Source organism: Roseovarius sp. MMSF_3350 (genome assembly GCF_030733425.1).
GTDB lineage: Bacteria > Pseudomonadota > Alphaproteobacteria > Rhodobacterales > Rhodobacteraceae > Roseovarius.
This window is the reverse complement of sequence record NZ_JASHIZ010000004.1, coordinates 115,344-173,014: the sequence shown is the minus strand read 5'-3', so window position 1 is coordinate 173,014 and position 57,671 is coordinate 115,344. Positions and strand designations below refer to the sequence as shown.

The window sequence follows — 57,671 nt, the reverse complement described above, 5'->3', positions numbered from 1 at the left end:
GCGACATTCACATCCTGCAGATCGACGCCCATCTGGATTTCGTCGACGAACGCCACGGCGTGCGCTACGGCCACGGCAACCCGATGCGCCGCGCCGCCGAGAAACCCTACGTCACCGGGCTCACCCAGCTTGGCATCCGCAACGTCAGCTCGACGGCCAAGGAAGGCTATGACGATGCCCGTGCGCGCGGCTCGGACATCCTGTCGGTCCGGCAGGTCCGGAAGCTGGGGCCGCAGGCGACGGCCGACCGCATTCCCGACGGGGCCCGCATCTACATTACCATCGACATCGACGCATTCTGCCCCTCCATTGCGCCCGGCACCGGCACGCCCAGCCACGGCGGGTTTCTGTATTACGACGTGCTGGAGATCCTGCAGCAGGTCGCGCGAAGACACGAGGTCGTGGGCATCGACCTTGTCGAGGTCGCCCCGGATTACGACCCCACCGGCTCCACCTCGATCCTTGCGGCGCAGGTGCTTCTGAACCTTCTGGGCTTCATCTTCCACGCCCTCGCCTGAGCGCAATTGGCGCAGGTCCACTATTGGTCCACTTCTGGCGCTCATTTCGGCGCACATCTCCTTCATTTCAATCTGTCTCGCCAGAATTTCCTTCACTTGCGCCCGATTCTGCGCAATCCTTAATCAAAATAAAAAGACAGGCGCAGGCCGAAATGATGTTTGGTTCATTTTTGGGTCACTCTTCATTCAGCCATCCCCGCCGCAGAAACGCAAACAACAGTGGAGGACACACCCAAAATGGATCTCGCAGCCATTCAGGCCGACCAGGTCACGCTCAATTCCCTGGTCCAGAACCTCGTCTACCTTTCCGGCACCGTCGGCGCGATCACCGTCGTCGTCGGCTTGCTGATGATCGATGCCGGCACCACCCGGCGCAAAAGCCTGTTCAATTCGACCATCGAAAAGGTCATGGGCTTCTTCATCGGCTTCGCCACCTATTTCGCCATCGGCTTCGGCTTCTGGGCGGCGCAGTACTACATCATGGAAGGCGCCACCATGGGCGACAGCTTGCGCGACTGGTGGCTCTTCGGCGGCATGCTGAACGCCAACGCCTCCACCACCGATCCGGCCACGTTCCCGGGTCTGAACACCTTCCAGATATTCGTGTTCTTCCTCGCGGTCTTTGCCGGGATCGTGAACATCCTGTTCCATTTCGCGGTGTCGGAACGGATCCGGGCCTCGGCCTATTACGTGCTCTGCGTCGTGGCCGCGATCGGCTCGTCGATCCTCAGCTTCTACACCTGGGGCTCGGTCGGCCCGCTCACCAACGCGGGTTTCCACGACTTCTTCGGCGTGGGCTTCGTCTATCTCTTCCCCACCGGCATGGCGTTGGCGCTGGTGCCCATGTTGGGCAAGCGCCCCGGCATGTTCGCGCCGCACCCGCTTGTCTCGGGCTACCATGCGCCCAGCATCGGGCTGGCGGCGGTGGGCCTGCTGACCATCTTCGCGGGCCTGCCCATGGTCATCGTCTCCTGCCTCTTCTTCTTCGACCCCGAGGCGCTGGCGGTCAGCGTCACCATGGCCGAGACCAGCGTGGGCCTTGCCGTGAACAACTACGCCATGTCCTGGGCTGGCGGCGCGGTGACCGGCGGGATCCTCGCCTATGCCACCCGCAAATACGCCTACCTGCTGCTTGGACCACTGGCGGGCTACGTGGCGGGGGCCAGCGGCTTCGACGTCTACCAGCCGGGCCAGATGTTCCTGGTCGCGCTGGGCGCGCCGGTCATCTCCTACATCGTCTATGAATTCACGCTGAAGCGCGAATTCGACGAGCACAAGCTGCTGCCGCTCTTTCTCGGCGCCGGCAGCTATGGCCTGATCATGGTCGGTATCCTCGAGGCCGGCACGCCGCGCGGCGGCTACTTCGGGTTCGAGGAAGGGGAGTACGCCTTCCAGCACGGCCAGATCAGCCTGGTGATGCAGCTCATTGGTATCGTGGTCTGCCTTGCCGCAGGTCTGGTGACCGGCCTCGTGACCGCGCTGATCCTCAAGGTGACCATCGGCCTGCGCAACACCGACGACGAGATGGCCGCCGGTCTCGACGGTCTGCGCTGGGGGCTGGAGCCTGACGTGCCCACGCGCGAGGACACGCCCATCGCCAAGGGCTGACACGGGACACCACTCACCGGGTCGCGGCGGCGGGGACCACCCCGTCGCCGCGATGCGTTTACGGCCCGCGCCCCGTAGGGTGGGTTTCAAACCCACCCTGCCACCTCCGCGGTTAAAACGCGTTTACGCCGAACGACCTGGTCATCCGCCGAACCGTGAAACCGGGCACCGTCGCAATACCGCACGAATACCGACGTGATACCGACATGCCGATTTTTGCCGAATCGGGTTGGTTAACCGCCCCGTTTCCGCGCCCGGTGCTTCAATGCCCCGTTAACCCTTCACCGCCGTCTGCAGGTCGTCGTAGCTCTCAAGACCATGCGCCGCGCCCATCGTCTCGCGCCATTTCCCGGCATAGGCCTCGCGTATCGCATCGCTGACCTGCGCCCGCCCGGCCCCGGCCTGCCCGCTGTCCACCTTGCTCGCTTCGCCGCCCGGTGGCAGGCCACAGGCCGCATCGCGGGCCTGCCGCACAAGGTGATCGTCGAACTGCCGGCCATGCGCCTTCATGAAATCCATCGTCGCCTGCGCCTGCGCCACGGCGCGCCTGCGTTCATCGGATATTCCCATGAAATCCGCCACTTGCGCGACACTCTTCACCAAGTCTCGCTTCATGTGCTCATAGGCCAGCAGCAGCACGTCGTCGCGGTCGCGCACGTCCCACCAGGACGACGCATGGCTCCAGTAATCCTCGCGCCCCATCCGGTGCAGGTAATACTCCGCGAAATCCTCCAGAGAGATCGCGCCGCGCTCGAACATCCAGCCGTCGAAGAACCGATAGAGCGAGACCATCGCATCCACCGGGTCGCGCAGCACCACGATGTAGCGCCCGCCCTCGGGAATCACCCCCCACGGCAGGTGACTCTTGAAGAGCCGCGGACGGTAGCGTTGCGAGGCGTTAACGTCCCTGCCCATATCGTGCGCCAGTTCCAGCCACGGCACCACGTCGGTAATCTCGTCGAAATCCATGTCGCCGCCCGAGCGCAGGCCGTGGGCGATCTGGCTGACCCAGGTGGTACCGCACTTGCTGTAGGGAGAAATGAAGATGTCGGTGGAATCGGCGCGATAGGCCAGCCCCGTCTCGACGCCATGCTCCGTGGCGAACCGTGCCAGCGCCGCGTTCATCTGCGCCAGTGTCTCAGGACGCTTCATCGCGCGCGCCCTCACTGCCCGGCACCGGGTCATAGCCACAGCCGCCCCAGGGGTTGCACCGCGCAATCCGACGCGCGGCCAGCCACCCGCCCTTGAGACCGCCATGCATGCGCAAGGCGTCCAAGGCATATTGGCTGCACGTCGGCTGGTAACGACAGTTGAACCCCACCCAGGGGCTGAAGATCAGCCGGTAACCCTTCACCGGCAAGGCCAGAATATGAGCGAGCAGGCTCATTTATGGACCGAGACCAGCGCCCGCCGCAGATCCTCGCACAGCCCTTGGAAATCGCGCTCCACCGTGGTCCCGGCGCGCCCGATCAGCACATAGTCATGCCCGGGTTTTCCGTTTTTCGTCAGCACCTTGCGGGCCACTTCGCGCAGGCGCCGCTTGGCCCGGTTCCGGGTGACGGCATTGCCCACCTTCTTGGAACAGGTATACCCGACGCGGATTTTGTCGCTATCATCCCGCCGGTCCCGCATTTGCAGCACGAGACCCTTCATTGCCTGCCTGCGCCCCTTGGCGGCGGCCAGGAAATCGGGGCGTTTCCTGAGGACCTCCAGACAAACGGAAACCGCCGGGGGCGTGTTCCCCGTGTCATCCACGAGGGCCTCCGGCGGTGTCATGTCCGTCTTGTCCTGGCTGGCGCTTACGCGCTCAGCGACTTGCGGCCACGCGCACGACGCGCGTTCAGGATCTTGCGGCCGGCCTTGGTGGCCATGCGCGCGCGGAAACCGTGGCGCCGCTTGCGGACCAGGTTCGAAGGTTGATACGTGCGTTTCATCGCTCGGCTCTCCGGTGTTCTTGGCCTCGCTCAGGAATCGCGAAAGCCGGAATTCGTATTGAAGCCCGGTCTATAGGGGCGCGCGCGCCCCAAGTCAAACATCCGATTGGCTTTTGCAACAAAAACCCCGCCCGGACGGTTGGCTTTGTTACAAACCCCGTCGAAATCAGACGTAAAGGCCCCGAACCCATCACCCCGCATCACCCCGGCGTGAAGTGTCTGGCGCGGTGCCTGCGGATGGCGCATCTAGGAAGGACACGCAATCACACCGGACCCGGATTCCGACATGGACACAGCCGAGAACACCAAGCGCCCCGCCTATATCCGCCACGCGCCCCTCGCCGTGATCCTGGTGGCCGCAGTGGTGGGCTATTTCACTCTGGGCGACTACCTGACCTTCGATACGCTGGCCGACAATCGCGAGGCGTTGCTGGCATTCCGGGACGAAAACTATCTGCTGCTCGCGGGCCTTTTCATGACGGTCTACGTGGCCATCGTCGCCTTCTCGCTGCCCGGCGCGGCCGTTGCCTCGGTCACGGGTGGGTTCCTCTTCGGTCTGGCGCTTGGCACGGTTTTCAACGTGACCGCCGCCGTGATCGGCGCCTCGGCCATCTTCCTCGCTGCGCGCTGGGGTCTGGGGCGGACGCTGGCCGCGAGAATGGACGCCTCGGAGGGTACGCTCAAGAAATTCAAGAACGGATTGCACGAGCATGAAATCAATGTGCTTTTGCTGATGCGCCTCGTGCCGGTGGTCCCGTTTTTCGTCGCCAACCTGCTGCCCGCGCTCGTGGGCGTGCGCTTCTTCAATTTCCTCTGGACGACCGCGGTTGGCATCATCCCCGGCGCCGTCGTCTTCACCTGGATCGGCGTCGGCCTGGGCGAGGTGTTCGACCGGGGCGAACGCCCGGACCTGTCCCTGCTCTGGGAGCCGCAGGTGATCGGCCCCATTCTCGGGCTTTGCGTGCTGGCCGCCCTACCTATCCTCATCAAGACCGTGCGCGGCAGGAAAGGCATCTGACACATGGCCGATATCAAGACTGACATCCTCGTCATCGGGGCCGGCTCGGGCGGGCTCTCCGTCGCTTCGGGAGCGGCGCAGATGGGCGCCGAGGTGGTCCTGCTGGAAGCAAACGAGATGGGTGGTGACTGTCTCAACTTCGGCTGCGTGCCGTCCAAGGCGCTGATTGCCTCGGCCGAGGCCGCGCACGGCCAGGCACATGCCGCGCCATACGGTGTGGCCAATGTGGCGCCGGCGGTGGATTACGCCGCCGCCAAGGACCACGTGAAAAACGCGATCGCCACCATCGCACCGCATGACAGCCAGGAGCGTTTCGAAGGGCTCGGCGTCAAGGTCATCCGGGAGTACGGCCAGTTCATTTCGCCCACCGAGGTGAAGGCCGGCGACACGGTGATCCGCGCCCGGCGGATCGTCATCGCCACCGGCTCCTCTCCCTTCGTGCCGCCGATCCCGGGGCTGGAAAACGTCCCTTACGAGACCAATGAAACCCTGTTCGATCTGCGTGAAAAGCCCGATCACCTTCTGGTAATCGGCGGCGGCCCCATCGGCATGGAAATGGCGCAGGCGCATCTGCGGCTGGGCTGCAAGGTCACGCTGATCCAAGGCGGCAACGCGCTTGGCAAGGACGACCCCGAGGCCGCCGCCCTGGTGAAGGATCACCTGCGCGACGAGGGGCTTGAGATCATAGAGGGCGCACATGCGGCGAAGGTCCGCGGCCAGGCCGGTGCGATCGAGGTCGAACTCGACGACGGACAGGTTCTCAAGGGCTCGCACCTTCTGGTGGCCGTGGGCCGCACACCCAATATCGAGAGGCTGAACCTCGACGCGGCCGGTATCAAGTCCACCAAGGCCGGCATCAAGGTCGATGCGGCGCTGAAGACCAGCAATTCCAGGGTCTATGCCATCGGCGACGTGGCCGGGGGCCTGCAATTCACCCATGTCGCGAATTATCACGCGGGTATCGTGATCCGCTCCGCCGTACTGGGCCTGCCGGCCAAGGCGCACACCAGCCACCTGCCTTGGACCACATATACCGACCCGGAACTGGCGCAGGTCGGCCTGACCGAGGCACAGGCCCGCAAGGCGCATGGGACCAAGCTGGAAGTTGTCCGTGTCGAGTACGATGGCAACGATCGCGCCATAGCTACCCGCAAGACGGCCGGGTTCATCAAGGTCATGGTCGTGCGCGGCCGCCCTGTCGGCGCCACCATCGTCGGTGCGCAGGCGGGCGAGCTTATCCACACGTGGGCATTGGCCCTCGCCAACAACTTGAAAATGAAGCATATCAGCGCCATGGTTGCGCCTTATCCCACGCTGGGCGAAATCAACAAGCGAGCGGCGGGAGCGTATTTCACGCCGCGGCTGTTCGAAAGCGACTGGGTCAAGCGGATCGTGCGGCTGGTGCAGCGCTGGCTGCCGTAAACGACAAGGCGACGGAACGGGAAAAATGGGGTTTCTGAAATCACTCTCGGGACGGTTTCTGATCCTGACCGTGGTATTCGTCATGCTGGCCGAGGTCCTGATCTTTTTCCCCTCCATCGCCCGGTTCCGCGAAGACTTTCTGATGGACCGGCTGCAGCGGGCTCAGATCGCCTCCCTCGCGCTCTTGGCGAATGATCAAATCTCGAATGAGCTTCAGGAAGAGTTGCTGCAGAACGCGGGCGTCTTCAACGTCGTGTTGCGCCGCGACGAGGCGCGACAGTTGATGTTGTCCGCGCCCATGCCCTCGCCCATCGTCGACACGTACGATCTGCGCGATGTGACGCCGCTCGAACTGATCGGAGATGCCGTGAACCGGCTGGCCACGCCCCAGCCCGAGATGATCCGGGTGATTGGCGATCCTTCGCAGATGGGCGGGCTGCTGATCGAGGTCACGTTGCTGACGGACGATCTGCGCGCCGCGATGCTGGATTACGGCCTGCGGATCCTGTTCCTGTCCGCGATGATCTCGGTCGTCACCGCCGCCCTGCTTTATTTCGCGGTGCGCGGCTTTCTGGTCCGACCCATCGCCAGCGTGGCGCGCCACATGACCCGCTATGCCGAGGCGCCCGAGGATGCCAACCGGGTGATCACGCCCCGCTCCACCACCACCGAGATCCGCCAGGCCGAGGAGGCGTTGCTGTCGCTTCAGACCCAGCTGACTTCGTCCCTGCGCCAGCGCGAGCGGCTGGCGCAACTCGGCGGTGCTGTGGCCAAGGTCAGCCATGACCTGCGCAACATCCTGACGTCGGCTCAGCTGTTCACCGACCGAATCGAGATGAGCGAGGACCCGGCGGTCAAGCGCATGGCGCCCAAGCTTGTCAGCTCCATTGCCCGCGCAGTGCACTTGTGCGAATCCACGCTGGCCTATGGCAAGGCAGAGGAACAGCCACCGACCCTGGGCCGGTTCGCGCTGATCGACGTGGTCTCGGACGTGATCGAAAGCGAGCGTCTGGCCGTAGGCGACGCCGATGTGAGTTTTGCCGAGGACATTCCCAACGGCCTGATCGTACGCGCCGACCACGAACAGCTCTACCGCGTCATCGCCAACCTGGTACGCAACGCGCGGCAGGCCATCGTCAATAGTGGGAACCCCGGCGAGATCGCCATTGCCGGGAAGGAGACTGCCGATGCGTGGTTCATCCGTGTCTCAGATACCGGGCCGGGGTTGCCGGCCAAGGCCCGCGACCATCTGTTCCAGCCGTTCCAGGGCGGAGCGACGAAGGGCGGAACGGGCCTCGGCCTGTCGATTGCCGCCGAGCTGATCCGAGGCCATGGTGGCACGCTCGAACTTGAAAGCACGGGCGAGACCGGAACGGTATTCTGCGTTACCCTGCCCCGCGGCGAGCTGAGCAAGGGCTGAGGGAATTTCCTCGGAAAATCCCGTGTGACCCCCTTGCATTGGCCGGCGCATGGGTCTAGATGCTCGACCTCACGGACCGATAGCTCAGCTGGATAGAGTACCTGACTACGAATCAGGGGGTCGGGGGTTCGAATCCTCCTCGGTCCGCCACTTCCCCTAATAGACCGTGATTGACGATTTGGCTGCGCGACCTTGCGCAGGCGCATATCAGTACGCCGATCACGTGGCGTTCTTCTCGACAATTGAACCGTGCAGTTTATCCTTGCGGCAAACGCGGAATGCGCCGGGAGGCACCATGCAGCTGACAATCGACGGCACGGCCCACGAGATCGAGGTCGAGGATGACATGCCCCTTCTGTGGGTACTGCGCGACATCCTGGGCAAGACGGGGGTCAAATACGGCTGCGGGATCGCGCAATGCGGCGCCTGCACGGTACATATCGACGGCGAGGCGACGCGGTCCTGCCAGGTTGCCGCCGGCGACGTGTGGGGGCCGGTGACCACCATTCACGGCCTGGGCACCCCCGAGGCGCGCCATGCCGTGCAGCAGGCATGGATCGAAACGCAGGTCGCGCAATGCGGCTATTGCCAGTCGGGGCAGATCATGCAGGCCGCGGCGCTGTTGTCGGAAATGCCCGATCCTTCGGACGAGGATATCGACGACGCCATGTCGGGCAACCTGTGCCGGTGCGGCACATATCCACGCATCCGCGCCGCCGTGAAGGCCGCCGCCGCCAAGTTGAAGGAGGCGTGACATGAGCCGGGTCGGAAAGATCGCGCGGCGCAGTTTCCTTGTGGGGGCGGTTGCGGCAGCGGGCGGTGTGGCCTTCGGCGTGTGGCGTTACAAGACGCCGTATCGCAATCCGCTTCTGAGCGAGCTGAACGAAGGCGAGGCGGCGCTGACCCCCTATGTGCTGATCCGTCCCGACGGGATCACCCTCATCACGCCCCGCGCCGACAAGGGCCAGGGCGCCTACCAGGTGCAGGCGATGCTGCTGGCCGAGGAACTGGACGTGACGCTCGATCAGATCACGGTCGATCCCGGCCCGCCGGATGTCGCCTATTGGAACCGGGCGCTCGCGGATGAGGCGGCGGCCTTTCTCGCACCCGGTGGCGGCGTCGCAGAAGAGTTGGCGGGCTCGGTCGTGTCTGCCGGGGCGAAGTTCCTGGGGCTACAGATCACCGGCGGCTCGACCACCACGCCCGACGGGTTCGACAAGCTGCGCGCGGCGGGGGCATCGGCCCGCGAGACACTGAAAGCTGCCGCCGCCGCGCAGGCAGGTATCGCCGCAAGCGAGCTGACCACACGCGACGGGGCGGTGATCCTGCCGGGCGGCACCACCCTGCCCTATACCGAGCTGGCCACTGTGGCAGCTGATTTGGATCCGGTGACGGACGTCGCCCTGCGGCCCGCGTCGGAATGGCGGCTGATCGGCAAGCCCACGCCGCGACTGGACATGGTTCCCAAGTCCACTGGCACGCAGGACTACGGAATCGACGTGAACCTGCCCGGTATGGTTTACGCGACCGTACTTCTGAACCCTGCGCTTGGCGGGGCGCTTGGCAGCTATGACACCGCCGAGGCGTTTAAGATTCGCGGCGTGCAGTCGGTGGTCGAGATCACCGGCGGCCTGGGCATCGTGGCCGATAACACCTGGCGGGCGATGGAAGGGGCCAAGGCCATCGTGGCAAGCTGGCCGGAGGGGCCGTTGCCGCGAACGATGGAGGCGCATTGGCAGGCGCTATCGGACAGTTTCACCGAAGACGCGCAGGACAGCCGCAAACGCGACGACGGCGACGTGGACGCGGCCCTTGGCGCGGGTGATGTCATAGAGGCCGAGTATCGCGCACCCTACCTGGCCCATGCCCCGCTGGAGCCGGTCAACGCCACCGTGCGCGTCGACAATGATGCCGTCGAGATATGGACCGGCACGCAGATCCCGCGCAATGTCCTGACCAACGTGTCGGGCATGACCGGCGTACCGGAGGACAACATCACCCTGCACGTACAGATGATCGGCGGCAGTTTCGGGCACCGGCTGGAGGACATGGTGGTGCGCCACGCCGCCGAGATCGCCATGCAGATGAAAGGCACGCCGGTCAAGCTGACCTATTCCCGCGAAGAGGACATGACTCACGAATTTCCCCGCCAGATCGCCATGGCGCGGATGCGCGGCACCGTGCGCGAGGGTCGGGTCGAGGCCTATGACCTTGGCATCGCCATGCCGTCGGTCATCGTCTCGCAAATGGGGCGCCAGGGGCTGAGCGTGCCCGGCCCCGACAGCCAGATCGTGGCCGGCGCCTTCGAGCAGCCTTTTGCCGTGCCGCACCACCGGGTGACAGGTTACCGCGCGCCGCCGCTGGCGCCAATTTCGTCCTGGCGCTCGGTGGGCGCGTCGACGAACGGGTTTTTCTACAATGCCGGGCTGGACGAGTTGATCCACGCCGCCGGGGCCGACCCGATGGAAGAGCGTCTGCGGCTGTGCGATGACGCGCTGGCCCGGGCCGTGCTGGACGCCGTGGCCGAGATGAGCGACTGGTCCGGGCCGAACCCGGACGATGGCGTGGGGCGCGGTGTCGCCTTCACCAAGTCCTTTGGCGTGCCGTGCGCCGAGGTGATCGAGGTCGAGACCACCCAAGCCGGACTGAAGCTGACGCGGGCCTGGGCCGCGGCAGAGGTCGGCACCGTGGTCGATCCCCTGAACTTCGAGAACCAGGTGGCGGGCGGTGTCATTTTTGGCTTGGGTCATGCGATTAACTGCGAACTGACTTATGCCGACGGCCGCGCCGAGCAGACCAATTTCGACGCGTTCCAAGGGCTTCGGTTGTACCAGGCCCCGACGATTGAAGTGCGCGGGTTGGAGAATGGCGACAAGGTGCTTGGCGTTGGCGAGCCGCCGGTGCCGCCTGCCGCCCCTGCCCTAGCGGCAGCCATTTTCGCGGCCACGGGGACGCGGCTGCGCGAGATGCCGTTCTCGAAATTCGTGGAGTTTGCGTAGGTCAAGGCGCGCCGGGCGCGGCGCCGCCTTGCCGTTCCCCGCGCGGGGTGGTTGAAGGGGCGCATGGGATCCATTCTGACCACACTTGCGCTGCTGGGCCTGGCTTGCGCCGCGGCCTTCGGTGCACAAGCGGCTTCGATACCGCTTCCGTTCCTGATCGGACCTCTGGTCGCATCCGGTATCGTGGCGACAACCGCGTCGGCCCGTTTACCGGATGGTTACCGTTTCCCCCCCATGCTGCGTCTGGTATTCATTTCGGTCATCGGCCTGATGATCGGCGCGCAGGTCACGCCCGAACTTTTCGGACAATCCTCGCGCCTGGCGGTCAGTTTCACTGCGCTGACACTGTTCGTCGTCGTCGCCCATGCCTATGGCTACACCGTCTTGCGGTTCATCGGCGGGTATGACCGGCCTACCGCGTTCTACGGCGCTGCGCCCGGCGGGTTGTTCGAATCGATAGCGCTCGGCGAAGAGGCCGGTGCGGACCCGGCCCGCCTGACGCTGCAACAGTTCCTGCGGATCATCGCGGTGGTCACGCTCCTGCCCATCGGCCTGTCGCTCTGGGTCGGTCACCCGGTCGGCAGTTCGGCGGGTGTCACGCTGGCTCGGGGCGACGTGCCGTGGTCGGCCTTTCCGGTGATCGCCTGTGCGGGCGCGGCGGGACTTGGCCTCGGGCATCTGCTGCGCTTGCCGGCAAAGCAATTGACCGGGCCCCTTTCAGTGGCGGCGATCCTGTCGCTGACCGGCATTTACCACGTCGATGTGCCGCAATGGCTGATCAACGTGGCGCAGATCGTCGTCGGTACGGCGCTTGGCATGCGATTCTCGGGGCTGTCCGGCGGACTGGTCCTGCGCGGCTTCGGGCTGACCTTGCTCTGTGTCGGTGGGATGCTGGGACTGTCCATCGTGTTCGCCCTGGCGCTGATGCAGATCCTGGAGCAACCGTTCGACGTTCTGCTGATCAGTTTCGCGCCCGGCGGCGTGACCGAGATGTCGCTGGTAGCACTCAGCCTCTCCGCGAACCCGGCCTTCGTGACGCTGCACCACGTCTTTCGCATCCTGCTCACCGTTGTGGGCCTTGGCCTCACTTCCAAGCTGGTCCGGCGCAGGCTTTGACAGGGCGCTCCTTCTGGAATATCTGAACACTTGTTCATTTCAAACCTCCGGAGGCTTCATGCAAATCTCAGACACCGCCGCAATCATCACCGGGGGCGCCTCGGGGCTGGGAGAAGCGACGGCACGGCACTTTCGCGCGCATGGGGCCAAGGTTACTCTGCTAGACCGCGACGCGGAGCGCGGTGCCGCCGTGGCCGCCGAGATCGGGGCCGGTTTCGCCGAAACGGACGTCACCGACGAGGACTCGGTCCTCGCTGCTATAGCTGCTGCGAAGGACGCCATGGGTAAGATCACCGCTGCCGTCAATTGCGCGGGCATCGCGACCGGAGAGAAGACGCTTGGGCGCGACGGCCCCCACAGCCTTGACGGGTTCCGCCGCACCATCGACATCAACCTCATCGGGAGCTTCAACGTCGCCCGGATTGCCGCCGAAGAAATCGCGCAGAACGCCGCCGCCCCGGATGGCACGCGCGGGGTGATCATCAACACCGCGTCCATCGCCGCCTTCGAAGGACAAAAGGGCCAGACCGCCTATGCCGCCTCCAAGGGCGGTATCGTGGGCCTCTCGGTGCCCATGGCGCGGGACCTGAGCCGCGACGGCATCCGGGTCATGGCGATTGCGCCGGGCATCTTTGCAACGCCGATGCTGAAGGGCCTGCCGCAGGAGGTGCAGGAGGGTCTGGCGCAGGACGTTACCTTTCCCAAGCGGCTGGGCGACCCGGACGAATACGCCGCGCTGGCGCGGTTCATCGTCGAATGCGATTACCTGAACGGCGAGGTCATCCGCCTCGACGGCGCGCTGCGCATGCAGTGAGGCTTCAGCCGCCGCTGAGCACGCCGAACTTGGTTTCGAGGTAGGCCATGAGCGGCGCAGCGGTGGGCGCGGTGCCACAGGCCAGGGTGATGACCTCTTTCGGCTCGTGACGCCCGCCATGGCGTTGCACGCGCTCGCGCAGCCAGCCCGTCGCGGCAGAGAGGTCGCCCTGGGCCAACTGGTCATCAAGATCGGGCAAATCCTGACGCATTGCTTCGTGCAGGCAACCGGCATAGACATTGCCAAGGCTGTAGGTCGGGAAATACCCGAATAGACCCACGGACCAGTGTACATCCTGAAGCACGCCGTTCGCCGGGCGGTTGACGTCATAGCCGAAATCCGCCCGAAACCGGTCGTTCCAGGCCGCTTCGAGATCACCTACCTGAAGATCGTTGGCGAACAGCGCGCGTTCCAGATCGAACCGCAGCATGATGTGCAGGTTGTACTGCACTTCGTCGGCTTCGGTGCGGATATAGCCCCGGTGCACACGGTTCACGAGCGCATAGAACGCGCCCTCGTCCGGCACGCCGAAATCGCCGAACAGGTCGCGCATCCGCCCGTATAGATAGCCACAGAAGGCGCGGCTGCGGCCAAGCTGGTTCTCGTAGATCCGGCTTTGGCTTTCATGCACGCCCATGGATACCCCCTGCCCTGCCGGCGTCAGAAGGAATTTGGGGTCGATGCCCTGTTCATAGCAGGCGTGGCCGACCTCGTGGATCGTCGAGTAGAGGCAGTTGAACGGATCATCCTCGGCCGTGCGGGTGGTAATGCGGACGTCCTCGCCCGAGCCGCTGGAGAACGGATGCACCGCGCGGTCGATCCGGCCCCGGGTCAGGTCATAACCGAAGGTTTCGGCCAGTTCGCGGCCAAGCGCCATCTGGGTCTCCACGTCGAATCGGGCCGAGAGCGGCGTCACCGGCGGCGCCCTCAGCGCACGTTCGCGCAGTGACACGAGGCCCGGGCGCATTTCTTCGAAGATCGCGGCGAATTCGGCGGCCTTGCCGTTCGGCTCGAAATCGTCGACCAGCGCATCGTAGAGGTCGCCCCCGTCCGCCAGCGCCGCGGCTTCTTCGCGCTTGAGCTTGACCACCTCGGCCAGCGTGGGAAGAAAGGCGCCCACGTCGTCATTGGCGCGTGCGGCGGCCCAGATGCCCTGCGACCGGCTGGTCAAACGGGCCAGGGCGGCGGCAAGATCGGCCGGCACCTTGACCGATCGGTCATAGCTGCGGCGGATCAGGCGCAGTTGCGCGGCACCGTCGGCATCCGGCGGCTCGGCCTGCTCCAGCCAGTCTCCGATCCGCGGGTTGGTACGCCTGCCGTGCAGCACGCTTTCCATCGCACCGCTTTCCTCGGCACGCTGCCCGGCAGAGCCGCGGGGCATCACGGTTTCCTGGTCCCAGCTCAGCCGCCCGGCGATGCGGGCCAGCGCCTGGGTTTCCCGCTCATAGGCCATGAGCGCGTCGAATGCGGTAAGCAGGGTCATCCGCGCACCGACCGTACGATGGGATACTGGCTGAGAAACCGCGCCCTGAGGATCAGGACCCAGAGGATCACGGCCAGCAACTGGTGCGCGATGGCAAGTTGCCAGGGCGCGATATACAGCACCGTCATGATCCCCAGCACGACCTGCAGGCAAAGCGCGAGGAAGGCGAAATTGAACGCGCCCCGGGTCAGCGGATGAGCAGACCGGCGCCCACGTAGCCATACGACGATGCCGAAGATCAGCAGAAGATAGCCAGTCATGCGGTGGATGAACTGAACCATTCCGGGGTTCTCAAAGAAATTTCTGATGCCAAGCTCCGGCATCCAGAAATCGACGGGCAGGAACCCTCCTGCCATGAGTGGCCAGTCGGTAAAGGTGCGTCCGGCATCGATGCCCGCGACAAGCGCGCCGATCAGGATTTGCAGAAAGGCAAAATGCAGCCAGCCGGTGGACAGGCCGAAAAGCTTGCCCTCGCGGCTGCGCCTGGCCTGCATCAGCTCGCGCTCTTCCCGTCCAAGGCACATCACGTACCACGCGATGAAGCCCAGGATCACGAAAGCCAGACCAAGATGCACGGCCAGTCTGTAGCTTGCCACGTCCAGCATCTGCCCCGTTAGCCCCGAACTGACCATCCACCAGCCGATCGCGCCCTGCAGACCGCCAAGACCCCCCAGTAAGAGAAGGCGGCCCGTCCAGCCGGGCGGGATCTTGCGCAGCAAAAGAAAGCCCAGAAAGCCCAGGGCCCAGACCAGGCCGATCACGCGGCCAAGCTGGCGGTGGCCCCATTCCCACCAGTAGATCACCTTGAACTCGGCAAGGGTCATCCCCTTGTTCTGCAACTGGTATTCGGGAATGGCGCGGTATTTCTCGAACTCGGAATCCCATGCGGCGGCGTCCATCGGAGGCAGCGCGCCGGTCACCGGCTTCCACTCGGTAATCGAAAGGCCGCTGTCGGTCAGGCGTGTGAGGCCGCCCACGGCGATCATCACGACCACGAGCGCGAAGAGCAGCATCAGCCACAGACGCACGGCGCCGCGTGCGCCGCGGCGGCCCGCGTCGATCATCCCGCCCTGCGGCGTCTGCCGCGGTGTGTCGGTGTCGGACACTTCCTGGAAAATGCTGCGTTTTTCGCTCATGTTCCGCCCTCTGACTTTGGCGTGACGTTAATCCGCTCCGCGCGGCGCTTCAACCGCGCTCCTTCCAGCGCACCATTTGCCGCAGTACGCCATGCAGCGTCTGCACGTCGGCCCGCGTCAGGGGCATCCGACTCCACATGTTGCGCAGGTTGATCTTCATGCCAGGGGCCTTGGCCTCGGGAAAGAAAAAGCCGGCGTCTTCAAGGCGTTCCTCGTAATGCAAGGACAGCGCCTCGATCTCTTTCTGGTTGGCCCATTCGGTGCCGGCCATATCGACGCGGGCGTCCTCGACCGCCTGCGAGGCGCGGCGCCACTCGTAGCCGCACAAGAGCACGCATTGCGCAAGGTTCAGGCTTGGGAATTCGGGATTCACCGGCACGCTGATGATTGCGTTGGCGCGGGCCACATCCTCATTTTCCAGCCCGGCTCGTTCCGGACCGAACAGCACCGAGACACGCTCGCCGCGCGCAAGGCGCCTGGCGGCCTCTGCCATGGCCTCCTCGGGGCTGAAGATGGGCTTGGTGAGGCCCCGAACGCGGGCGGTTGTGGCCATCACGAAACTGTCCTCCTCGACCGCCGCCGGCAGGTCGGGGACCAGGCGCGCGTCGTCCAGCAGCCGACCCGCGCCGCTGGCCATGGCCACCGCCTTGGGGTTGGGCCAACCATCGCGCGGGGCCACGACGACCATGCGGTCAAGGCCGAAGTTCCACATCGCGCGCGCGGCGGCGCCGATGTTTTCGCCCATCTGCGGGCGCACAAGCACAATGCGCGGCTGTGAGTTTTCGCTTGCCATGCTGTTCCTCCAACGCGCCCGCCATAATCCAGCTTTGCCGCGCGGGAAAGCGCAAAAGACCGCGTTTGCGTCCCATGGACGCGTTCGCAAATCCCGGTTATAGGGGCAAAAACAGGACGACAAGACCATGGCAGACCCCGAGCAGCCGCAAATCTACCTGATCACCCCGCCCGAGATCGAACTGGCGCGTTTTCCCGCCATGTTGGACCGTGTTCTGCGGGACCACGAGATTGCCTGCGTGCGGCTGGCGCTATCGACCCATGACGAGGCCGCGTTATGCCGCGCCGCCGACACCTGCCGCGAGGTCGCACACGGGCAGGACGTCGCCATCGTGATCGATACGCATTTCGTTCTGGCGGAACGGCTGGGGCTGGATGGCGTGCACCTTACCGACGGGTCCCGTACCGTTCGCAAGGCGCGCAAGGAGTTGGGGCCGGACGCCATCGTCGGCGCGTTCTGCGGCACCTCGCGCCATGACGGGATGAGCGCGGGCGAGGCCGGCGCCGATTACGTCAGCTTCGGCCCCGCTGGCGTCTCAGCCCTTGGCGACGGGTCGCAGGCCGAGGCGGAACTGTTCGACTGGTGGTCACAGGTGATCGAGGTGCCGGTTGTCGCCGAGGGTGCGCTTGATGCTGCCACGGTGTCGCAGCTTTGCTCCATGACCGATTTTTTCGGGATCGGTGACGAAATCTGGCGCCAAGATGACCCGAGCGCCGCCTTGGGTGAATTGATCGCGGCCATGCGCTGAGGCGGGACTGCGCGGCAGTCTCAGCCCGGCAAAGCGACTTCGGGCGGCATCGCGCTGCGCACTTTAGCCTCGAGCGCACGCGACAGCGCCTTACGATCGGGATAGTCGCTGACACTGATCGGTTCGTGATAGATCACGCGCACGCCGCCCTGCGGAAACCGCGACAGAACCTGTAACATGTGGGGCCCGAGATCCATGTCGCCCCACCAACCGTAGAAACGCGGCTCTTCCGTCCCGTCTGGCGCGATGTAGACAACCGTGACCGGCTGAATCCGCAGCCCCGCTTCCAGTTCGGAGAACGCGGCAAAGAGGCTCGACTTGAACGGCAGCACGCGCATACCGTCGGTCGAGGTGCCTTCTGGAAAAAACAAAAGCTTTCGACCGGCATCAAGCTCTGCTTTCAGCTGGTTGCGCTGCAGGCCGGCCTGCCGAGGGTCGCGACTGATGAAGACCGTACCGACGATCCGCGCGAGAAAACCGATGCCGGGCCAGCCGGCCACCTCGGCCTTGGACACGAAGGTAATCGCCTGCCCTGCCCCGAGAGCGAAGATATCCAGCCACGAGGCGTGGTTCGCCACCACCGCGCCGTGGGTCCGCATCGGCGACCCCTCGCGCCGGTAGCGCAACCCGATCACGTGCAGCCCGGTCCAGATGGCCCAGCGTTGAAGTCGCGCGGTGAGCGGGCGATCGCGACCGAAGAAGATCGGTTCGGCAAGCCGCAGGACAAACACCACGAGGACACCCGGCACGATGATCGCCAGCAGCACGACAAGGCGCAGGACCAGCACCAGACAGCCCACGCCCGTGACGCGGGCCAGTCTGGCGGGACGCTCTGAGTGCCAGGTGCCGCTCACAGGTCGGCGCCCCTGGAATAAATCGCCTTTTGCCGCGCGTTCAGCTGCTCGGTGTCCATCACGAGGCAGACATCGGTCGTGTTGAACGTATGATCAATAAAGGCACCGTCCCCGACGAAGCCGCCAAGCCGCAGGTAGGCCTTGATCAACGCAGGCACCTGCAACATTGCCGCACGCCGGTCGATGCGGTCTTCGGGCACAAGGTTCATCGTTTGGTATCGGGTGTGTACCGTCCGGACCCGCAGGGGTTCTGGCGCCAAGTGGCGGTGGTGGAGCAGCGAAAGTGGCTGGGCCAGTGTGCCGGGGTCGGTTCCGTGAAAGCTTGCGACGCCGAAAAGGATCTCGATGCCGTGGTCCGCGACATAACGGGCAAGGCCGTTCCACAAGTGATACATGGCCGGGCCGCCGCGATAGCCTTCGGCCAGACACGACCGGCCCAGTTCCATGATGCGCCGACCGGAGGATTTGAGGATCGAGATGTCGTATTCGTCCTCGGAGTAGAACTGGCCGGCCTCGGTTGCCTGGTCGTCACGCAAGACGCGGTAGACACCGACGATCTCGCCGCCGCGGGATTCGTCGACAAGAAGCAGATGATCGAAATAGGGATCGAACCGGTCCCGCTCCAGGCGCGCATCGTGGTCGACGAGCGGGCCATCGCCGCCGAGTTCAGCTACGAAGACATCGTAGCGCAGGCGCTGCGCCGCATGCAGGTCCGCCGCGGTGCGGGCGAGTCTTACGGTGAACTGCACGTCGCGCGAATACATCGAAGGGTCCGTTCAGGTTGGCTGAGCGGGTTGTAAAGCCTTTCGGTCTTGCGCTGCAACCTCTAGCGGCTATGACGCCGCGCCTGGCGCGCACGAGCCAAAAGGCTTGCGGATGCAACCGCGCGTGTTAACGTTTTGGTAACTCCGGTCATGGTTCAGTCACCGGCAGCAACTCAACACGGGAGCCATCAATCACCACCTTTCCGGCATCCTGAAAATTCACGGTGATCTTCCCACCGATATTCGACTGGACCTGTCCGGTACCCCATTCGGGCTGATCCGGGTGGACCACGAGCATACCGGGTTCGAGAATGCTGTTCATGTCGGACATCGGCGGGATCCACGGAAAAGGAAACGATATGGCGAACGATACCAATGCCATTGCCGCATTGATAGGGTCTCGTATCTGTCACGACCTGATCAGCCCGATCGGCGCGGTGAGCAACGGCATCGAACTGCTGGAAATATCGGGTGTGGCCGCGGACTCGCCGGAGCTCTCGCTGGTGACCGAAAGCGTGGCCCATGCCAATGCACGTATCCGTTTCTTCCGCCTCGCCTTTGGTATGGCCAGCAAGGAGCAGGAAACCGGCGCGGAAGAGGTCAACGCGATCCTGAGGGACCTGCACGCGGATGACCGGACCGAGATCGAGCCCTTCCCCGCGGGCCACTACGCTCGGGCGGAAGTGCGCGCGGTGATGCTTGCGCTTCTCTGCGCAGAGCAAGCGGTGCCCTATGGCGGCCGTATCACCATGACACGTTCGGACGAAGGCTGGCTAGTCAGGGCCGAAGGCAAGCGTCTGAATGCGGATGCAAAGCTGTGGGACATGCTGAACGGCACGCAAGGCACTGCACTTCCCGCGCCCGCGCATGTGCAATTCGTCATCCTGCCTGCGGCCGCGTGGGAGGCGCGACTGGATTGCTCGGCATCGCTTTCCGAGGACGCGGCGGAGGTGCGGCTCAGGCGCGGGTAGCGCCGTCGCCTTCCACGAGATACTTGAAACTGGTCAGCTGGGTCGCACCGACCGGGCCTCGTGCATGCATCTTGCCGGTGGCAATACCGATCTCGGCGCCCATGCCGAATTCTCCGCCATCGGCAAACTGGGTCGATGCGTTACGCATCAGGATCGCGCTGTCCAGTTCGGCAAAGAATCGATCCGCGGTCGCATCATCCTCGGTAATGATACAGTCGGTATGGTGTGAGCCAAATTTGCGAATGTGCGCAATGGCTTCTGAGACGTCTTTCACCTGCTTCGCGGCCATGACCATCGCCAGGAACTCGAACCCCCAGTCGCCTTCCGTGGCCGAAACCGTACCCGGCACCGATTGAAGGGCGGCATCGGCACGGACTTCGACGCCCTTGTCCAGCAGGGCACGGATCACGCCCTGGCCGATCGTGTCGGCGGCATCCTGATGGACCAGCAAGCACTCGGCGGCGCCGCAGATGCCGGTGCGGCGGGTCTTGGCGTTCATCACGACACGCAGCGCCTTTTCGGGGTCGGCGTGCTTGTCGATGTAGATATGCACGATGCCTTCGAGATGCGCGAATACGGGCACACGCGCCTCGCGCTGAACGAGGCCCACAAGCCCCTTGCCCCCGCGCGGCACGATCACGTCGATCGTGCCGGTCATCGTCAACATCGCCTGCACCGCCGCGCGGTCCCGGGTCGGGACAAGCTGGATCGCATCCTCGGGCAGATCGGCCTCGGCCAGCCCGGCCTTGAGGCAGCGATGGATGGCGCTAGAGGAGTGGAAGCTTTCCGAGCCGCCGCGCAGGATCACCGCGTTGCCTGATTTGAGGCAGAGCGCGCCCGCATCCGCCGTCACGTTGGGCCGGCTTTCGTAGATCACCCCGATCACGCCAAGCGGCGTGCGAACGCGGCGGATATGCAGACCGTTCGGGCGGTCCCATTCGTCGATCACCTCGCCCACCGGATCCTCCTGGGCGGCAACGGCGCGCAACCCGTCGCAAATCCCCTTAATACGATCTTCGTCTAGCATCAGCCGGTCCATCATCGCATCGGACAAGCTCTTGTCGCGACCGAATTCAAGGTCCTTGGCATTGGCCTCGAGGATATCGGCGCGGTGGTTCCACACCGCATCTGCCGCGGCGGTCAGCGCACGGTGCTTGGCCTCTGCCGTGGCGGTGGCAAGCACCGCTGCGGCGTCCTTGGCGCGTTGGCCGATCTCGGCCATGAGCGCGGGGATGTTCTCGAAATCTTTCATCGGGGCACCTGTTCGATCAGCTGAACCTAGCAGTGGTTCGGTCATATGGCCATATCGTCGCGATGGATCAACGGACCGCGGGCGGGATAGCCCAGCACCTCTTCGATCTGGTCCGAGCGCAGCCGCTTGATCCGCGCCGCATCCGACGCATCGTAGCGCGTCAGCCCCTGGCCCAGGAGGCCGCCGGTCTCGTCGGCCACCTCGACCGCATCGCCACGCTCGAACCGGCCCGAGACCTGCGCCACACCGGCCACCAGAAGGCTGGAGCCCGCACGAAGCGCCTTGGCCGCGCCGGCATCGACAACGATCCGGCCCTTGGGCTTCATCGCAGCGATCCATTGCTTGCGTTTCTGCTGCGGGTCGCCCTGAGCCGTGAACCAGGTGGCTGGGGCACCGTTCTCCAAAGCCCGGATGGGGTGCAGCACCGACCCCTCGGTAATCGCCATGTCGCAACCGGCGGCGGTGGCCGTCCGAGCTGCGAGAAGCTTGGTCTTCATTCCGCCTTTCGACAGGCCGGACCCCGCGGCACCGGCCATGGCCTCGATCTCGGGGGTGATTTCCGAGATGACATCGAAACGTCTGGCGGTCGGATCGGTCTGCGGGTTGGCGGAATAAAACCCGTCCACATCGCTGAGCAGGATCAACTGATCGGCCCCGGCGGTCACCGCGATTTGCGCGGCCAGCCGATCATTGTCGCCATAGCGAATCTCGTCTGTGGCAACCGTGTCGTTCTCGTTCACGATGGGGATGGCACCCAGTGACAGAAGCTGTTCCATTGTCGCGCGCGAGTTGAGATATCGACGGCGGTCGGCGCTGTCTTCCAGCGTGACCAGTACCTGCGCGGCGATTATGTCATGCGTTGCCAGAGCCGCGGTGTAGGCGGTGGCAAGCTGGATCTGGCCCACGGCTGCCGCGGCTTGGGACTGTTCGAGGGACAAGTCCGCGGAGGGAAGTTTGAGAACGCCGCGTCCAAGCGCGATAGAGCCCGAGGACACCAAGATCACGTCCGTACCCCGCGCCCTGAGGCGAGCCACGTCCTCGGCCAGCGCGACCAGCCAGTCGCGGCGCAATTGGCCCGTCTTCCGGTCGACCAGCAGCGCAGAGCCTATCTTGATTACGAGGCGTTTGGCGTCGGCTACGGTTGCCACGGTGCTTCCTCGTTGTCGTCGGGGCGAGCCCGCAGGCGGCCCTCGTCGATATGCGCGCGCAGAGCGCGCAGCACCTCGGTCACGCCCTCGCGCGACACCCCGGACATGAGGAGGACTGGCGTGCCCGCCACAGCCTCAAGCTCCTCGCGCAGGAACGTGCGTTCTTCCTCGTCAAGCGTGTCGATCTTGTTCAATACCGTCACGCGGGGCTTGTCGGCCAGGCCGACGCCGTAAGCTTCGAGCTCTTGGATAATGGTGCGATAATCCTCGATCAGGGTTCCCGACGATCCATCGACGAGATGCAGAAGCACCGCGCACCGCTCGATATGGCCCAGAAACAGATCGCCCAGCCCACGTCCCTCGGACGCGCCGTCGATCAGGCCGGGAATATCGGCCACGACGAACTCGGTATTGTCGACGCCGACGACGCCCAGGTTGGGATGCAGCGTCGTGAAAGGATAGTCGGCGACTTTGGGCCGCGCGTTCGACGTGGCGGCCAGAAAAGTCGACTTGCCCGCGTTCGGCAGACCCACGAGCCCCACGTCGGCGATCAGTTTGAGCCGCAGCCAGATGGTGCGTTCGACGCCCTCCTGCCCCGGGTTGGACCGGCGCGGTGCCTGGTTGGTGGACGTCTTGAAGCGCAGGTTACCCCAGCCGCCGTTGCCGCCCCCTGCAAGGCACACGCGTTCGCCCACTTCGGTCAGGTCGGCAATCACCGTTTCCTGGTCCTCGTCAAGGATCTCGGTGCCGACGGGCACGCGCAGCACGATGTCGTCGCCGTCCGCGCCTGTGCGCTGCTTGCCCATGCCGGGTTTGCCGTTGTCGGCGAAGAAATGCTGCTGGTAGCGAAAGTCGATCAGCGTGTTCAGCCCGTCGACCGCCTCGGCCCAGACCGAGCCGCCGCCGCCGCCATCGCCGCCGTCGGGACCGCCATATTCTATATACTTCTCGCGCCGGAAGCTGATGCATCCGTTGCCGCCGCTGCCAGAGCGGATGTAAACCTTGGCGAGATCGAGAAACTTCATGTGATTGCCTCAGATGGCGTCAGGGACCGTCCGTAGAACCAAAAGCGGTCCGGCTCAAGCCCGAGTGCGCCGGAGGGTACGAATTGAGTGGACCCCGCCACATGCGCGGCGGTCCGCGTTTCAGCCATCCTTCATCGCCCGGCTGTAGGTCCACGTCGGGACATTGGCCTTACGCGCGACAGAAAAGCTTTCGGCATCGCCAAGATAAGTAAAACCACAGTTCGTCAACACCCGAGCCGAGGCCGCGTTGTCCTGGAAAGCGCTGGCGAAGACAGTCTGCGCTTCTTGGGGATTGGCCGACAGGATCGCCCGGACCGCGGCAGAGGCGATGCCGCTGTTCCAATAGGCCGGAGCGACCCAATAGCCGATCTCGGATTGGGCCCTGTCCATCCGCTCCATCCCGATCAGGCCCATGACCTCGCCGCCGCCAATGCGCGTGCCATCCATGACCCAGACATCCTCGGGATGCTCTGGGTCCATGACGCGGGCGATGAAGGCCTCGGCCGTGCCCGGCGGAAGGGGATGCGGAATGGACGTGGTGAACCGGGCCACCCGCTCGTCGCCGGCATAAAGCGAAATCAGGCCCGCATCGGATTCGCGGATGGGCCGCAGGTCGAACCGTTCGGTTTCCAAGAGGGTGTCGGTTGCGATGGTCTCAAGCTTCATGTGCTGTCTCCTCCGAAAAGCACGAACAGGACGGATGCGACGGTCAGCGCGGCCAGGGCGCGCATCAGGTGCGGCTCGGCCGGCGTTCCCGCCACGGTGCGCGCGATCCGGTCTCCTCCTAGTGTCCAGATCGGGTGCAGTAACAATTGCAGGCTCAGAAGGCAGATGGAGATGGTCAGCGTGGCCTGCAAGGCGGGCGTGCCGGCATCGACGAAATTGGTGAATCCGGCGACGATCATCGCCCAGGCCTTGGGGTTGAGCGGATGCACGATCAGCCCGGCCAGAAAGCCGGGCGCGGCCGTCTGCGCGTCGGCCGGACCGAGGCGCAGATGCGCGACCTTCCATGCAAGCCAGCAGATATAGGCCGCCGAGACCCATTTCAGAATATCGAACACGTAAGGCGCGCGGTCGGCCAGTTCCATCAGGCCGAACCCTACGGGCCAGATCACGAATTGCTTGCCGATGACCACCCCCGCCACAAAGGGCAACGCAGCGCGAAACCCGAACCGCGCCCCCGTCGCCAGAAGCGCCATGTTGGCGGGCCCCGGCGTGCCGACCTGCGACGCCCCGAAGACCAGAAAGGAAGTGACGGCCACGCTCATAACGTGCCTCCGGAAATGAAAAGGGGACCGGCGGTGTGCCGATCCCCCTTGTATATCATGCCTTGAAGGTTCGGCTTACTCTGCGGCCTCCGCCACCGGGAGAACCGAAATAAAGGTACGGCCCTTGAGGCCCTTGCGGAAATGCACCGAGCCTTCGACGGTCGCAAAGAGGGTGTGATCCTTGCCCTGCCCCACGCCGTCGCCCGGCCAGAACTTGTTGCCGCGCTGACGCACCAGGATATTGCCCGGAATCACGGCCTCGCCGCCGTATTTCTTGACGCCAAGACGACGGCCGATCGAGTCGCGACCGTTTCTGGATGAACCGCCTGCTTTCTTGTGTGCCATATCGTCTCTCCTTAGCCTTTGGCCAGTTCTTTGGCCTGTTCGACCCAGCCTTCACGCTCGATGCGACCCTTGAAGGACAGTTTCTCGTCCATCTCGGCGATGTCATCGGCGGTCCAAGCCGCGATCTGGGCAAACGTGGTCACGCCTGCCTCGTGCAGTTTCTTTTCAAGCGCCGGGCCAACGCCGGACAGCTCCTTCAGGTCGTCGCCACCTTCGGCCTTCGCGGCTTTCTTCGGAGCGGCCTTCTTTTCCTCGGCCTTCTTCTCGGCTTTGGGTTCGGCTTTCTTGGCGACGCTCTTTTCCTTGGCTTCGTCGTTTTTCACGCGCTTGGCCATCTCGGCTTGCTCGGCCTTGTTGTCGGCGTAACGGGTCTTGCCCATGCCGGCGGCCAGTGCGCTTGCGCCAACGGCGGCCTTCACGCCCGACTTGTCGGCGCCCTTCTCGAGGATCTCGGTCACGCGCAGAAGCGTCAGTTGCTGACGGTGGCCGCGGGTCCGCTGCGAGCCGTGCTTACGGCGACGCTTGACGAAGTTGATGACCTTGTCACCCTTGATCTGGTCCACCACCTCGGCCTGCACGGCCGCGCCGTCGACCAGCGGAGCACCGATGACCGGCGAGTCGCCGCCCAGCATCAGGATCTCGTTGAACTGAACTTTTTCACCGGCGTCGGCAGCAAGTTTTTCTACCCGGAGCATATCGCCCGACTGAACCTTGTACTGTTTGCCACCGGTCTTCAGAACCGCAAACATGTGTCTTTCCTTTTCTCATCCGCGTTCTGTGGCCCCGGGATCAACCGGCGTTTGGTGCCTCGAACGGCGCGCCTTACGGCGTCAAAAAAACAAATCCCGTACGAGTCGCCCCGCCGGGATGGTCGCTTATCCTCGGGGTGCCCTTTAAAGTCAAGCCTTGCGCCTGCGAAACCGCGGTTTTTTCAGTGAACCGTCGGTTTCGCCCCGCTTGGGCGGATCACAACTCTTCGCTGCGCATTTGTTCCGCCACTGCCTGACCCAGAAGATACGAGATTTCGTCGTACATCCGGTCATAGGCATTGAATACTGCGGTGTTGAGGACCCTTCCCTCTGGCGTGCGGTAGAGTTCGGCATAGGTTTCGAGCTCTTCTGCTTCCAGCGGGCGATAGGCCATCATCAAAAACGACCCCAGCCAAGCCTCGGATTCCGCGCGGATGTCCGGTTCCTGGGCCCAGACATCGGCCAGCATGTCGGATTCGCCCAGATCAATCGCCCCGCCATCCGCTAGGCCGCGATAGAACATGAGGTTGGCGTTCATCGCGCCCATTACGTTGTATTCCACCAAGTCACTGTCCGCGATGATGGTCTCGACCTGCCGGTAGAGTTCGGTTTCATCGCCGCGGGCTGTCTCGTAGGCGTCCATCGCGGCCACCTCGGTTTCCTCGTCCAGAAACGCTTCGCGGGCCGAGATTTCGAGCTCGACGATCTGTTCTCCCAGACCGCTTTCGAAGAAGGTCACCAGCGGACCAAGTTCCTGACCTTCTAGCGCAGCCTCAAAACCCTGCGTTATAACCGCTTCCATCTTTTCTACGTCATAGATGCGCGAGATGGTACGTTCCCAGTCGCCTTTGGGGATGTCGGGCAGCATTTCCGCGCCTATCTCGGCGCCATAGCGCAGCCCTTCCTGCCGCATGACCGCGACGGTGTCGCCGATCCGCATCAAGTCGATCAGGCGCTCCCGGTCGCTGTCCTGCGCGGAAGCGGCGCCAGGCGTCAGCAGCACCGCGGACAGCGCGCAGGCAGTTGCAAGATTCTTCGCGATTTGCATGTCAGTTCAAAGCTCCTGGCCCGGATGCATTTCGGCCATGCGCGAGGCCAGTTCCTCGAAGCGATTGGCCATGATCTCATACTGAACGGCATTCATAAGCTGGTAGACGGTCTGCATGTCGGGATGCTCGAGCGCTTCCAGATATGCCTGCAATTCCTCGTCCGTAAAGTCCTGGTAAGTATAGGCAGCATTGGCCAGCGCGCCGGCTTTCATCGTCATCCGCATCTCCTCTTCGCCGGCTTTCATCGCGGCGCGAAGCGCGCCCTCGTCAAGCTGGCGGTCAAGGATGCCGGCGTTCGATGCCGCCATCAGGAAGCGCACCTGTATCTCCTGCACCGCGCGCACCGAGTTGCCGTCGGAGTCCACGGCTTCATTCAGGTTTTGCAGTGTCTCGATGCGCTCATCCCCCTGCTCGACGCCCTCGGCCACCAGAGCACGGCCTTCCTGTTGCTTGGCCTCATCGTCCTCGACCATGTGCGAGGCGTTCTCTGCTTCCACCAAGCGTTGCCCCAGCGGCGAGGCATAGAATTCCGCAGCGTGGGTCAGATGCTCTTCGCTGAGCGTTTCGGACAGGATGTCGAGCGCCATCTTCTGCATCAATTCGGTGTCGAATACGTCCTCGGACACGCGCGACCAGTCCGAGCCGAAGTCGCTGGTTTGCATTCCCAGCATCGCGGGCGCGTCCCCGGCGGCGAGCGCGATGGAGTCGAGTGCAACACCAAACCCGGTTACTTCGAGAAACGCGTCGAGCCGCTCGCGATCTGCGGCGCGGGTCTGAAGCGCGGCCAGCAGCGCGATTGCGCATACGGCCAGGAAAACAAGGGGGCGAAATGGGCGCGTCTGGGTCACGATACCTCCTGACGTGGCATTGTTTCCCTCAACCTAGGCAAAATCCTAGACGAAACAAGGCAAACCCCTTGTCACCCCGATCAAAGGCGATTAAACGCACCCTCCAGACCCCCGCGGAGAGGTGCCGGAGTGGTCGAACGGGGCGGTCTCGAAAACCGTTGACCCTTCACGGGGTCCCAGGGTTCGAATCCCTGTCTCTCCGCCACTTTGCCCTCGTTTTTCCGGGCTTTCACAAGAAAATCGAATGCAGTTCCATGAGGCTCACAACCCTGTCATGGTCGTGTTACCAAGTCGAAGGACGCGCCGTCGATCAGCACGGTTTCAATCCCGTAGAGCTGTTACTGGTCATTCTTCACGCCAAGGGCGAGCGCGATCGCGCGATTTCATAATCAAAAAGTGTCGATGACAGGCATAGGCCCGTGTCTAGAAACGGGCGTCTGCAGGAACTTGAGCTGTAGGGCTGAACGGATCAAACCAGGCTCATGTCCCGGGCAAGCATCGCGGCGTGGGTGCGGTTCCTTGCGCCGAGCTTGCGTGACAGCGTCTTGACGTGCAGCTTCACGGTCACCTCCTGGATATCGAGGTCGCGCGCAATCTCGCGGTTCAGTTTACCTTCCGCAACGCCATGCAGGACCATTTGTTCACGTGGCGTGAGATGAGTCGCGGTTGCGCCTGGCGGCGGTTCAGTAAGAAAATTGACCGGAAGATAGGTCTCTCCGTCCAGCATAGATCCAATGGCCTGCACAAGCTGCTCAGGGGTGAGCGTCTTGGGCAGAAATCCCGCTGCGCCCGCCCGCAACGCGCGACGCGCGATATCCGGCGGCGCGGTACCCGACAGGATTGCAACCGGACAGCCCGACTGGGCCCGCATCCGCGTCAACCCTGTCAATGCATCCATCCCCGGCATGGTGTAGTCGAGCACAATCAGGTTGAACGGTCCTTTCTCCGCATTGACCTTCAGCGCCTCGGAAAGCGACGTGGCCCGTTCCACCTGAAAGCCGGCCTGGCGGGTCAGGAAATACGCGATTGTCTCAAGGACGAGGGCGTGGTCGTCGGCCAGCAGTATCCTGTTCATGCGCCGTTGTCCGTTCATCCATTGGCCGTGCGTTGGGCCCCCGCGCCCCTGGCTGGACCGGCGATGTGAGCCAGCACTTTATAACACGCCAATTGTCCGGTATCATCGCTTAAGCTTCAAGACTTGAATACATGCAGTCTCGTACCGAACGTGGCTCACGGACATGTGAAGGCCATCAATTGCTCGATCCTTGCCGCGTTATGTCCATCGGGGCCGCATAAGCTTGCTATTCGGTGAGGTTAATTTAACCTGCACCAGCCTGCCCGAAGCGGTATTGTCACCGCGGAACGGGAAGATGGAGCGCCGCATGTCCGTATTCAAACAGCTATTGCTGATCTGCCTTCTGGGCGCGATCGGTTATGGCGTTTACTGGGGATACGACACCTATCTCGCCCCGCCGGCAGAAGCGGCAGAGGCACGCGGGTCCGACCTCGTCAAAATCGAGACGGCGCGGGCGGAAAGCGAGCGCATTTACCAGACGGTGGAGGCCGTGGGAACGACCCGCGCCGCCACGTCGGTGCAGATCGTACCCGAGACGGACGGGCGCATCGTGGAACTGGCCATCACGCCGGGTGCTCAAGTCGAGGAAGGCGCCGTCCTGGTTCGGCTGGACGACGCGATAGAGCGCGCCGATCTTGCTGAAGCCAAGGCGCGCCTGGTCGAGCGGCGACAGGTGCTTGAACGCATCGAGCAACTGCGCAGCACCAACGCGGTCAGCCAGGCCACTCAGGAGGAAGCGGTCGCGCGGCTGGCAGAAGCCGAGGCGCAGCTGGACCGCGCCCAGCAGCGGCTTGACCAGCGAACCATACTCGCCCCCTTTGCCGGTGTGCTGGGGCTGGCGGAGGTGGACCGGGGTGCGCGCGTTACAAGCAACGACATGATTACGCGACTGGATGACCTCAGCGAGGTGGAACTTGAATTCTCGCTGCCCGAGACCCTGTTCGCAAAAGTGCGGCGCGGCATGCCGGTCGAGGCGCAGAGCGTGGCTTTCGAAGGTCGTGTCTTCGAGGGCCAGATCGACGCGGTGGACAGTCGGATCGACCCGGTGTCGCGCGCGTTTCGGGCGCGTGCGCTGATCCCCAACCCCGAAGGCATTCTTCCTGCGGGCATGTTCATGTCGCTGACACTGACGCTTTCGGAAAGCGACGCGTTGGTGGTGCCGGAAGAAGCCATCGTTTTCCAGGCCGCCGAGACCTATGTCTTTGCGATTGCCGACGGCATGGCCACACGAAAGCCCGTGCGCACCGGCGCGCGGCAGGACGGAAAGGTCGCCGTTCTCGCCGGTCTGGATGCGGGCGAGGAAGTGGCCATCCGCGGTCTTGGCCGTCTGCGCGATGGCGCTGAGGTGACGGTGAAATCGACCGAGCCTGCCTCTGAACGGTCGGAGGGCGATACGTGACCCTGTCCGACACCGCCGTCCGGCGGCCGGTGCTGGCGGCGGTGGCCAGTCTGTTGATCTTGGTTTTTGGCCTCGCAGCGGTGCAGGACATTCCGGTGCGCGAATTGCCCGATGTCGACAATGCCGTCGTGACGATCACGACCGAGTATCGCGGCGCTGCGCCGGAAGTGATTGACACCGACATCACCGAAACGCTGGAGGGTGCGGTCGCCGCCATCACCGGCCTGCGCTCGATCAGTTCGGAATCGCGTCAGGGCCGTAGCCGGATCACGCTGGAATTCGAAACCACGCGCGATCTGGACAACGCGGCCAATGACGTGCGCAACGCCGTCGGGCGGGTGACCGGGCAACTTCCGGAAGAGGCGGATGAACCTAGGGTGGTGAAGTCCGACGCCGATGCAGATCCGGTCATGCGGCTGGCCGTGACCTCGGATCGGATGACCACAGCCGAGATCACCGACTACATCGACCGCTTCATCGCCGACCGCATCGCCACCGTGGATGGTGTGGCCGATCTCAATATCTATGGCGAGCGGCCTTTCGCGGTGCGCATCTGGCTTGATCGCCGTGCGCTGGCCGCGCGCAAGCTGACGGTGGCCGATGTCGAAGCTGCGCTGCTGCGCAACAACCTCGAGCTGCCGGCCGGCGAGGTCAAATCGCAGGACCGGCAACTGACCGTCCGCCTGAACTCCCGCCTGAGCAGTATCGAGGATTTCCGTGAGGTTGTGCTGGACCGCGTGGCAGGCTTTCCAGTGCGGCTGGGCGACGTCGCGCGGGTGGAGCCGGGCGTGGCCGATGACAGCACCATCGTGCGCACCGACGGAACCGACGCGGTGGGTATCGCCATCCTGCGCCAGAGCAAGTCGAATACCCTGGCCATTTCCCAGGCCGTACGCGCCGAGATCGAGGCGATCACGCCCACCCTGCCCCAGGGTATGACGCTTATCGTGGGGTCGGACGACGCGCTGTTTGTCGGCGCCTCGATTCGCGAGGTGGTGATCGCGCTCAGTATCTCGCTGGCCTTGGTGGTTCTGGTGATCCTCGTCTTCCTGCGCAGCCCGCGCGCCACGTTGATCCCCTTCGTTGCCATACCGGTCTCGCTGGTCGGCTGCTTCATCCTGATTTCGGCTTGGGGATTTTCCCTCAACACGCTGACGCTGCTAGCGTTGCTCCTGGCGATCGGTCTCGTGGTCGACGACGCCATCGTAGTGCTGGAAAACATTCAGAGACGTATTGAAATGGGGGAAAGCCCGCTTGCTGCCAGTTACCGCGGGGCGCGTCAGGTGACCTTTGCCGTCATCGCCACGTCGCTGACGCTGATGGCGGTCTTCGTGCCGCTGTCGTTCATGCCGGGACAGGTTGGGCGGCTTTTTGTCGAGTTCGGCTGGGTCATGGCGGGCACGGTGGGAATCTCGACCTTTGTCGCCCTGACCGCCTGCCCCGCCCTCGCCTCGAAGGTGCTGCGCCAGCGCGACGGGGTTTCCGCCGACGACGCCGAGAGCTTGGGCTGGGCGCAACGCAAGTACGAAGCCCTGCTGAAGCGCGCGGTGCAGGCGCCGCTCGTGGTGCTGGCCGTGGCGCTGACGGTAACCGGCGGCGCCGCGCTGTTCTATGACGGCCTACCGCGCGAATTGGCCCCGCGAGAGGATCGCGGCGTGGGGTTCGTCCCGCTCACGGCACCGCAGGGCAGCACAGCGGAACATACCGATATCGCCGCCCGGCAGGTCGAGGACATCCTCGAGCCGTTGCGCCAGTCCGGCGTGATCGAGACCGTATTTACATTTACCGGCTGGGGTAACCGCGCCTGGCGGTCCTTCGTTGTGTTTCGACTTGCCCCCTGGGAAGACCGCGACCTGTCCGTCTCGGATGTGGTCGGCCAGATCGCTCCCCGGATGGGTGACGTGACCATCGCCCGCGGCTTTCCCGTGACGCCGGCGGGCCTTGGCCTGCGCGGCAACTCCACCCCGGTACGCGTCGTGGTGGGCGGCCCCGATTTCGAAAGCGTCAAGGAATGGGCGGAGTTGCTGCAAGCTCAGGCCGAAACCATCCCGGGGCTGGTCAATCCCGAGATCGACTTCGACCAGAATCTTCCACAGCTTGACATCACCATCGACCGGGCACGCGCGGACGACCTTGGCATATCGGTCGAAACCATTGCGGGTACGTTGCAGACGCTGCTGGCCTCGCGCGAGGTGACGGGTTTCGTCAGCCGTGGGCGCGAGTATCCCGTAATTCTGCAAGCCGAGGAGTCCGACCGCAACACACCGTCGGATATCGACAATATCTTCGTGCGAGCGGGCGATGGCGAGACGCTCGTACCGCTCGGGGCGCTGGTTGATCTGCGCGAGAATGCCGCCGCCCCCAGCCTTCGGCGCTTCGACCGCCTGCCGTCGGTTCAGCTCTCGGGCGCACTTGAACCCGGCGCGCAGCTTGGCACCGTTCTCGATACGATCGAGACGGCGGCGCGGGATATCCTGCCAGTCGAAGCCAAGCTGGGATACGAAGGCCAGTCGCGAACTTTCAAGGATACGTCTGCCGGCGTCGGCTTCGTGCTTGTGCTGTCGCTGCTCATTGTTTTTCTTGTTTTGGCGGCCCAGTTCGAGAGTTTCGTGCATCCGGTCACCATCATGCTGACCGTCCCTGCGGGAATCGCCGGGGCGATTTATGCAATGGCGTTTGGCGGGCTGACGCTCAATGTCTACAGCCAGATCGGAATCATCCTGCTGGTCGGACTAGTGGCCAAGAACGGCATCCTGATCGTGGAATTTGCCAATCAGTTGCGCAATGAGGGGCTTGAAACCCGCGCGGCGGTCATCCGCGCCGCCACGCTGCGCCTTCGCCCCATCGTCATGACCGTGATCTCGACCATCCTTGGCGCCCTGCCCCTTGTCATGGCCACCGGTGCCGGCGCCGAAAGCCGCCAGGCGATCGGGACGGTAATCGTGGCGGGGCTGTCGCTGTCGGCGGTGCTGATGCTGGTTGTAACGCCGGTTCTCTACGACCTGCTTGCACGGTTCACACGGCCCCAGGGGACCCTCGAAAAACGTCTGGACCGAGAGCTTTCGGAAACCCGTGCCGCGATGTAGGCGCCGGTACGGGCTTATCCGGCCGGCGGACTTTCCATGCTTTCCGCGAAAACGGCGATCAGGCATCCCGTCTCGGTGTGAGAGACATGCTCGGTTCCCGGCGCCAGCCAGACGACATCACCCTGGCGATAGACTGTGCCATCATTATCGATCAGTTCGCCCTCCAGCATCACGAATTCCTCTGCACCGCCATGGCGGTGCGGGGTCGACTGCGCGCCAGGCTCCATTTTGTAGATATAGAACCCAACGTCCCGCGGCATGTCCCGGTTCAGCTTGAGGATCGAGGTGCCGGGTTCCGTGACGGGATCGAACGGTACGAATGCGGTCTCGTCCCGGATATTCGCAACCCGGCGGTCATCTGTTTTGATCTGTTTCATGCTTGCGTCCTCTCGGTTCCTTTCCTGCGAGCCTATTCCAATTCACTGACATGCGGCAAATCACGATACTCCACCGTTTTGCGGCGATCGATCGCTGAGGCGTCTATTCCCTTAACGGTTCTGGCCCTTCGCCTGCCGGAGATACGCCAAGCCGTGCGTGGAACCTGTCCAGTTCGTTTGCTTCGGGTTCCGCGCCGCAGAACGTCTTGACGTAGCCGGGGACCCGCATCATGCGGACCGAGGGCTCTTCCTGCACCTGCATCGAGATATACCCGATTTGCGTCAGGTAGACCGTTCGCGCCCGCACATCGGCTTCGGACGGGTCATAGCCGAACCGGTCGAACATTTGTCGGATCGCCTGAAGCCGCGCCTCGTCGGCCGCGTTCACGCGGGCCATCACCTCTTCCGACTGGTGCGCCCAACCGCGGATGGCGAAGTCAAGCTGCGGCTCGAACAGGGCGTCGTCGTGAAACACCACGATCAGGTTCAGAACGGCCTCGGTGATTGTTTCTGCATATGCGTCGGCAGCGTCGCGGAAGGCGCCGGTATTCTTGGCCTCCCAATGTTCCAGCAAAGCGTCGAGCAGGTCGTGGCGGTTCTTGAAGAACCAGTAGAAACTTGTGCGGGCAATATTGAGGCGCGTTGCGAGCGGTTGGATCTTGACCGCATCCAGCCCCGTCTCGACAAAGGCCTGCTTGGCCGCCGCCAGCCATAGCTCCCGTGATCCGCGCCAGCCCGTTGCCTTGCCGGGCGCACCCCCCGTGATGTCGTTCACGCTCATGTGGAGAAACTTAAGGCCCGCCCCATCCGCACTCAAGGAAAATATACATCACTGAACCGCAACTTGACATGAGTGAACATTATGCGGAATGTTAGACTGTCTGCACAGGAGCCAGCCTTGATCAGCGATCCCCTTCTCCAGCCCTTCCAGCTCAAGCACCTGACTTTGAAGAACAGGCTGATGATTACCAGCCACGAACCGGCCTACCCCGATGACGGGATGCCTACAGAGCGCTACCGTGCGTACCACGTGGAGCGCGCCCGAGGCGGTGTGGCGCTGACAATGACGGCGGGGTCGGCGGTGGTGTCGCGCGACAGTCCGCCAGCCTTCAACAATATTCTCGCGTATCGTGACGAGGTCGTGCCCCACATGAAGGCACTCACCGATGACTGCCACGAGCACGGATGCGCCGTGATGATCCAGCTCACGCATTTGGGCTGGCGCACGCGGTGGGACAAGGGTGACTGGCTGCCCAGCCTCTCCCCTGGGCATACAAGGGAACCGGCACACAGGGCCTACCCGAAGAAAATGGAAGACTGGGATATCGTCCGCATCATCGAGGATTACGCCGACGCCGCCGAGCGGATGCAGGCCGCGGGCCTGGACGGGATCGAATTGGAGGCCTATGGCCACCTGATGGATGCGTTCTGGTCGCCACAGCTGAATCAGCTGGAGGGACCGTATGGCGCGAATGGGTTCGACGATCGCCTGCGGTTCGCGATGGACGTGCTGAAAGCCATCCGGGCGCGCGTCGGCGAGAGCTTTATCGTCGGACTGCGGTACGTGGCGGATGAAGACAAGCCCGGCGGGATCTCGCGTACGGACGGCATCGAGATCACCAAACGGCTCAAATCCTGCGGTATGGTGGATTTCCTGAACGTGATCCGGGGGCACGTTGCTACCGATGCGGCTTTGACCGACGTCATACCCGTTCAGGGTATGCGTTCATCGCCGCATCTCGATTTTGCCGGAGAGATTCGCGCAGAAGCGCAGATACCGACTTTTCACGCCGCAAAGATTCAGGACGTTGCGACGGCCCGACATGCCATTGCGTCCGGCAAGCTGGACATGGTGGGCATGACCCGGGCCCATATCGCAGACCCGCATATCATCGCCAAGGTCATGCGCGGCGAAGAGCATCGCATTCGTCCCTGTGTAGGGGCAAACTATTGCCTCGACCGGATCTATCAGGGCGGTATGGCGCTCTGCCTGCACAATCCGGCCACGGGACGTGAAACCGAGCAACCGCACGAGATTGCGAAAGCTTCTGATTGCAGACGGATCGTGATCATAGGCGCTGGGCCTGCGGGCCTCGAAGCCGCGCGCGTGGCGGCGGCACGCGGGCACGAGGTCATCGTGCACGAAGCGGCAAACGATCCCGGGGGGCAAATCCGCCTGACAGCACAGACCGATCGGCGCAAGGAGATGATCCAAGTCGTGCAATGGCGCTTTGAGGAATGCGAACGAATGGGGGTCACGTTCCACTTCAATTCTTTCGCAAATGGCACCACTGTACTTGCCCACGGGCCGGATGTGATGATTGTCGCCACCGGCGGGCTTGCCCATACGGAGGTTTCTGGCGGCGGAGAGGAGTTTGTGGTGTCCACCTGGGATATCCTCGCCGGAGATACAGAGGCTGGCACGAACGTTCTCATCTATGACGAGGCCGGCGACTTTGCCGCCCTGCAGGCAGCTGAAAAGATCGCTGCCACAGGTGCGACTGTCGAGATCATGACGCGCGACAGGAGTTTTTCGCCAGAGGTCATGGGCATGTCGTTGACCCCCGCCATGCGGCAGCTGCAAAAGCGGGATGTAACTTTTACCGTGACGTGGAAGCTCAAGGCCGTGCGACGTGAAGGTAACGGGCTACTCGCCACCATCGACAGCGACTATGGCGGCGTAACCCGCGAACGGCGTGTGGACCAGGTTGTCGTCAACCATGGCACGCGGCCGCTTGATGATCTCTATTTCGACCTGCGACCAGAATCCGTCAACCTGGGGGAGGTCGACTATGACGCGCTGATCGAAGGACGTCCCCAAAAATTATCCCGCAATCCGGAAGGCGCTTTCCAGCTTTTCCGCATCGGCGACGCCGTCGCTTCCCGGAACACGCACGCGGCCATCTACGATGCCCTGCGCCTGTGCAAGGCGCTCTGACGGGAGCTTGCGAGGGGCGATGCAAGGCAAAGTCTACGTTGTAGAGCCTGCCAAGCCGTTTGAGGACGAAGGGCACACCTTAAGTGGGTGAGCTAGAGTTTTCGATAGCTTTGTGAATTTCATTCCCGCCCCTCGCGGACCGTTCCATTGGCCTCTGATTGCGCAGTTCCCTGATCGGGATCCATGGCGGTCTGATCGGTGGCAAACGCCGCAGTTTCGGGTGTCGAGGCACGGGCGAGTGGCGCGGCTTGAAACACGCCCTTGTTGGCGGGCGCAACCGGAGGGGCAACCCGGATTCTCAGCAGAGCATACAGTACAAGAAACACATGCGCGGCCCCGGTCACGGAAAATAACATCGCCTCTCCGAACGACGTCATCAGGACCCCTGCGCCTGCCGGACCAATAATCGAACCGATTCCGTATACAAGCAGCAGGCCTCCGCTAACCTGAATGAAAGCACCCGGGTCCGCATGATCGTTCGCATGCGCCACGATGACGGGATACATTGCAAACACCGTGGCCCCGAAGAGCGCCGACAGGGCAAGCACGGTAGCCGCTTGTGCAATACCGGCAAACAGAAACAGCGAATCCGCTGCTATGGCGACTATAGCCAACGCTATCAGAACCTTTCGACGGTCGAAGCGATCCGATGCGATACCGACAGGGATCTGGCTGGCGGCGCCCGCCAGGATAGGAATGCTCGCGAAGAGCGCAATGTCGCCAAGCGATAGTCCAATACGCGCGGCGTAAACCGCGGCAAGCGTACCGAACGCCGAATTTGATATCCCAACCATCAGAACTGCGAACACGGCGATCGGCGAGTTTCGCCAAAGCTTTGGGAGATCAAGTGAGACCTGCGTCAGCGGACGTGGCGTCGTGGTCGCGCTGATCGCAGTGGGCAAGAGGGCGAGACAATAAACCATTGCCGCAAGAACGAAGAACAAGAAGCCTGTTGCATCGCCGAGCGTAAGCACCATTTGGCCAGCGGTCGTCGAAGCGAGATTGACCATCGTGTAGATACCAAAGACGCGTCCTCGCGACTTGGCTTCCGATCTTTCATTCAGCCAGCTTTCCACGATCATTGCCGCACCGGCAAAGCAGAAGCCGGAAAATGCTCTAACGGGAATCCATATCCAGGGCGTAATGAGTATCAGCGACAAGAGCACCGCGATTGCTGCTATCGCACACATGGCCCCAAACGCTCGGATATGCCCGACCCGGGCTACGAGTACGGGGGTACGTAAGCACCCGGCCACATAGCCAACCGCCCATCCCGTCCCCAGCAGGCCCAAAGAAGAAGCCGTGAAACCTTCAGCCTCGCCACGGATCGGCAAAATCAAACCGTTAACGCCACCGGCGAACACAAGAAAAGCAGAGCCCATCAGCAGGGCTGTCAATGGCAGCAAACTTCTTATCACGACTGCACGTTAACTCGAACCCTGAGGGATGAAAATCTGAAGGCTAGCACTTGCTCTCTTGTCCCTGGTTTTCTCGCATGAGCCTAGTTGCCTTTAAATAGCACCTCGTCGTAGGCAAACAATTCTTTCGCCATTGCGCGCCTGCGCCTAGCTCTTTGGCTTCTCCGCGGTTGCACGACCAGGGCCCCGGTCGTTGCCGCGTCAGTTGGTGTAGCCCTTCGATCGAGTTGTTGCGGCCTTTGCGTACGCGATGATCTACGCTCGGCGGAGCTTGGCTGTGATCACAACGCGTGGGTGGCCACATTGGATGACAAGTTAAAGGCGAAGGCCACATGCTCCTGAAAGGCCGCCACGAGCGGCGCGGTATGGGGATGCGGTGCACGCGCCAGCGCGATGCGGTGGGGCACGAGTGGGTCTGACAACTCCAACCGGGTGACGGGCTGACCGTCGCAGGCTGTGTCCTGCGCGATATCGGTGGCCAGAAGTCCCACGCCCATGTGATTGGCGACCATGGCGCGCAACATCTCGACCGAGCCGGTCTCATGCGCGATACGGGGACGGATCCCGTTCATCTGAGCCAGTGTCAGGAAATAATCGCGGCTGTGCGGCAGGCTCATCAGAATAAGGGGATCGGTCAGCAAGTCGGCCATAGCAACGGTCCGCCGCCCCGACAGCGAATGGGTGCGCGCAACCAGCCCGTAGGGGCGTACATCGGCCAGCGGCGTGATATCAAGCGATGAAGGCAGACCGAAATCATAGATAAGTGCCAGGTCGATGCGGCCGGTTTCCAGCCATCGGGTCAGAGTATCAAGATCGCCTTCGTGCAGCTTGATTGCTGCCGTGGGATTGGTCTTTTGAAATCCGTTGACAAGAGCAGGTGCGTAACGTGGGCCAAGGGTCGAGAAGACTCCAAGGTTCAGTTCGTCTGCCCCGCTGTTCTCTTGGTCAAGCACCGTTTGCGCCTGCGCGCGCAGGCTGCGCAAGGCCCCGAGCTTTCGCAGCCCGAAGGCAGTGGGCGCGATGCCTTGGCCTGCGCTGCGAGCGAATAGTGGGCGGCCGAAGTGAGCTTCGATTTTGGCAATCGCCAGCGACACCGACGGTTGCGAGACATTCAGCACCCGCGCGGCGGCGGCGGTGCTGCCAGCCTCGGCGGCGGCGATGACATAGTCGATCTGGCGAAGGCTGATGGGTATAGCCTGCATTTATTGGTCTATCAGTAACCTATATTTCTCCTTATAGCATGATTGCTCCTATGCTCAACCGGTCAATACCGGAGGATCATATGCCCACGCAGACCCCCATCTCCAAAGCATCCCACCCCCTGAGCGGTGTCAGGGTGCTCGATTTCACCCGTGTTCTGGCAGGCCCCTATTGCACGGCGATGATGGCCGATTTGGGCGCGGATGTGATCAAGGTCGAAGCCGCCCACGGCGACGATTACCGCCATATCGGCCCATTCAAGGATGGCGAAAGCCTGTTGTTTCAGGCCATCAACCGAGGCAAGCGCTCGATCGCGTTGGATCTGAAGTCGCCCGATGCGATTGCGACGGTCAAGTTGCTGTTGGCGGAGTGTGACGTGTTGATCGAAAACTTTCGCCCCGGCGTGATGGAGAAACTGGGCCTGAGCTATGATGCTCTGAGAGAAGCGTTTCCGCATCTGGTCTATGTCTCTGTGTCCGGGTTTGGTCAGACCGGCCCAAATACGAAAAAGCCCGCCTATGACATAATAGTTCAGGCCATGAGCGGACTGATGGACGCGACTGGCGAACCCGATGGCGCGCCGACAATGGTGGGCGAGGCGTTGGGCGATGTGTCGGGTGGCCTGTATGCCGCGTGGGGGACGATGGTTGCCCTGTTCGAACGCTGTCGCACCGGGCACGGGCGTCATGTGGATGTGGCACTGTTTGACGGCCTGGTGTCGATGATGCCGATTTTGGCCTGCCGCACTCTGATGGGGGGCGAGGCCCCGGTGCGCACGGGCAACCGCCATCCGCTGTCCTCCCCCTTCGGGACCTATCCGGCGAGCGACGGGCATTTTGCGCTGGCGGTTCTGAACGACCGGCTGTTTGAGACTTTCTGCGAGGTGATCGGCCAGCCTGATCTGGCGCAGGATGCGCGCTTCACCACTGATACGCTGCGCCGTGAAAACGAGCCTGCCTTGGCCGAGTATATCGACGGATGGGCGGGCGGACTGCCTGTGGACGAGGTGGTTGATCTGCTGTCAGCGGCGGGCATTCCGGCGTCCAGCATTCAGTCCGTGGCACAGGCCTGGGCCTCGCCGCAGGCTGTTGAACGCGGGCTGGCGTCAGAGGTCACGCATCCTGATCTGGGTATTTTGAACGTCCCTGAACAGCCAGTGCATTTCAGCGGCGTAGGGCGCGGCGGGCGCAAATCGGCCCCTGCGTTGAACGCAGATGCTGACGATATTTTGAACACTCTGAACAAGGAGCAGAACGCATGACCACTTATCCGATGAGCGATGATGAACGCGTACTGGTCGCGCAGATCGAGCGGTTTTCGACCGAGGTTCTGGCCCCAAGAGCTGCGGAGATCGACGAGAACGCGTTGTTTGCTACCGTCCATCTGAACGCGATGGCCGAAATGGGATTGCTGGGTCTGAACCTGCCAGAAGATCACGGCGGCATCGGGTTGTCCGGCCCCGCCCTTTATGCGGCGGTCGAGGCGATTGCGGGCGCATGTGGCTCAACCGGGTCGATGCTGACAGCGCATTTTCTGGCTACGGACTCTCTGTTGTTGGGCGCCGATGCTGATCTGCAGGCGCGCATTCTGCCGGATGCCGCGGCGGGCACGTCGCTGGGCGCGTTTGCACTGACTGAACCGCAGGCCGGATCGAACCCCGCCGACATGCGCACGACGGCGAAGCGCGAAGGGGCTGGATACCGGATCAAGGGGTCTAAATGCTTCATCTCGAACGCTGGGGCGGCGGATTTCATGGTGGTCTATGCCAAGACCGACCCTGATGCGGGCGCGCGGGGCGTCAGCGCCTTTATCGTTGAAACGAAGAAAACCGAAGGCGTGTCCGTCGCGCCGCATGAAAAGACGATGGGCCTGAAAGGCGGGCATGTTTTTGGAATCAGCTTTGATTGCTGGGTGCCGGAAGAAAACCGTCTGGGTGACGAAGGCACGGGTTTCCGAACCGCGATGAAGGTTTTGGACAATGGCCGGATCGAGGTTGCCGCGCAGGCGACGGGTATCGCGGACGCCGCGCTGAAAGCCGCGATTTCTTATGCCAAGGAACGGCAGGTCAGCGGTCATGCGATTGCGGAATTCCAAGGGCTTCAATGGATGCTGGCCGACAGCGCCACAGAACTGGCCGCTGCCCGTGCGCTGGCGATGCAGGCGACTGTCATGGATGCCACTGGCAAGACTGCGATGGCCTCCTGGCAACGCTGAGATAGGCGAGCCGCTGGTGCTGGTCACGGCCGGTGTTTTCGAAATGCCGAAAGTCTCAACCGATGAATTAGCCGTTGGCGATGCGGTCTATTTCCGTACCTCAGATGGGGCCGTTAGCAGCACAGCCAGCGGCAACACCAAGATTGGCATCGCCGTCTCTGAAGCTGGCAACCCGTCCGCATCGGTGCACGTCCGGCTCAACGGCACGTTCTGAGGTTGATATGCACACCGCGGCCCGACATAGAGCGTTGCCCGCTCCGACCGCGCGACTTCTGTCGCGGGTTGAAGCGGCTGCTTATGCCGGGGTGTCTCCCAATACCTTTGACAGAATGATGGCCGACGGCTTCATGCCCGGCCCGAAACGGATTTATAGCCGCATCCTCAGCCCGATACACCGCCGCAGCCGACCGTAAGCGACTAGCAACGGAAGGGATGAAGGCGCTGGAAGAGAAGGAAACGCGAACGAACATTGTCAAACCCAGTCCGAAGGTTTGACAATCTGACCCCTAAGGGTTTGATTCTATTGCTGTCAAAAGAGTGGATGGCGGTGCTGGGAGACCAATGCGAACCAGTCTCTACAAAAATAGCGGCACGCGAGAACACGCGGCGAACTCCGGGCGACATTCTAACTTTTTAAATTTTATCGATTTTGATCGAGCGCAGCGGTTTCAAACTGAACGTCGCTCTACTCAGGAGTGCCGCGCACCTCGCGCGAAACGCTGCCTACTCGTTTTCATCAGCCCCTGCCTCGGAAGTTCCGAGAATGCCGTCCAAGACCTGAAGCAACTGAAGGAGGGTCTCGCGGGTTTCGTGAAGTCCCGCCCCTATCTTCAACTCGCCTCGCCCGGCCAGTGAGAGCACGGCTGCCAACACCTGGTTCGAATTCCGCATGAGTTCGACCAGGTGCTCTCCAGCCGGACCGTGGGAGCCCGCAAGCCAGTTCTTGGCCGTTCGCTCCGAGACACCCGTCCAGCGCATCACGATCTTGATCGCCCGATGAGATCCGCCGAGTTCCCGCTTCAGCGCGGCTGCAATTGCCATTTGGTATTTTAATCGATCGACCTTCCGTTCGTCGTTATCTGGAAAAGTCTTGCCCATCTTAGGAAACATTTTTCCGAACCTCCGCGTCTATGCTTCGGCCCCATGGAATCACAGGCATTTCCCGTGACTTGTCGAAGGCCAAAAATGAAAGGCTCGGTTCTTGAGCTGGAGGGACGGACATGACGAAGGCGCAATGGCGCCAAGGGGAGCTCAGCCTCGGCGCGCCGCTCAATACGTCCGGATGTCGACCGAGCACCAACGCTATTCGACCGAGAACCAGTCGGACGCGATCGCGCATTACGCTGAGCAGCGCGGGATCGAGATCGTCCGCACGTATTCGGACGAGGGTAAGAGCGGCTTAAGGATCCAGGGCCGCGATGGGCTCAAGCAGCTCATCGATGACATTCAATCCGGCCGCGCGGATTACGAGGCCGTGCTGGTGTACGACATCAGCCGCTGGGGCCGGTTTCAGGATGCGGACGAGAGCGCCTATTACGAATACATCTGCAAACGCGCCGGCATCTCCGTCATCTACTGCGCCGAACAGTTCGAAAACGACGGCAGCCCGGTCTCAACGATCGTCAAGGGCGTCAAGCGCGCAATGGCGGGAGAGTACAGCCGCGAGCTTTCGCAGAAGGTCTTCACTGGCCAATGCCGCCTGATTGAACTTGGCTATCGCCAGGGAGGTCCGCCCGGCTTCGGCTTGCGGCGCATGCTGATCGACGAGCATGGGGTCGCGAAAGGCATTCTGGAGCGTGGCGAGCACAAAAGCATTCAGACGGATCGTGTCACCCTTGTCCCGGGCCCAGCCGAAGAGATCGGCATCGTCCAAGAGATCTTCCAAGCCTTCGTGGTAGATCGAAAGTCCGAGACCGAAATCGCCGAGGCATTGAATATCCGCGGCATTCTAACGGACCTCGACCGCGCCTGGACCCGCGGGACCGTCCATCAAATCCTGGTCAACGAGAAATACATCGGCAACAACGTCTGGAACCGGAGCTCCTTCAAACTGAAGAAGCGACGGGTCCAAAACGATCCCGACATCTGGGTTCGCGCCGAGGGCGCCTTCGAGGGGATCGTTGATCGGGATCTGTTTGCAGCCGCCAACGCCATCATCAGCGCGCGATCGACCAAGCTCACCGACGACGAAATGCTCGAGGGATTGAAAGAGGTGTTCGAGGCCGAGGGCTTTCTGTCTGGTCTCGTCATAGACGAAGCCGAAGCGCTCCCCTCAAGCAGCGCTTATCGATCCCGTTTTGGAAGCCTGCTCCGCGCCTACCAGTTGGTCGGGTTCAAGCCAGATCGAGACTACAGGTACATCGAAATTAATCGGCGCTTGCGCGAGCTCCACCCGGACATTGTCGCCGAGACGATTGCCGGCATCGAAGCTTCGGGCGACAGCGTCGAACGGCATCCCCGAACAGACCTGCTCACCATCAACGGCGAATTCACTGCCTCCCTGGTCATCGTCCGATGCAGTGAAACCAATGCGGGCTCTCTGCGGTGGAATATCCGCTTCGACATGAGCCTAAAGCCTGACATTACGATTGCCGTGCGTATGGACCGACCCAACCAACGGCCGCTCGATTACTACCTGCTCCCGAGCCTCGACATGACCCTCCCCCGCATCCGCCTGGCCGAGCACAACGGCTTGTCGCTCGATGCCTATCGTTTTGAGACGCTGGACCGGTTGTTCGACATGGCGGTTCACGTCCCAGTACCGCAGGTGGCCTGATGGCTGACGCGCAACCCCAAGCCGCCGAATTGATCCCGATGGATCGCATCACCGTGGTAAACCCGCGCGTGAGGAACCGAAAGGCTTTCAGAGAGATCGTCGACAACATCGCCGAGCTCGGGTTGAAACGGCCGATCACCGTTGCCGCGCGACAGAGCGAGGATGGCTTGCGATACGATCTGGTCTGTGGCCAAGGGCGGCTGGAGGCTTTCCAGGAGCTTGGCCAATCAGAAATCCCGGCGATCGTCATCGACGCCAGCAGCGAAGACTGCCTGGTGATGAGCCTCGTGGAGAACCTGGCACGCCGACAGCATCGGGCGCTCGACCTTCTGCGCGATATCAAAGGCTTGAAGGAGCGCGGCTATTCTGGCCCGGAGATCGCGCGCAAGACCCAGCTCTCTCTCAAGTATGTCCGCGGTGTCCTTCGGCTCCTCGAGAGCGGTGAGCACAGACTGCTCAGAGCCGTTGAGAGCGGAAAGCTTCCCGTCAGCGTTGCCGTTGATATCGCTGAGGCAAAAGATACGGAAGTGCAGGACGTCCTGCGCCAGGCCTATGAGAACAACCAGCTGCGCGGAGGCCGACTGATGGCCGCGAAACGCCTAGTCGAGGCCCGTCAGCAATACGGGAAAGGACAACCGAGCGCAGACCGAAAGAAGAGACGAACGCTGTCGGTCGAAAGCTTGATCCGCACCTATCAGAACGACGTTGAAAAGAAGCAGGTGCTGCTCCGAAAAGCGACAGCAACGCGCAACGAGCTGATGTTCATCACGGAGGCCCTTCGCAAACTCCTGAATGACGAAAACTTTGTCACCCTGCTCAGGGCCGAAGGATTGGCGACGATTCCAAAGAACCTCTCTGACCGCCTGGCCGCTCGAACGGGAGACCTCTGATGGCACGATCCGGACGCTCCAAATCGATCAACATGGCGTTTGAGAAAGATCTCATTCAGCTGCCGCTTGAGCAGATCTGCCCGCTTTACGCCGTTCGGAAAGAAACCAAGGACACGGTGAAATACCGCCAGGTCGTCGCTTCCATCAAGGAAGTCGGGCTTGTCGAGCCACTGGTCGTCGTCCGCGACCAATCCGATCCCGAGAAATTCATGCTGCTCGATGGGCACGTGCGACTTGCGATCTTGACCGACCTCGGCGAGCAGAATGCGCCGTGTCAGGTATCGTCAGACGACGAAGCCTTCACCTACAACAAGCGCATCAGCCGCCTTGCCACCATTCAGGAACACAAGATGATCCTGAAGGCGCTCGAACGCGGCGTGCCTGAAGAGCGGCTGGCCCGGGCGCTCAACGTGAATGTCAAATCTCTGCAAGAAAAGAAGAGGCTTTTGGATGGGATCTGTCCAGAGGCAGCTGAACTCCTGAAGGACAAGCAAGTGTCTCTCACTGGATTCCGCGTTCTCAAAAAGATGAAGCCGATGCGTCAGATCGAGGCTGCAGAATTGATGGTGACGATGAACAAATACACCGTCAATTACGCCCGTTCACTTTTGGCTGCGACGCCCGCCAGCCAGTTGAAAGATCCGGAGAAGCCGAAAGCTGTGAAAGGGATCTCCCGCCAGCAACTCGAGCTGATGGAGCGCGAGTCCGCGAATTTGGAACGAGAGTTGCGCCTGGTCGAGGACACATACGGCAGTGATCACCTCGATCTGGTTCTCGCGCGTGGCTACGTCTCCAAGCTCATCACCAATGCACGCGTCACGCGGTATCTAGAGATGTATCATCCCGAGTTTCTGCCTGAGTTCGAAAAGATCACGGAGACGGAGGCCCTGGCCTCCTAATCCGAGCAGTTCGGTCAATTTCGGCTGGGCTGCATTCGGGGACCCGGACCCATAGAAGCGCGGGGACCGTAGGAGACGCCGCACGGTGGGGCGGATCAAGTGCGGCGGTGGGGATGGCGGCGATCCCGTGCGGGGCCCACCACGCCGAGATTATCCACTCGGCCAGACTCGCGAGAATTACCTCGCATGGGAGCCGGAGCGACTGACCCGAAGGAAAGACGTTCCGGCTCATCAATCTTTCCTACCGTGTGCGAATTGTTCCGAATTCAATGGGTTGGAGGAATCATTTGAACCGCTAGACTGCTTGCGAGGTGACCGGAATGGCGCGCGAGCGAGCAGACAGTTTCATATCAAGGTTTTTGTTTCGTGGTTCCAAGGAACGCGAGCAAGAGGCTGTGGACGTCGATGTTGAGCCAACGCCCTCGGCCGAAAGCGCCACCGACCATAAACTGGTCTGGGCGACTAATGGGGAACGATCTGTCCGAGAACTCGTTGAGCGCAATCTGAACGGACCAAACGCTCTCGTCGTGACCGGATATCAGGACTTTTTGTCCGCGATGTCGATCATCCTTCGTGTTCGGCCCAGCATTGTATCTGAGCCCCCTGAAACGATCCGGATCATATTTGGAACGAATACCGACAACCAAGGCCGCCTCGAAGGAAGCGGACGCGGGCTCTCGGAAGAGGCCCGGGACTATTTCCTTGAAACGCGAGGGCTTTCGCTACGCTCACTCGACGAGTTGCGGGCTGTCCTTGCTTACGATGCGATCGCATCGGGAGCGATCTCGCTTCGTATCTTCGATAGTGATTTAGCTCGGGAGCGGTTCGGGCGCACCCACGCGATGCTTCACGCGAAGCTCTTCATCAGTGACGCAGGCGCGCTCGCCGGCAGCGCCAACTTCTCGGTCGGCGGCCTTAGACGCAACCTCGAGTACGTCGACGATCTTCAAGCTTTCCCCGATCTTGCCACATCGCGTCTTGCGGTCGCTGAAGACTTCTGGACGCTTGGCACCGACTGGACCGAACAGGCTCTTGAGATCTTGCGTGCCCTTCTGCGACCCGTGAGCGCCGAAGAAGCTCTCGCCCGAACGGTTCACGAAATGACATCCTTTTCGCCCTGGCGTGTTAGCGGTGACGGCGCCGCTGGGCGACCGCCGCTGCCGTTTCAGACCGATCTCGTCTACGAAGCCTCGGGGACAGCCTACGAACACGGGTTTGCATTTGTCGAAGCACCGACAGGTGCAGGAAAGACCGACATCGGAAAGCACTTGGCGACTGTCTTGCCGACGATGCACTCGAGCGTCGTTCTCAGACATGGGAATGAACGTCCTGACCAAACGCGCAATGGCGCGCTCGGCATCATTCCGGCCAGCGTCTTTCGCAATTGGGACAAGAGCAAGCCAGCAAACCTCAATCTCATCAAGCACAGCCATCTTTCACGCAGCAAAGGCGAAGAGGCCGAGGAACTTGAGGAGATCAACCGAGGCGTCCGATCTTCCGCTTCCATGATCGTGGACGAGAGTCATCGATTGAACTCCCGCTATCTCGCCCCGTCGAGACGTTCCCTCGTCTTCGAACAAAGCCCTGCGATCTGGACTTCGTGCCTGTCAGCGACCCTGATGGGGAACCAGGGCCTAGATGGATTGCTCGCCTTTCATGAACGACGCGCCTCGATCTATGTGCCCCCCGAAATCACAGCGAGGATCAACGACAACCTCAAGCGAGGACGCGAGAGAGCATCAGAGTTGAATGCTCTCCGCACTCTTAAGCAGAACTTCGAGGATCGTCAGCGGTCTGGCATGGAAGACATGTTCCTGTCCGAAGCAGACCTCGCCCAACCAATCGAAGACGCAGAAGAACGACTTGCGGGCAAGCGGCTCGATCCGCGCGAAATCCAAGCCGACATGGCGGATGCATTGGCACCCTATGTGGTTCGGCGTCAGCGCCATTGCGTCGGAGAGTCCAAGAAACGCGGACCAGACATCTACGCGTACCCTGAGATCGAAAGCATCCGGATAGACGCTGAACTCACGCCCGCACAATCGGCCATCCTCGACGAAATCAGAAGACTGGCTGAGAGCATCTCGACAGGTACAACCCTTGTATCTGCCGACCCAAAACGAGCAGGTCATACGGAAGTCCGCTTTCATGACAAGGCGCGGATCCACATTCGGAACTTTCTGGCGATCTTGAGGTCGTCAATCACCTTCGCCCGGGAAGATTGGGAACGCAGGCGGGCCGCAGATGCAGATGCGCGCGGCCGCACGTCGATTGGCGAGAGCCTTAGGCGCTCAGAACGTGAAAGCCGCGGTGGGAAGACCGCAACGATCACTATTACACCGAAGAGCGGCGAGCTCCCTCTCGACAAACGCTCGACGACGCCGATTTGCGACCGTATCGGTGAATTGCTGCAGAGCCCGGAACTTGATGCGATCGATGAGCAGCGCGCCGAACATATGGCGGAGATGCTGAATCAGCATCGGCAAGTGATTTTCCTTTCTGAACGGATTGGCGTTCTGGAGGTCTACGCGCGCCTTCTGTCTTCCCGCAAGGGCCCAAAACCCGATGTGATCCTTGTGGCTGCCAATCACAAACTGGGACCTGGTACCGGCATTACCGTCGCTCGAAATGGTGCAGAAGCCCAAGAATACTTGGCTCTCGACGGCAAGAAGACGTCCGACGACAGTCGCCGAGCCATGTTCATGACCTTTCAAATGGCGGAAGGCATCAACCTCCAGCGCGCACGCGCCCTGGGCATCGTCGGCGTTACTTCGGACATCAAGAGCATGCTCCAGGGCCTGGGGCGAATCGACCGCATCGACAGCCCGCATTCCAAGATCACTTACACCACCTTCGATCTGCCTGGGCTCGTCCTGTCGTCTGACAAAAAAGGCCGTGATCGCATCGAGTCTATCGCTCTGCTTTCGGGGGTCGGTGCTTCAGATCTCGCAGACGAGTATCTGGAATTCTCTGCCGGCGATCTGACAGACCTGATCCTGGAGCAGCACAAGAAACCGCGGCCGCTTCGCCGAAACAACCTCTACGATCTGGTTGAAGACATGCGGCGCAAGCTGCCAGACGATCTCCTCCAGTCTATGGAGCGCATTAAGCCTCAAAGCCTTTGGGGCGCTGAGCTGTGTCTTCTCGCCGGCAAGACACCGATGACAATCATTGCCCTAGGTGGGCGATCGCCCTCGTTGGTCGAGGCGTCCTATTTGCCACCCCGGCTGTTGGCGGTCCGCGAGACAGGCGATCGACAAGAAATCATCCGGGATCAGCCAGAAGTGACGCGGCTGCTGCGCGAGGCCTATGGCGAGACCGTTAAGGCCGGAAAACACCAGGACCGACCGACAGAAACCGAGCTCAGTTCCGTGATCGAGGGCCTTCAGCCGACTTTGGAAGGTCTGGCACACTGGGATATTCGTCCCGAGCGCACGGTGTCACTTCTAGAGTCTTTGGACAGGTTTCTCTCGTCCGGCCCTTCCAAGAACCAAGGCTACAACCGGCTCGGGCATTTGACGCTCCCGTCGCTTGAAAAGCTAGCGGAGACCTGGGCCCAGGAACTCGACCCCTATTGGATTGAAGCCAAGAAAGACGTTAGCCAGCGCAGCGAAAAGGAACGAGAGATCCCGGATTATCTGGGGATTGATGCGATTTATGGTTTCTTTGAGCAGCAGCCATCGGAGACGCTCTCGGAAGTCCGCGCCCGAATGGAAGATTTGCTGGGGGCTGCAGAAAAGGCATCGCGAAATGCAAATACACAAATTCTGGACAGGATTGCTGTGATTTTTCAGGTGAAGCAATGACACCTTATGGGTTGGCTTAATCGCCTTCGCTATCAGCTTCCAAAACTGCCCTTAGATCGAATAGATGTGCCTTCGTGAAATAGATCTCGAAGTCAGTCTTCGCGAGCCTCACAGGCACGAATTGGGACTCGCTCGCCGCGATGAGTTCTCGCAGGGCCTCTTTAGAGCCATTCGCATACTGGAACATTGCTGAATGGTTTGGACACAGCGCCAGAAAATTCTCGCGGTGTCGCTGCGGCAGCTCTTTGATTATCTCCACCCTCTCAAAGTAAGGTGCTCCGTTGTCGAGGGTGAACGGGAGCGCAGTCTGACAAATCTGACAACACATGACACCTTCGTCATTCGTATACTGGTTTGTTAGGTACGCTCCGGCTTCCTCCTTAACTTCCTCAAGGTTCTTAGGGACGGAGCGCATTCTCTTCTCGCTTTCTCTAGCCTCAGCGTTCTTCGCTCCCTCCTTAACCTTCTGACGCCTCCTGTCTGGGTTACGTGGCTCTCGATCAGGCAAATCGTATGAAGCCTGCTGGATCTTAAGCGCTTCTACCTTGCGGCGAAGATCCTCTTTGGTAAGGCCTTCCGTGAGCTGTCGCGCCAGGTCCATTTCTTCTGAATCCTCGAAGCCATACTGTTGCGCGATCTGGTTGCGCTTTATGGTCTCTTCACTTTCCGCCGCACGGCGTGCCTCGTTCTCGGCCTCTTCTTCGCCAAACCTGATTTCTGCGAGCCATTCCCAACCAGCATCAAACTTGAAGCCCGCAGGAAGGTTGGCGGCCGAAACCTGGGACGGCTTTAGAAACCTATCATTTTCAACGGGAACCCAAGCCACGTCGCGAAGCAGCACGGCTAATTGGGATGGAGCGGTTCGTTCGCCATAACTAGCATTTGGTCGGAAACGTGCCTTGTGCCACTTCGTGGCAGAAGAAGAGATTGTGCGCCAAATTGCATAAGATAAAGCGGTAGAAGGTTTCTTTAAAAGCAGGTTGAGCGATGGGATATTCCAATCCTCATCTCTCTTATACTCAGTCCAACGGGCGCTGTAATTTACCAGCCCAGTAGCGGGATTATTAGTGCAAGTCGTTTTGGAGATTGGCAAGGTCACCGATGCACCAAGACTTTTGGCAAGCTTGACGACCATTTTTGCATTGCCAAGATCGATATATCTTGGCGAAAGCGCAACTTTCGTTTTGTTTTTAAGCTTGCGATAGTATGAGTTGAGCCCCGTTAATTGATAAGGCTTATCAATATATATTCTTCGTGGCTCCATCCAATCTTCAGATGAGGTTTGAAAAATCCTGAACCCTGAGAATCTTTCGCCATCCGTAGGATTCTTGGACAAATATTCCCAAAACCTGTTGAGGTCGGTTGTGTGCGTCAAGTCATCAACTTCTATTGGCTCCCCACTGTACCGCAACTTCAAAATATGAGTGATTTCCTCCGCTTCTCCGACATCTGACACTCCAACAGCTTCAAGGAACTTCCTCGCCTTGTTCTGCTGCGGCTTACTCTTGCCGGAAGAGTAAGTGGCTATGTCAACAATCGGCACACCAAGCCGCTGCGCTTCCTGACTTGGAAAAAAACAATGAGCAGGCGAAGCTAATTTGCCGCTTGAAAGCCTCAAGATCCGCCAACGCTCCGGCCGCTCAGAATCAAATTCATCATCATAGTCATCAACAAGATTACTAATCAAAAATGCGTAGAAGGATTGAAACCACTCCGCCGGTTTCGCGCTTATCCACTCGATAAACTCGCCATTCGGCTCACGCTCCCGGTCTGCCCGCCAATAGTAAGTCTCTACTTCAGACGAGGCTTCCTCCAGTTCATTGGCGAAGTCCTCTATCGACCAAGATGTCACGGCAAGATCATTAAGAAATCGATCGCTCGGGCTGTTTCTTTGTGGTGCTGATCTTACCCAAGCAACCTCCCCAAGCTCTTGCTCGCGAAACCAGAAGTTGAGATCCTGCTCGTCCAACAGGCCCTTTAGCGCAGCCGCTGACTGGATCAGGCTCTTTGCGGGTTTATGCCCGCCTGAATGGCACGGAACAAGGCCTTCTTCATTCATCTCCGCAACGATTCGCTCCCTAATTCTCTGATATCTCTCAGGAATTTCGTCCGTGGAATTCGGAAACACCGCGAGCGACTGTACATTCAAAAGCCCTAACTTCTTCAACTCATGAAGAGCATTTGCACAAAGCTCGGCGATCTGGTCAAACAGCGGCTGATTAGCAGGAGTATCCTTGATGCTGGCCCGGCTAAGTTCTGGGACAAATGGCGCGTGAAGATGGAAGCGCAGGTTAGAGGTCTCTTTCTCTGCTGGAAAAAAGACGGCCACCTGACCTTTCATCGGTACAAGTCTAAGCTGTTCTTGTATTGAAACATGCCGATCGAACGACCTGACGTCAGGAAGGAACTCCATCGCGAAGGCGACGGCCACTTTGAGTTGGCTCCTTTGCTCGGGTCCCTTCACCGGTTTCGTGAAGCGTAAGTAGTGCGAACTTGCTGTGGTTTTTCCGTTGGTCTCCTTCAATACTTCGATATGATTTTCCGTGTGGGGAACCCTTAGGACCGCACCCACTTCACCATCGTCGATCTTCCATGAGATGGACTGCAGATGATTTAAAAATAGCAAAGTCGACTCAGCGAGCTCTCGCAGGCCACTCTCCACTTCTTTATAGGCTTGTTTTGCTGGCTTCTTGGCGTTGTTAAACGGAAATTCGAAGAGTGTATTCCCATTAAGATCTTCGCGGTCGCCCAAAAGAGAGGGCAAAACCAACTCATCGATCTGGAAAGAGTAAGTGGACGACCAAATTCGTGGCGATTCTGTGTATGCAAACACAGCCTTGAAGCCAACGCCAAACCGCCCAATGCTTTCGTCATCGTCAAATTTTGTGCCTTCACCAACGTCGGTGATCCCAAGAATATCATTCTCAGTGAAGGGACGACCATTATGCTCAAATGTTAGGCAGTCTCGTTTGAGAACAAAGCTGGCATCGGTTGCGTGAGTGTCTTCGGCATTCTGCAGCAGCTCATAAATGAAATGTGCGCTGTCTGGATACAGTTCCTCAACGATGCGCCTGATTCCCGTGTGTTTTTTTAACACTCGTGCGAGATCAACACGTTCGGAACGCACACCGTCGATTACGTCTATCTTGTCGGAAGCTTCAAAATTTGCAGCACTCTTCGATATCGACATGGTACTACTCTGCGACCACGATTACTGTACCAAATAGGACCGGTGCAGTCCGAATGTCCCCAGTGTTTCCGGCATCACGCAACTCAGCTACGCGCCGATCAAAGTCGGCATTCGCGCGGGCTAGCTCGCTCTGTTTCATCACGCGGATCTTTTCATTCGTCGCCTTCGATAGCTGGTCTTCTAGGGTTCGAACGCGCGCACGATGGCTGACTGTCAGGCTTTGAACGCGGTGCTCCGCAAGCTCCTGATTTTGTGCGATGTGGTTGGCTTGTGCCGCAACCCACTTCGCATGGTGGAGCCCGTCCAGATCATCAAATCCACCTTCATTATCTGGATGCAGCTCGCTTGGTTCAACAGCCTTGCGCAGCAACTTCATCAGCGCAACTTCGACAGTCGGATCATCAGCGACAGCAACCAGCTCTTCATCGGGCTTGATGCCGTATTTGCTCCAACGATAGAGTGCAAACCTGTACTCCCCAGGAGGCAAGCCATCACTTACCTGTATATTACAGTGCATCGGTTCATTTGTTTCGAGGAAGCGCGCCGCCTGTCGAACCAGCGGATGCAGGACAGTGAGGTGAACAGCTTTTGGTTCGTCGGATGCCGTCTCTTGGTCGAACGTCACAGCAAGGCTCGGAGTACCACCTTTGAGCCACTTCTCCCACGACCTAGAAACCGCATCCGCGCTCCTCTTCAATGTCTTGAAGTCGCCAAGCAAGACATTTCGCGCCTCCTGGCTTAGTCGGAGCGTCTTCAATGGCTTTTCACCGAGAAGATGTTCCGCGTCCGATCCGGTTCTTGCCTTGAGGTAAAGTGCGACACAACGCTGGATAGCGGAAGCAGAAAGCCACTCGCTCTCTGCATCTTCGATGTCTTCGCGCCATGATGCTTTGGGCAAGTTCAATCCAAAAAGCTCGGACTCCTTCTCTTCGAGTTCTTGCTCTTCGCGAACTCGCCGGATGCCATTATCCGCAAGTTGTTGAAATCGGCTGGCGCGCTCTTCGTCGGAAAGAGTGAAGCTCTCAGCGATATCGTGAATTTCTTGGGTGATTTGGCCAAGGATCTCTTCACTACCACCAACCGCATGCTGGAAGACACCGATCCGCATCAGGCACCGCTGATAGATATCGGCATCAACTGTGCCTGGTGTCACAAGGTTTACAATGCTGACGGTTTCACTTTTCTGACCGTAGCGATCTATACGACCGATGCGCTGTTCAATGCGCATCGGATTCCATGGCAGATCGTAGTTCACGAGGAAATCACAGAACTGGAAGTCCAAACCTTCACAGCCGACTTCCGAAGAAAGCAAGACATCCAACGCCTCGGGATCACCCTTTGGCAATGAGAACCGCTTGCGCAGGGACGCTCGCTCATCATCAGGTATGTTGCCATGGATCAATCCATAGCGCAGTCCAGCGGCTTCGGTATAACGCGCTAGGTAGGAAAGCGTGTGCCGAAACGTGCTGAAGACAAGCGCCTTATTATTTCTTAGTTCCGACTTGTCCTTCAAGGTTTTAATAAATGCTTCTATCTTCGGGTCTGTGGGATCAAGGTTCTCGGCCCGAGTAATCAACCCTTCGATTTCGGCGCGGATTTCTTCAACGAAGGCCAAGTCTACTTCGTCTTCGCTATCGGCTGACTCGATAAGTTCAAGTTGATCCAGTTTCCTGTTTAGGATGTCCGAGAGCAACGGCGCGAGACCATACAGGCAACTGGCGGCCTGTCTTCGGATCGTGGTCATCATGAACTTGACGTTTTGCTGACCATGACAGCGCGCGAGGATGCGTGCGATCACGCTTAACAAATTGTCGTGGAGCTCTCTCTGGTCGTCAGTGAATTCCACCGTCAGGGTCTGCGGTTTCCGGGTAGTAAACTCTCCTATGTCGCGACGACGCGTCCGGTTTATGACAGAGCTAAACGTGTACAGTTCTTCCAGTGTCCGCGTCAGGACCACGCGATCAGCATCGGGAAGCTCTGCTTCACGAAGCTTATCAAAAGCTTCCTGGAAGGACGGACCTTCACGCAGGAAAAGGCGTCCCCACTCTGTTTGGGTTGCTTTCTGTAGTTGGTCTGCGGCCTCCTCTTGCCAGTCCGGTCCCTTTTCACGGCATAGCCTGACTGCTTCATTGATATAACGGTTCGGTTCCGCCATCTGCTCGAAGCTGGCGTGGTCGATTATGAGGTCGGGACGAAGAACATTCAGCAACGTGAACAGGTCATTGCTGCCAAGTTGGACAGGTGTAGCTGTCATCAGAAGTACGGCGCGCGCGTTATCGCAGAAGTACCTTACACCTTGGTGAAGGAAAGTCTCCGAGTTGCGGATGTGGTGCGCTTCATCAACAATGACGAGATCGAATGAGGGTGCGGGATCAAGTGCCAGCAAGCCTCGATTCTTGCGCTTCTTCATCTCGCCCGGTCCGAAGACAAGATTAGAGTCGAACATCGAGAATGGCAGGATAGCTTTCTCGTATTGCTCGGGCCACTCGCCATCCAAGTCAGTCTCGCGCAGACATTGGCGAAGGAGAGGTCCGTCGAGATGTGTAAACGTCTCATCAAACCGTTTCATCTCCGCCTGCCATTTCCGTTCAGCGACCAGCGCCTTCGGGCAAATGACAAGCACGGAAGAGATGTCCATCCGAGCGCGTAGTTCTTTCAGCACCAGACCGGCTTCGATCGTCTTACCAACACCGACCTCGTCGGCGACAAGCAGCCTGGGCCGGTCAGATCGAATGAGCTTCAACACCGGCCGGTACTGATAGGGAACAAAGTTGACGCGGCCAGAGCGAAGCGAGAATAGGTTGGAAGTCGACGGTGAAAGCAGATGCAATGCCGTTAGACGCGCCTGCAACTCATTTATGGAAACTGGCGATCGTTCCGAGCCCCCAATGGCGACCGCCTGCAGCTGGCTCTCATAATAGGTTGCCTTCGTCCCGTCCTGAAACACGGAGTACCGGACCTCTGGACCACCGGTGATGACCTCAAGCACAGGGAGATGAACGCTCTTGTCGGAACGTAGGGCGACAACATCGCCTGACTTGAACAAGTGGCTAGGTGCCGGAACCGAGGCATCAGGACTATTGGTTGGAGATGCCACCACGCCGGCAGAAACCGCGTTCTTCCGCGCGGCCATCTCGGCGAGAGCGGTTTCTTTCGCTATTCGCACGGCCTCGATCGAAGATCGGTCCGCGCTAATCAGGCCAAGAAGACGTTCCAGAGTATCGGCGTCACGATAAACTTCGCTCGCTGGTGTTCCTTCGGCGGCCATATGCGCCCACTTGTTTCTGACCGTCTGAAGTTCTTTTACCCAGTTCCTTGCTTCTCGAGGGAAGGCGAGACTGTTTGAAATGTCATACCAGTTTTGATCAAGAACACGTAGTAATGCGGCAAGATCGAGTTCGCGCAATGAAGAGATTCTTTTCTCATCAACGATCCTTTGCTGATGGAAGCTTAATCGGTCGACAACATTATCTTCCCACCACTTGTCAGATAGATTTGGCAAATTAGCTTGCAGAAATTTTGCAAGATCAGACGCCGCCATTCTAAGTTCGTCATGCATTCTAAATATCACCCTCTAAAAAGCATGAAAAACATAGAAATTTCTGAATTACAGCTAAGTATTTTTGGACAGCAGAACTTAAATCTTGAATTGACCGAGAAATCAAATTCCGACCCGTTTTGCATGTTTCCCCAAGACTTTCTCTGAATTCGCCCGCTTATGGACGTAGTTTGTCGTATCGAAGTAGTTCTTAATCCTGGAGCATTGAAACTGATCCTGGCCTCGAAAGGATGTTTCGAGCGGTTTCGGCCCTCCTCACTTCAAGCTCGCCCGATACATAGCAACTCGTAGGTTCTTATGCCACGGTCGCGATGTCTCAGAATGTTGTCAAAGCTAAATGGGCGCCCTTCAAGCGTGGTAGGCCGCTGGAGATCGATCTCACCATATCCGCCCCTGCCATCTACCTCGATCGGCAATGTAGACGCGGCCCGAGACACAAGACACAACGGGACGCCTCCGCGGAACATACCACACCTCTGATTGTGAAGCGTTTGTTGGTTCAGAACGGCAACGGTGTCGGACTGATAGTGCGTCCACTGACAACTCCTGTGACAAAAACAACACCACGCCGACGATGTGCCTCAATATCAGCCCGACTCTCACGAAACTTGGCAGGATCCCATGTATCAGTCAGGAGAACCACAACCCGTGTCTTGCCGAAACAGTCGATCAAGTGCCGCCGTACTTGGCGCATGATGCTTAGATAGCCCTCTCTGCTTGCACCACTGCCGCTGGCGGTTGCCAGAAGCGTGTTGTGACATGCCCCCTTTTTGCCTGCCGAAGGTATAACATTGATATTGTCGAATGGAGGCATGCCGCCCCAGTCACCTATCACGTCCGAGAGATCGCCAAATGGCACATCAGTCAAAATACGCTCAAGGTTCTCTAGAATGCGCCTTAATTCAGAAATATCGTTGTCGGTCACATCCGACCCCGCCATCTGATCCAGAAACCCGTCTACGTCGATCTTGTACATTTCATCTCCTGGGATTCTCGTTGTTGAGAGCAGAGTTTCATGAAAATTTCGGGTTCGCTCATTGGTGACTGGCATGGAGTGCAGCACATAGTTGTTTGTAAGATACGCCCGCATTCTGTCAGCCAGTTCTAATCTTTGCGAGCGATCGAGCGTTTCCAATTGTCGACGCAGGATGTTTTCCCAAGGTGAACCTGAAAGCACCTCAATGCTCAATGGCACGACTGAGGCGTCCTCAGTTCCCTTGAGAAAGTCCAAGTACCTCCGAGTTTCACAAAGCATATCGGCCAAGCTATCGACGTTCGATGATGCTTCTGAAACTGTCGAAAGGCCTGGCAACGATTGAACAGCCAAGGCGGCTAGCATTTGCTGCCCAAGCTCGCCCAGTTTTTGAACTTCGCTTTGAAGTGCATACTGAGCCAAGTCGCTGCCAAACTGGTCCCGCCTCTCTGGGTACAAAGCTGACAGCACTTCAATCAGGTTCTTCATTTGCCCAGAAGCCAAGAAGTACCTGCGAAGTGCGTAACCTCTGGAAAGGCCGGGAACCCGCTCTTTGGCCCCACCACCTTCACCCGCATCGAGAGCGGGT

At 60.8% G+C, this 57,671-nt stretch carries 49 protein-coding genes and 2 tRNA genes (2 of these 51 cut by a window edge); 23 read left to right on the top strand and 28 right to left on the bottom strand.

The window, feature by feature from the left end; genetic code table 11:
* Both speB and RBB31_RS06280 read left to right on the top strand, forming a co-directional pair.
* Nucleotides 1–518 carry the 3' portion of an agmatinase gene (gene speB, locus RBB31_RS06285; protein ID WP_306128411.1) on the top strand. The gene continues 436 nt to the left of window position 1, outside the view, so 518 of the gene's 954 nt are visible here — the last part of the coding sequence; the start codon falls outside the window, past its left edge; it ends in the stop codon at nt 516–518.
* 237 nt (nt 519–755) lie between these two features.
* Entirely contained in the window at nt 756–2,126 is a 1,371-nt protein-coding gene (locus RBB31_RS06280; RefSeq protein WP_306128410.1) for an ammonium transporter, read from the top strand.
* A gap of 273 nt (nt 2,127–2,399) precedes the next feature.
* On the opposite strand, the gene RBB31_RS06275 is transcribed toward RBB31_RS06280, so the two are convergent.
* Genes RBB31_RS06275 through rpmH form a run of 4 tightly spaced genes read right to left on the bottom strand, consistent with a single transcriptional unit; the run spans nt 2,400 to nt 4,060 of the window.
* On the bottom strand, nt 2,400–3,278 hold the full coding sequence (locus RBB31_RS06275; RefSeq protein WP_306128409.1) for a sulfotransferase domain-containing protein: 879 nt from the start codon (nt 3,276–3,278) through the stop codon (nt 2,400–2,402).
* Nucleotides 3,265–3,513 carry a membrane protein insertion efficiency factor YidD gene (yidD, locus tag RBB31_RS06270; protein ID WP_306128408.1) on the bottom strand — a complete coding sequence of 83 codons (249 nt, stop codon included), beginning with the start codon at nt 3,511–3,513 and terminating at the stop codon, nt 3,265–3,267. The genes RBB31_RS06275 and yidD overlap by 14 nt, the downstream gene beginning before the upstream one ends.
* Nucleotides 3,510–3,902 carry a ribonuclease P protein component gene (gene rnpA, locus RBB31_RS06265; RefSeq protein WP_306128407.1) on the bottom strand — a complete coding sequence of 131 codons (393 nt, stop codon included), beginning with the start codon at nt 3,900–3,902 and terminating at the stop codon, nt 3,510–3,512. The genes yidD and rnpA overlap by 4 nt, the downstream gene beginning before the upstream one ends.
* Before the next feature lie 23 nt (nt 3,903–3,925).
* A complete protein-coding gene (gene rpmH, locus RBB31_RS06260; protein WP_005980833.1) occupies nt 3,926–4,060 on the bottom strand; it encodes a 50S ribosomal protein L34 in 135 nt (44 codons plus the stop codon).
* 286 nt (nt 4,061–4,346) lie between these two features.
* On the opposite strand from rpmH, the gene RBB31_RS06255 reads away from it, so the two are divergent.
* The 8 genes from RBB31_RS06255 (at nt 4,347) to RBB31_RS06220 (ending at nt 12,849) form a co-directional block, all read left to right on the top strand.
* On the top strand, nt 4,347–5,078 hold the full coding sequence (locus tag RBB31_RS06255) for a TVP38/TMEM64 family protein (protein WP_306128406.1): 732 nt from the start codon (nt 4,347–4,349) through the stop codon (nt 5,076–5,078).
* 3 nt (nt 5,079–5,081) lie between these two features.
* Complete coding sequence (locus RBB31_RS06250; RefSeq protein ID WP_306128405.1) at nt 5,082–6,500, top strand: NAD(P)/FAD-dependent oxidoreductase; 1,419 nt, start codon at nt 5,082–5,084, stop codon at nt 6,498–6,500.
* Nucleotides 6,501–6,525: 25 nt separating this feature from the next.
* Nucleotides 6,526–7,920 (top strand): HAMP domain-containing sensor histidine kinase, encoded by a 1,395-nt coding sequence (locus RBB31_RS06245; RefSeq protein ID WP_306128404.1) that lies wholly within the window; start codon nt 6,526–6,528, stop codon nt 7,918–7,920.
* Nucleotides 7,921–7,993: 73 nt separating this feature from the next.
* Nucleotides 7,994–8,070, top strand: a tRNA-Arg gene (locus tag RBB31_RS06240).
* A gap of 145 nt (nt 8,071–8,215) precedes the next feature.
* Nucleotides 8,216–8,674 (top strand): (2Fe-2S)-binding protein, encoded by a 459-nt coding sequence (locus tag RBB31_RS06235; RefSeq protein WP_306128403.1) that lies wholly within the window; start codon nt 8,216–8,218, stop codon nt 8,672–8,674.
* A gap of 1 nt (nt 8,675) precedes the next feature.
* A complete protein-coding gene (locus tag RBB31_RS06230) occupies nt 8,676–10,919 on the top strand; it encodes a xanthine dehydrogenase family protein molybdopterin-binding subunit (RefSeq protein ID WP_306128402.1) in 2,244 nt (747 codons plus the stop codon).
* A 63-nt stretch (nt 10,920–10,982) separates the two neighbouring features.
* Nucleotides 10,983–12,035, top strand: coding sequence for an AbrB family transcriptional regulator (locus RBB31_RS06225; protein WP_306128401.1), 1,053 nt, complete (start codon nt 10,983–10,985; stop codon nt 12,033–12,035).
* A gap of 58 nt (nt 12,036–12,093) precedes the next feature.
* The gene (locus RBB31_RS06220; protein ID WP_306128400.1) at nt 12,094–12,849 is read left to right on the top strand and encodes an SDR family NAD(P)-dependent oxidoreductase; all 756 of its coding nucleotides are present in this window, start codon (nt 12,094–12,096) and stop codon (nt 12,847–12,849) included.
* Between the two features lie 4 nt (nt 12,850–12,853).
* On the opposite strand, the gene RBB31_RS06215 is transcribed toward RBB31_RS06220, so the two are convergent.
* From RBB31_RS06215 to RBB31_RS06205, 3 genes are read right to left on the bottom strand one after another with little or no spacing between them, the layout of a single operon-like run.
* Entirely contained in the window at nt 12,854–14,332 is a 1,479-nt protein-coding gene (locus RBB31_RS06215) for a carboxypeptidase M32 (RefSeq protein WP_306128399.1), read from the bottom strand.
* Nucleotides 14,329–15,468, bottom strand: a complete 1,140-nt coding sequence (ctaA, locus tag RBB31_RS06210) for a heme A synthase (protein ID WP_306128398.1) — start codon at nt 15,466–15,468, stop codon at nt 14,329–14,331. The genes RBB31_RS06215 and ctaA overlap by 4 nt, the downstream gene beginning before the upstream one ends.
* A 49-nt stretch (nt 15,469–15,517) precedes the next feature.
* Nucleotides 15,518–16,261 carry an RNA methyltransferase gene (locus tag RBB31_RS06205; protein WP_306128397.1) on the bottom strand — a complete coding sequence of 248 codons (744 nt, stop codon included), beginning with the start codon at nt 16,259–16,261 and terminating at the stop codon, nt 15,518–15,520.
* Between the two features lie 127 nt (nt 16,262–16,388).
* On the opposite strand from RBB31_RS06205, the gene RBB31_RS06200 reads away from it, so the two are divergent.
* Nucleotides 16,389–17,009 carry a thiamine phosphate synthase gene (locus RBB31_RS06200; protein ID WP_306128396.1) on the top strand — a complete coding sequence of 207 codons (621 nt, stop codon included), beginning with the start codon at nt 16,389–16,391 and terminating at the stop codon, nt 17,007–17,009.
* Between the two features lie 20 nt (nt 17,010–17,029).
* On the opposite strand, the gene RBB31_RS06195 is transcribed toward RBB31_RS06200, so the two are convergent.
* The 3 genes from RBB31_RS06195 to RBB31_RS06185 all read right to left on the bottom strand — a co-directional run bounded on the left by RBB31_RS06195 (nt 17,030) and on the right by RBB31_RS06185 (nt 18,958).
* Nucleotides 17,030–17,863 carry a 1-acyl-sn-glycerol-3-phosphate acyltransferase gene (locus tag RBB31_RS06195; RefSeq protein ID WP_306128395.1) on the bottom strand — a complete coding sequence of 278 codons (834 nt, stop codon included), beginning with the start codon at nt 17,861–17,863 and terminating at the stop codon, nt 17,030–17,032.
* Nucleotides 17,860–18,627 carry a GNAT family N-acetyltransferase gene (locus RBB31_RS06190; protein ID WP_306128394.1) on the bottom strand — a complete coding sequence of 256 codons (768 nt, stop codon included), beginning with the start codon at nt 18,625–18,627 and terminating at the stop codon, nt 17,860–17,862. The genes RBB31_RS06195 and RBB31_RS06190 overlap by 4 nt, the downstream gene beginning before the upstream one ends.
* Before the next feature lie 148 nt (nt 18,628–18,775).
* Nucleotides 18,776–18,958 (bottom strand): DUF3553 domain-containing protein, encoded by a 183-nt coding sequence (locus tag RBB31_RS06185; RefSeq protein WP_306128393.1) that lies wholly within the window; start codon nt 18,956–18,958, stop codon nt 18,776–18,778.
* Nucleotides 18,959–18,986: 28 nt separating this feature from the next.
* Here RBB31_RS06185 and RBB31_RS06180 point away from each other — a divergent pair, with 28 nt between their 5' ends.
* A complete protein-coding gene (locus RBB31_RS06180) occupies nt 18,987–19,598 on the top strand; it encodes a histidine phosphotransferase family protein (RefSeq protein ID WP_306128392.1) in 612 nt (203 codons plus the stop codon).
* Here RBB31_RS06180 and RBB31_RS06175 read toward each other — a convergent pair.
* From RBB31_RS06175 to RBB31_RS06135, 9 genes are all read right to left on the bottom strand, one after another.
* Nucleotides 19,585–20,850 (bottom strand): glutamate-5-semialdehyde dehydrogenase, encoded by a 1,266-nt coding sequence (locus tag RBB31_RS06175; protein WP_306128391.1) that lies wholly within the window; start codon nt 20,848–20,850, stop codon nt 19,585–19,587. The two genes, RBB31_RS06180 and RBB31_RS06175, sit on opposite strands and share 14 nt — an antisense overlap.
* Nucleotides 20,851–20,891: 41 nt before the next feature.
* Complete coding sequence (gene proB / locus RBB31_RS06170; RefSeq protein ID WP_306128390.1) at nt 20,892–21,998, bottom strand: glutamate 5-kinase; 1,107 nt, start codon at nt 21,996–21,998, stop codon at nt 20,892–20,894.
* Nucleotides 21,986–23,023, bottom strand: a complete 1,038-nt coding sequence (gene obgE / locus RBB31_RS06165; protein ID WP_306128389.1) for a GTPase ObgE — start codon at nt 23,021–23,023, stop codon at nt 21,986–21,988. The genes proB and obgE overlap by 13 nt, the downstream gene beginning before the upstream one ends.
* 120 nt (nt 23,024–23,143) lie before the next feature.
* Nucleotides 23,144–23,689, bottom strand: a complete 546-nt coding sequence (locus RBB31_RS06160; RefSeq protein WP_306128388.1) for a GNAT family N-acetyltransferase — start codon at nt 23,687–23,689, stop codon at nt 23,144–23,146.
* Nucleotides 23,686–24,291 (bottom strand): LysE family translocator, encoded by a 606-nt coding sequence (locus RBB31_RS06155; protein ID WP_306128386.1) that lies wholly within the window; start codon nt 24,289–24,291, stop codon nt 23,686–23,688. Before RBB31_RS06155 ends, RBB31_RS06160 begins: the two co-directional genes overlap by 4 nt.
* 75 nt (nt 24,292–24,366) lie before the next feature.
* Entirely contained in the window at nt 24,367–24,636 is a 270-nt protein-coding gene (rpmA, locus tag RBB31_RS06150; protein WP_306128385.1) for a 50S ribosomal protein L27, read from the bottom strand.
* A gap of 11 nt (nt 24,637–24,647) precedes the next feature.
* Nucleotides 24,648–25,385 (bottom strand): 50S ribosomal protein L21, encoded by a 738-nt coding sequence (locus tag RBB31_RS06145; protein WP_057789141.1) that lies wholly within the window; start codon nt 25,383–25,385, stop codon nt 24,648–24,650.
* A gap of 217 nt (nt 25,386–25,602) precedes the next feature.
* Complete coding sequence (locus RBB31_RS06140) at nt 25,603–26,433, bottom strand: DUF2059 domain-containing protein (protein ID WP_306128384.1); 831 nt, start codon at nt 26,431–26,433, stop codon at nt 25,603–25,605.
* A 6-nt stretch (nt 26,434–26,439) separates the two neighbouring features.
* The gene (locus tag RBB31_RS06135) at nt 26,440–27,285 is read right to left on the bottom strand and encodes a DUF2059 domain-containing protein (protein WP_371931298.1); all 846 of its coding nucleotides are present in this window, start codon (nt 27,283–27,285) and stop codon (nt 26,440–26,442) included.
* 112 nt (nt 27,286–27,397) lie between these two features.
* Here RBB31_RS06135 and RBB31_RS06130 point away from each other — a divergent pair.
* A tRNA-Ser gene (locus RBB31_RS06130) sits at nt 27,398–27,487 on the top strand.
* A gap of 264 nt (nt 27,488–27,751) precedes the next feature.
* Here RBB31_RS06130 and RBB31_RS06125 read toward each other — a convergent pair.
* On the bottom strand, nt 27,752–28,375 hold the full coding sequence (locus RBB31_RS06125; protein WP_306128382.1) for a response regulator transcription factor: 624 nt from the start codon (nt 28,373–28,375) through the stop codon (nt 27,752–27,754).
* A 289-nt stretch (nt 28,376–28,664) separates the two neighbouring features.
* Here RBB31_RS06125 and RBB31_RS06120 point away from each other — a divergent pair, with 289 nt between their 5' ends.
* Both RBB31_RS06120 and RBB31_RS06115 read left to right on the top strand, forming a co-directional pair.
* Nucleotides 28,665–29,756 (top strand): efflux RND transporter periplasmic adaptor subunit, encoded by a 1,092-nt coding sequence (locus tag RBB31_RS06120; protein ID WP_306128381.1) that lies wholly within the window; start codon nt 28,665–28,667, stop codon nt 29,754–29,756.
* Nucleotides 29,753–32,842, top strand: coding sequence for an efflux RND transporter permease subunit (locus tag RBB31_RS06115; protein WP_306128380.1), 3,090 nt, complete (start codon nt 29,753–29,755; stop codon nt 32,840–32,842). Before RBB31_RS06120 ends, RBB31_RS06115 begins: the two co-directional genes overlap by 4 nt.
* Before the next feature lie 14 nt (nt 32,843–32,856).
* Here RBB31_RS06115 and RBB31_RS06110 read toward each other — a convergent pair whose 3' ends face one another.
* Both RBB31_RS06110 and RBB31_RS06105 read right to left on the bottom strand, forming a co-directional pair.
* A complete protein-coding gene (locus RBB31_RS06110) occupies nt 32,857–33,219 on the bottom strand; it encodes a cupin domain-containing protein (RefSeq protein WP_306128379.1) in 363 nt (120 codons plus the stop codon).
* A gap of 103 nt (nt 33,220–33,322) precedes the next feature.
* Complete coding sequence (locus RBB31_RS06105) at nt 33,323–34,000, bottom strand: TetR/AcrR family transcriptional regulator (protein ID WP_306128378.1); 678 nt, start codon at nt 33,998–34,000, stop codon at nt 33,323–33,325.
* Between the two features lie 117 nt (nt 34,001–34,117).
* Here RBB31_RS06105 and RBB31_RS06100 point away from each other — a divergent pair, with 117 nt between their 5' ends.
* On the top strand, nt 34,118–36,157 hold the full coding sequence (locus RBB31_RS06100; RefSeq protein WP_306128377.1) for an NADH:flavin oxidoreductase: 2,040 nt from the start codon (nt 34,118–34,120) through the stop codon (nt 36,155–36,157).
* A gap of 119 nt (nt 36,158–36,276) precedes the next feature.
* Here the strand turns inward: RBB31_RS06100 and RBB31_RS06095 are convergent, their stop codons facing one another.
* Nucleotides 36,277–37,575, bottom strand: coding sequence for an MFS transporter (locus RBB31_RS06095; RefSeq protein WP_306128376.1), 1,299 nt, complete (start codon nt 37,573–37,575; stop codon nt 36,277–36,279).
* Nucleotides 37,576–37,856: 281 nt separating this feature from the next.
* Complete coding sequence (locus RBB31_RS06090; RefSeq protein ID WP_306128375.1) at nt 37,857–38,777, bottom strand: LysR family transcriptional regulator; 921 nt, start codon at nt 38,775–38,777, stop codon at nt 37,857–37,859.
* Between the two features lie 80 nt (nt 38,778–38,857).
* Here RBB31_RS06090 and RBB31_RS06085 point away from each other — a divergent pair, with 80 nt between their 5' ends.
* The 3 genes from RBB31_RS06085 to RBB31_RS06075 are packed head-to-tail and all read left to right on the top strand — an operon-like array spanning nt 38,858 to nt 41,203.
* Nucleotides 38,858–40,036: a CaiB/BaiF CoA-transferase family protein gene (locus RBB31_RS06085; RefSeq protein ID WP_306128374.1), complete on the top strand. Its 1,179-nt coding sequence runs from the start codon at nt 38,858–38,860 to the stop codon at nt 40,034–40,036.
* Nucleotides 40,033–40,989, top strand: coding sequence for an acyl-CoA dehydrogenase family protein (locus RBB31_RS06080; protein WP_306128373.1), 957 nt, complete (start codon nt 40,033–40,035; stop codon nt 40,987–40,989). The genes RBB31_RS06085 and RBB31_RS06080 overlap by 4 nt, the downstream gene beginning before the upstream one ends.
* A 16-nt stretch (nt 40,990–41,005) precedes the next feature.
* Nucleotides 41,006–41,203, top strand: a complete 198-nt coding sequence (locus RBB31_RS06075) for a DUF2190 family protein (RefSeq protein ID WP_306128372.1) — start codon at nt 41,006–41,008, stop codon at nt 41,201–41,203.
* A gap of 509 nt (nt 41,204–41,712) precedes the next feature.
* Here RBB31_RS06075 and RBB31_RS06070 read toward each other — a convergent pair.
* Nucleotides 41,713–42,087, bottom strand: a complete 375-nt coding sequence (locus RBB31_RS06070; protein ID WP_306128371.1) for a hypothetical protein — start codon at nt 42,085–42,087, stop codon at nt 41,713–41,715.
* Between the two features lie 136 nt (nt 42,088–42,223).
* Between RBB31_RS06070 and RBB31_RS06065 the strand changes: the two genes are divergently transcribed.
* From RBB31_RS06065 to RBB31_RS06050, 4 genes are all read left to right on the top strand, one after another.
* Nucleotides 42,224–43,765: a recombinase family protein gene (locus RBB31_RS06065; RefSeq protein WP_306128426.1), complete on the top strand. Its 1,542-nt coding sequence runs from the start codon at nt 42,224–42,226 to the stop codon at nt 43,763–43,765.
* Nucleotides 43,765–44,655 (top strand): plasmid partitioning protein RepB C-terminal domain-containing protein, encoded by an 891-nt coding sequence (locus RBB31_RS06060; protein WP_306128370.1) that lies wholly within the window; start codon nt 43,765–43,767, stop codon nt 44,653–44,655. The genes RBB31_RS06065 and RBB31_RS06060 overlap by 1 nt, the downstream gene beginning before the upstream one ends.
* A complete protein-coding gene (locus tag RBB31_RS06055) occupies nt 44,655–45,554 on the top strand; it encodes a plasmid partitioning protein RepB C-terminal domain-containing protein (protein ID WP_306128369.1) in 900 nt (299 codons plus the stop codon). Before RBB31_RS06060 ends, RBB31_RS06055 begins: the two co-directional genes overlap by 1 nt.
* A gap of 320 nt (nt 45,555–45,874) precedes the next feature.
* A complete protein-coding gene (locus tag RBB31_RS06050; protein ID WP_306128368.1) occupies nt 45,875–49,360 on the top strand; it encodes a phospholipase D family protein in 3,486 nt (1,161 codons plus the stop codon).
* A gap of 16 nt (nt 49,361–49,376) precedes the next feature.
* On the opposite strand, the gene RBB31_RS06045 is transcribed toward RBB31_RS06050, so the two are convergent.
* From RBB31_RS06045 to RBB31_RS06035, 3 genes are all read right to left on the bottom strand, one after another.
* The gene (locus RBB31_RS06045) at nt 49,377–52,550 is read right to left on the bottom strand and encodes a sacsin N-terminal ATP-binding-like domain-containing protein (RefSeq protein ID WP_306128367.1); all 3,174 of its coding nucleotides are present in this window, start codon (nt 52,548–52,550) and stop codon (nt 49,377–49,379) included.
* A 4-nt stretch (nt 52,551–52,554) separates the two neighbouring features.
* Nucleotides 52,555–56,109, bottom strand: a complete 3,555-nt coding sequence (locus RBB31_RS06040; protein WP_306128366.1) for a DEAD/DEAH box helicase — start codon at nt 56,107–56,109, stop codon at nt 52,555–52,557.
* A gap of 499 nt (nt 56,110–56,608) precedes the next feature.
* Nucleotides 56,609–57,671: the 3' portion of a hypothetical protein gene (locus tag RBB31_RS06035; protein WP_306128365.1), read on the bottom strand. Its footprint extends 89 nt past the window's final position; 1,063 of the gene's 1,152 nt are visible here — the last part of the coding sequence; the start codon falls outside the window, past its right edge — the gene reads right to left on this strand; it ends in the stop codon at nt 56,609–56,611.

Coding starts and splice junctions, on each gene's coding strand:
- RBB31_RS06225 (WP_306128401.1), top strand. CDS start 10,983: ATGGGATCCATTCTGACCACACTTGCGCTGCTGGGCCTGGCTTGCGCC.
- RBB31_RS06145 (WP_057789141.1), bottom strand. CDS start 25,385: ATGTTTGCGGTTCTGAAGACCGGTGGCAAACAGTACAAGGTTCAGTCG.
- RBB31_RS06160 (WP_306128388.1), bottom strand. CDS start 23,689: ATGAAGCTTGAGACCATCGCAACCGACACCCTCTTGGAAACCGAACGG.
- RBB31_RS06105 (WP_306128378.1), bottom strand. CDS start 34,000: ATGAGCGTGAACGACATCACGGGGGGTGCGCCCGGCAAGGCAACGGGC.
- RBB31_RS06060 (WP_306128370.1), top strand. CDS start 43,765: ATGGCTGACGCGCAACCCCAAGCCGCCGAATTGATCCCGATGGATCGC.
- RBB31_RS06280 (WP_306128410.1), top strand. CDS start 756: ATGGATCTCGCAGCCATTCAGGCCGACCAGGTCACGCTCAATTCCCTG.
- RBB31_RS06220 (WP_306128400.1), top strand. CDS start 12,094: ATGCAAATCTCAGACACCGCCGCAATCATCACCGGGGGCGCCTCGGGG.
- rpmA (WP_306128385.1), bottom strand. CDS start 24,636: ATGGCACACAAGAAAGCAGGCGGTTCATCCAGAAACGGTCGCGACTCG.
- RBB31_RS06255 (WP_306128406.1), top strand. CDS start 4,347: ATGGACACAGCCGAGAACACCAAGCGCCCCGCCTATATCCGCCACGCG.
- RBB31_RS06040 (WP_306128366.1), bottom strand. CDS start 56,109: ATGCATGACGAACTTAGAATGGCGGCGTCTGATCTTGCAAAATTTCTG.
- RBB31_RS06180 (WP_306128392.1), top strand. CDS start 18,987: ATGGCGAACGATACCAATGCCATTGCCGCATTGATAGGGTCTCGTATC.
- rpmH (WP_005980833.1), bottom strand. CDS start 4,060: ATGAAACGCACGTATCAACCTTCGAACCTGGTCCGCAAGCGGCGCCAC.
- RBB31_RS06175 (WP_306128391.1), bottom strand. CDS start 20,850: ATGAAAGATTTCGAGAACATCCCCGCGCTCATGGCCGAGATCGGCCAA.
- RBB31_RS06230 (WP_306128402.1), top strand. CDS start 8,676: ATGAGCCGGGTCGGAAAGATCGCGCGGCGCAGTTTCCTTGTGGGGGCG.
- RBB31_RS06205 (WP_306128397.1), bottom strand. CDS start 16,261: ATGGCAAGCGAAAACTCACAGCCGCGCATTGTGCTTGTGCGCCCGCAG.
- yidD (WP_306128408.1), bottom strand. CDS start 3,513: ATGAGCCTGCTCGCTCATATTCTGGCCTTGCCGGTGAAGGGTTACCGG.
- RBB31_RS06190 (WP_306128394.1), bottom strand. CDS start 18,627: ATGTATTCGCGCGACGTGCAGTTCACCGTAAGACTCGCCCGCACCGCG.
- RBB31_RS06125 (WP_306128382.1), bottom strand. CDS start 28,375: ATGAACGGACAACGGCGCATGAACAGGATACTGCTGGCCGACGACCAC.
- RBB31_RS06070 (WP_306128371.1), bottom strand. CDS start 42,087: ATGGGCAAGACTTTTCCAGATAACGACGAACGGAAGGTCGATCGATTA.
- RBB31_RS06055 (WP_306128369.1), top strand. CDS start 44,655: ATGGCACGATCCGGACGCTCCAAATCGATCAACATGGCGTTTGAGAAA.
- RBB31_RS06110 (WP_306128379.1), bottom strand. CDS start 33,219: ATGAAACAGATCAAAACAGATGACCGCCGGGTTGCGAATATCCGGGAC.
- RBB31_RS06235 (WP_306128403.1), top strand. CDS start 8,216: ATGCAGCTGACAATCGACGGCACGGCCCACGAGATCGAGGTCGAGGAT.
- RBB31_RS06155 (WP_306128386.1), bottom strand. CDS start 24,291: ATGAGCGTGGCCGTCACTTCCTTTCTGGTCTTCGGGGCGTCGCAGGTC.
- rnpA (WP_306128407.1), bottom strand. CDS start 3,902: ATGACACCGCCGGAGGCCCTCGTGGATGACACGGGGAACACGCCCCCG.
- RBB31_RS06080 (WP_306128373.1), top strand. CDS start 40,033: ATGACCACTTATCCGATGAGCGATGATGAACGCGTACTGGTCGCGCAG.
- RBB31_RS06045 (WP_306128367.1), bottom strand. CDS start 52,550: ATGTCGATATCGAAGAGTGCTGCAAATTTTGAAGCTTCCGACAAGATA.
- RBB31_RS06215 (WP_306128399.1), bottom strand. CDS start 14,332: ATGACCCTGCTTACCGCATTCGACGCGCTCATGGCCTATGAGCGGGAA.
- RBB31_RS06200 (WP_306128396.1), top strand. CDS start 16,389: ATGGCAGACCCCGAGCAGCCGCAAATCTACCTGATCACCCCGCCCGAG.
- RBB31_RS06120 (WP_306128381.1), top strand. CDS start 28,665: ATGTCCGTATTCAAACAGCTATTGCTGATCTGCCTTCTGGGCGCGATC.
- RBB31_RS06065 (WP_306128426.1), top strand. CDS start 42,224: ATGGCGCCAAGGGGAGCTCAGCCTCGGCGCGCCGCTCAATACGTCCGG.
- RBB31_RS06140 (WP_306128384.1), bottom strand. CDS start 26,433: ATGCAAATCGCGAAGAATCTTGCAACTGCCTGCGCGCTGTCCGCGGTG.
- ctaA (WP_306128398.1), bottom strand. CDS start 15,468: ATGAGCGAAAAACGCAGCATTTTCCAGGAAGTGTCCGACACCGACACA.
- RBB31_RS06275 (WP_306128409.1), bottom strand. CDS start 3,278: ATGAAGCGTCCTGAGACACTGGCGCAGATGAACGCGGCGCTGGCACGG.
- RBB31_RS06250 (WP_306128405.1), top strand. CDS start 5,082: ATGGCCGATATCAAGACTGACATCCTCGTCATCGGGGCCGGCTCGGGC.
- RBB31_RS06245 (WP_306128404.1), top strand. CDS start 6,526: ATGGGGTTTCTGAAATCACTCTCGGGACGGTTTCTGATCCTGACCGTG.
- RBB31_RS06050 (WP_306128368.1), top strand. CDS start 45,875: ATGGCGCGCGAGCGAGCAGACAGTTTCATATCAAGGTTTTTGTTTCGT.
- RBB31_RS06085 (WP_306128374.1), top strand. CDS start 38,858: ATGCCCACGCAGACCCCCATCTCCAAAGCATCCCACCCCCTGAGCGGT.
- obgE (WP_306128389.1), bottom strand. CDS start 23,023: ATGAAGTTTCTCGATCTCGCCAAGGTTTACATCCGCTCTGGCAGCGGC.
- RBB31_RS06090 (WP_306128375.1), bottom strand. CDS start 38,777: ATGCAGGCTATACCCATCAGCCTTCGCCAGATCGACTATGTCATCGCC.
- RBB31_RS06185 (WP_306128393.1), bottom strand. CDS start 18,958: ATGTCCGACATGAACAGCATTCTCGAACCCGGTATGCTCGTGGTCCAC.